The sequence below is a fragment of the Pseudomonas sp. GD03903 genome (assembly GCF_029840045.1).
GTDB classification, from domain to species: domain Bacteria; phylum Pseudomonadota; class Gammaproteobacteria; order Pseudomonadales; family Pseudomonadaceae; genus Pseudomonas; species Pseudomonas pseudonitroreducens.
In genome coordinates, this window is the sequence record NZ_JAOCBT010000017.1 from 1 (window position 1) to 57,291 (window position 57,291).

49 protein-coding genes and 2 pseudogenes (1 of these 51 only partly in view) are annotated in these 57,291 nt (G+C 63.9%); 8 read left to right on the plus strand and 43 right to left on the minus strand.

Annotated features, from left to right (window positions below; all coding sequences use genetic code 11):
* Positions 1-213, minus strand: a pseudogene (locus N5C91_RS22760) (LysE family translocator); the annotation flags it as partial.
* Positions 214-444: 231 nt separating this feature from the next.
* On the opposite strand from N5C91_RS22760, the gene N5C91_RS22765 reads away from it, so the two are divergent.
* The 4 genes from N5C91_RS22765 to N5C91_RS22780 all read left to right on the plus strand — a co-directional run bounded on the left by N5C91_RS22765 (position 445) and on the right by N5C91_RS22780 (position 2,808).
* Positions 445-1,239, plus strand: a complete 795-nt coding sequence (locus N5C91_RS22765; protein WP_124086408.1) for an enoyl-CoA hydratase-related protein — start codon at positions 445-447, stop codon at positions 1,237-1,239.
* Positions 1,240-1,243: 4 nt separating this feature from the next.
* Positions 1,244-1,702 carry a PaaI family thioesterase gene (locus N5C91_RS22770; protein ID WP_024889590.1) on the plus strand — a complete coding sequence of 153 codons (459 nt, stop codon included), beginning with the start codon at positions 1,244-1,246 and terminating at the stop codon, positions 1,700-1,702.
* Between the two features lie 64 nt (positions 1,703-1,766).
* On the plus strand, positions 1,767-2,360 hold the full coding sequence (locus N5C91_RS22775; protein ID WP_279832158.1) for a biotin transporter BioY: 594 nt from the start codon (positions 1,767-1,769) through the stop codon (positions 2,358-2,360).
* A 31-nt stretch (positions 2,361-2,391) separates the two neighbouring features.
* Positions 2,392-2,808: a nuclear transport factor 2 family protein gene (locus tag N5C91_RS22780; protein WP_279832160.1), complete on the plus strand. Its 417-nt coding sequence runs from the start codon at positions 2,392-2,394 to the stop codon at positions 2,806-2,808.
* 39 nt (positions 2,809-2,847) lie between these two features.
* Here N5C91_RS22780 and N5C91_RS22785 read toward each other — a convergent pair whose 3' ends face one another.
* The 17 genes from N5C91_RS22785 to N5C91_RS22865 all read right to left on the minus strand — a co-directional run bounded on the left by N5C91_RS22785 (position 2,848) and on the right by N5C91_RS22865 (position 28,461).
* The gene (locus N5C91_RS22785; protein WP_279832161.1) at positions 2,848-3,624 is read right to left on the minus strand and encodes a thioredoxin domain-containing protein; all 777 of its coding nucleotides are present in this window, start codon (positions 3,622-3,624) and stop codon (positions 2,848-2,850) included.
* A 12-nt stretch (positions 3,625-3,636) separates the two neighbouring features.
* Complete coding sequence (locus N5C91_RS22790; protein ID WP_279832162.1) at positions 3,637-6,516, minus strand: conjugative transfer ATPase; 2,880 nt, start codon at positions 6,514-6,516, stop codon at positions 3,637-3,639.
* A complete protein-coding gene (locus N5C91_RS22795) occupies positions 6,516-6,947 on the minus strand; it encodes a TIGR03751 family conjugal transfer lipoprotein (protein ID WP_027350534.1) in 432 nt (143 codons plus the stop codon). Before N5C91_RS22795 ends, N5C91_RS22790 begins: the two co-directional genes overlap by 1 nt.
* The gene (locus tag N5C91_RS22800; protein ID WP_279832164.1) at positions 6,928-8,349 is read right to left on the minus strand and encodes a TIGR03752 family integrating conjugative element protein; all 1,422 of its coding nucleotides are present in this window, start codon (positions 8,347-8,349) and stop codon (positions 6,928-6,930) included. Before N5C91_RS22800 ends, N5C91_RS22795 begins: the two co-directional genes overlap by 20 nt.
* Positions 8,339-9,226 (minus strand): TIGR03749 family integrating conjugative element protein, encoded by an 888-nt coding sequence (locus N5C91_RS22805; protein WP_279832165.1) that lies wholly within the window; start codon positions 9,224-9,226, stop codon positions 8,339-8,341. The genes N5C91_RS22800 and N5C91_RS22805 overlap by 11 nt, the downstream gene beginning before the upstream one ends.
* Positions 9,223-9,912, minus strand: coding sequence for a PFL_4703 family integrating conjugative element protein (locus tag N5C91_RS22810; protein ID WP_032958271.1), 690 nt, complete (start codon positions 9,910-9,912; stop codon positions 9,223-9,225). Before N5C91_RS22810 ends, N5C91_RS22805 begins: the two co-directional genes overlap by 4 nt.
* Positions 9,909-10,319, minus strand: coding sequence for a TIGR03750 family conjugal transfer protein (locus N5C91_RS22815; protein WP_124086392.1), 411 nt, complete (start codon positions 10,317-10,319; stop codon positions 9,909-9,911). The genes N5C91_RS22810 and N5C91_RS22815 overlap by 4 nt, the downstream gene beginning before the upstream one ends.
* Before the next feature lie 6 nt (positions 10,320-10,325).
* Complete coding sequence (locus N5C91_RS22820; protein ID WP_279832167.1) at positions 10,326-10,685, minus strand: TIGR03745 family integrating conjugative element membrane protein; 360 nt, start codon at positions 10,683-10,685, stop codon at positions 10,326-10,328.
* 23 nt (positions 10,686-10,708) lie between these two features.
* On the minus strand, positions 10,709-10,942 hold the full coding sequence (locus tag N5C91_RS22825) for a TIGR03758 family integrating conjugative element protein (protein WP_009463356.1): 234 nt from the start codon (positions 10,940-10,942) through the stop codon (positions 10,709-10,711).
* The gene (locus N5C91_RS22830; protein ID WP_024889602.1) at positions 10,939-11,310 is read right to left on the minus strand and encodes an RAQPRD family integrative conjugative element protein; all 372 of its coding nucleotides are present in this window, start codon (positions 11,308-11,310) and stop codon (positions 10,939-10,941) included. Before N5C91_RS22830 ends, N5C91_RS22825 begins: the two co-directional genes overlap by 4 nt.
* Positions 11,311-11,576: 266 nt before the next feature.
* Positions 11,577-17,036 (minus strand): hypothetical protein, encoded by a 5,460-nt coding sequence (locus N5C91_RS22835; protein WP_279832169.1) that lies wholly within the window; start codon positions 17,034-17,036, stop codon positions 11,577-11,579.
* On the minus strand, positions 17,033-18,676 hold the full coding sequence (locus tag N5C91_RS22840; protein ID WP_279832171.1) for a hypothetical protein: 1,644 nt from the start codon (positions 18,674-18,676) through the stop codon (positions 17,033-17,035). Before N5C91_RS22840 ends, N5C91_RS22835 begins: the two co-directional genes overlap by 4 nt.
* Positions 18,660-22,817 (minus strand): protein kinase, encoded by a 4,158-nt coding sequence (locus N5C91_RS22845; protein WP_279832174.1) that lies wholly within the window; start codon positions 22,815-22,817, stop codon positions 18,660-18,662. The genes N5C91_RS22840 and N5C91_RS22845 overlap by 17 nt, the downstream gene beginning before the upstream one ends.
* Entirely contained in the window at positions 22,817-24,211 is a 1,395-nt protein-coding gene (locus N5C91_RS22850) for a hypothetical protein (RefSeq protein ID WP_081770069.1), read from the minus strand. Before N5C91_RS22850 ends, N5C91_RS22845 begins: the two co-directional genes overlap by 1 nt.
* The gene (locus N5C91_RS22855) at positions 24,208-26,226 is read right to left on the minus strand and encodes an N-6 DNA methylase (RefSeq protein ID WP_279832175.1); all 2,019 of its coding nucleotides are present in this window, start codon (positions 26,224-26,226) and stop codon (positions 24,208-24,210) included. The genes N5C91_RS22850 and N5C91_RS22855 overlap by 4 nt, the downstream gene beginning before the upstream one ends.
* Positions 26,223-28,226 (minus strand): N-6 DNA methylase, encoded by a 2,004-nt coding sequence (locus N5C91_RS22860; RefSeq protein WP_024889607.1) that lies wholly within the window; start codon positions 28,224-28,226, stop codon positions 26,223-26,225. The genes N5C91_RS22855 and N5C91_RS22860 overlap by 4 nt, the downstream gene beginning before the upstream one ends.
* A 28-nt stretch (positions 28,227-28,254) precedes the next feature.
* Positions 28,255-28,461, minus strand: a complete 207-nt coding sequence (locus tag N5C91_RS22865; protein ID WP_024889608.1) for a helix-turn-helix domain-containing protein — start codon at positions 28,459-28,461, stop codon at positions 28,255-28,257.
* Between the two features lie 600 nt (positions 28,462-29,061).
* On the opposite strand from N5C91_RS22865, the pseudogene N5C91_RS22870 reads away from it, so the two are divergent.
* Both N5C91_RS22870 and N5C91_RS22875 read left to right on the plus strand, forming a co-directional pair.
* Positions 29,062-29,352: pseudogene (locus tag N5C91_RS22870) on the plus strand (AAA family ATPase); the annotation flags it as partial.
* Positions 29,353-29,472: 120 nt separating this feature from the next.
* Positions 29,473-32,100: an AAA family ATPase gene (locus N5C91_RS22875; protein WP_279832180.1), complete on the plus strand. Its 2,628-nt coding sequence runs from the start codon at positions 29,473-29,475 to the stop codon at positions 32,098-32,100.
* A gap of 85 nt (positions 32,101-32,185) precedes the next feature.
* Here N5C91_RS22875 and N5C91_RS22880 read toward each other — a convergent pair whose 3' ends face one another.
* From N5C91_RS22880 to N5C91_RS22915, 8 genes are all read right to left on the minus strand, one after another.
* On the minus strand, positions 32,186-32,935 hold the full coding sequence (locus N5C91_RS22880; RefSeq protein ID WP_227364590.1) for a TIGR03747 family integrating conjugative element membrane protein: 750 nt from the start codon (positions 32,933-32,935) through the stop codon (positions 32,186-32,188).
* Positions 32,932-35,091, minus strand: coding sequence for a type IV conjugative transfer system coupling protein TraD (gene traD / locus N5C91_RS22885; protein WP_279832183.1), 2,160 nt, complete (start codon positions 35,089-35,091; stop codon positions 32,932-32,934). Before traD ends, N5C91_RS22880 begins: the two co-directional genes overlap by 4 nt.
* A 10-nt stretch (positions 35,092-35,101) precedes the next feature.
* Positions 35,102-35,653: an integrating conjugative element protein gene (locus N5C91_RS22890; protein WP_279832186.1), complete on the minus strand. Its 552-nt coding sequence runs from the start codon at positions 35,651-35,653 to the stop codon at positions 35,102-35,104.
* A complete protein-coding gene (locus N5C91_RS22895) occupies positions 35,650-36,228 on the minus strand; it encodes a transglycosylase SLT domain-containing protein (RefSeq protein WP_279832188.1) in 579 nt (192 codons plus the stop codon). Before N5C91_RS22895 ends, N5C91_RS22890 begins: the two co-directional genes overlap by 4 nt.
* On the minus strand, positions 36,213-36,944 hold the full coding sequence (locus N5C91_RS22900) for a TIGR03759 family integrating conjugative element protein (protein WP_196996051.1): 732 nt from the start codon (positions 36,942-36,944) through the stop codon (positions 36,213-36,215). The genes N5C91_RS22895 and N5C91_RS22900 overlap by 16 nt, the downstream gene beginning before the upstream one ends.
* Positions 36,945-36,973: 29 nt before the next feature.
* Positions 36,974-37,621, minus strand: coding sequence for a hypothetical protein (locus N5C91_RS22905; RefSeq protein WP_175202967.1), 648 nt, complete (start codon positions 37,619-37,621; stop codon positions 36,974-36,976).
* Complete coding sequence (locus N5C91_RS22910; protein ID WP_279832194.1) at positions 37,618-38,202, minus strand: PilL N-terminal domain-containing protein; 585 nt, start codon at positions 38,200-38,202, stop codon at positions 37,618-37,620. The genes N5C91_RS22905 and N5C91_RS22910 overlap by 4 nt, the downstream gene beginning before the upstream one ends.
* A gap of 179 nt (positions 38,203-38,381) precedes the next feature.
* A complete protein-coding gene (locus N5C91_RS22915; RefSeq protein ID WP_279832196.1) occupies positions 38,382-38,978 on the minus strand; it encodes an XRE family transcriptional regulator in 597 nt (198 codons plus the stop codon).
* Positions 38,979-39,089: 111 nt separating this feature from the next.
* Here N5C91_RS22915 and panE point away from each other — a divergent pair, with 111 nt between their 5' ends.
* Positions 39,090-40,016, plus strand: coding sequence for a 2-dehydropantoate 2-reductase (panE, locus tag N5C91_RS22920; protein WP_217960323.1), 927 nt, complete (start codon positions 39,090-39,092; stop codon positions 40,014-40,016).
* A gap of 93 nt (positions 40,017-40,109) precedes the next feature.
* Here the strand turns inward: panE and N5C91_RS22925 are convergent, their stop codons facing one another.
* From N5C91_RS22925 to N5C91_RS23000, 16 genes are all read right to left on the minus strand, one after another.
* A complete protein-coding gene (locus N5C91_RS22925; protein WP_279832199.1) occupies positions 40,110-42,380 on the minus strand; it encodes a helicase-related protein in 2,271 nt (756 codons plus the stop codon).
* Positions 42,381-42,479: 99 nt separating this feature from the next.
* Positions 42,480-42,785, minus strand: coding sequence for a hypothetical protein (locus N5C91_RS22930; protein WP_019486119.1), 306 nt, complete (start codon positions 42,783-42,785; stop codon positions 42,480-42,482).
* Between the two features lie 102 nt (positions 42,786-42,887).
* Positions 42,888-43,997: a DUF6094 domain-containing protein gene (locus N5C91_RS22935; RefSeq protein ID WP_274753511.1), complete on the minus strand. Its 1,110-nt coding sequence runs from the start codon at positions 43,995-43,997 to the stop codon at positions 42,888-42,890.
* Between the two features lie 65 nt (positions 43,998-44,062).
* Positions 44,063-44,713, minus strand: coding sequence for a hypothetical protein (locus N5C91_RS22940; protein ID WP_034021450.1), 651 nt, complete (start codon positions 44,711-44,713; stop codon positions 44,063-44,065).
* An 84-nt stretch (positions 44,714-44,797) separates the two neighbouring features.
* Positions 44,798-45,163, minus strand: coding sequence for a hypothetical protein (locus N5C91_RS22945; protein ID WP_020308045.1), 366 nt, complete (start codon positions 45,161-45,163; stop codon positions 44,798-44,800).
* 89 nt (positions 45,164-45,252) lie between these two features.
* The gene (locus tag N5C91_RS22950; RefSeq protein WP_279832204.1) at positions 45,253-45,864 is read right to left on the minus strand and encodes a DUF3275 family protein; all 612 of its coding nucleotides are present in this window, start codon (positions 45,862-45,864) and stop codon (positions 45,253-45,255) included.
* A 55-nt stretch (positions 45,865-45,919) separates the two neighbouring features.
* Positions 45,920-46,471: an STY4534 family ICE replication protein gene (locus N5C91_RS22955; protein ID WP_054414859.1), complete on the minus strand. Its 552-nt coding sequence runs from the start codon at positions 46,469-46,471 to the stop codon at positions 45,920-45,922.
* Positions 46,472-46,815: 344 nt separating this feature from the next.
* A complete protein-coding gene (locus N5C91_RS22960) occupies positions 46,816-47,181 on the minus strand; it encodes a DUF3085 domain-containing protein (protein ID WP_034021446.1) in 366 nt (121 codons plus the stop codon).
* A gap of 65 nt (positions 47,182-47,246) precedes the next feature.
* A complete protein-coding gene (locus N5C91_RS22965; RefSeq protein ID WP_279832213.1) occupies positions 47,247-48,044 on the minus strand; it encodes a GTPase in 798 nt (265 codons plus the stop codon).
* 291 nt (positions 48,045-48,335) lie between these two features.
* The gene (locus N5C91_RS22970) at positions 48,336-49,052 is read right to left on the minus strand and encodes an ABC transporter substrate-binding protein (protein ID WP_133320758.1); all 717 of its coding nucleotides are present in this window, start codon (positions 49,050-49,052) and stop codon (positions 48,336-48,338) included.
* Positions 49,053-49,302: 250 nt separating this feature from the next.
* Positions 49,303-49,695: a hypothetical protein gene (locus N5C91_RS22975; RefSeq protein WP_003141051.1), complete on the minus strand. Its 393-nt coding sequence runs from the start codon at positions 49,693-49,695 to the stop codon at positions 49,303-49,305.
* 25 nt (positions 49,696-49,720) lie between these two features.
* A complete protein-coding gene (locus N5C91_RS22980) occupies positions 49,721-49,957 on the minus strand; it encodes a hypothetical protein (protein WP_133320759.1) in 237 nt (78 codons plus the stop codon).
* Between the two features lie 778 nt (positions 49,958-50,735).
* On the minus strand, positions 50,736-52,751 hold the full coding sequence (locus tag N5C91_RS22985) for a DNA topoisomerase III (RefSeq protein WP_279832215.1): 2,016 nt from the start codon (positions 52,749-52,751) through the stop codon (positions 50,736-50,738).
* Between the two features lie 294 nt (positions 52,752-53,045).
* A complete protein-coding gene (locus N5C91_RS22990) occupies positions 53,046-53,426 on the minus strand; it encodes a single-stranded DNA-binding protein (protein WP_134553408.1) in 381 nt (126 codons plus the stop codon).
* Positions 53,423-53,971: a DUF3158 family protein gene (locus N5C91_RS22995; RefSeq protein WP_124136598.1), complete on the minus strand. Its 549-nt coding sequence runs from the start codon at positions 53,969-53,971 to the stop codon at positions 53,423-53,425. The genes N5C91_RS22990 and N5C91_RS22995 overlap by 4 nt, the downstream gene beginning before the upstream one ends.
* Positions 53,968-54,756, minus strand: a complete 789-nt coding sequence (locus tag N5C91_RS23000) for a PFL_4669 family integrating conjugative element protein (protein ID WP_108080538.1) — start codon at positions 54,754-54,756, stop codon at positions 53,968-53,970. Before N5C91_RS23000 ends, N5C91_RS22995 begins: the two co-directional genes overlap by 4 nt.
* A 237-nt stretch (positions 54,757-54,993) precedes the next feature.
* Here N5C91_RS23000 and N5C91_RS23005 point away from each other — a divergent pair, with 237 nt between their 5' ends.
* Positions 54,994-56,211, plus strand: a complete 1,218-nt coding sequence (locus tag N5C91_RS23005; protein ID WP_279832221.1) for a phospholipase D family protein — start codon at positions 54,994-54,996, stop codon at positions 56,209-56,211.
* A 51-nt stretch (positions 56,212-56,262) separates the two neighbouring features.
* Here N5C91_RS23005 and N5C91_RS23010 read toward each other — a convergent pair whose 3' ends face one another.
* Positions 56,263-57,291 carry the 3' portion of an STY4528 family pathogenicity island replication protein gene (locus tag N5C91_RS23010; protein WP_279832223.1) on the minus strand. It continues 174 nt past the right edge of the window, so the window shows 1,029 of its 1,203 coding nt (coding positions 175-1,203); its start codon lies beyond the right edge, outside the window; the stop codon is at positions 56,263-56,265.

Below are 57,291 nucleotides of genomic sequence, written 5' to 3' on the forward strand. Positions count from 1 at the left end.
CAGGCGAGGTTCGAGGGCAAACACCGCACCGAGGCCGGCGCCGGTGATCCCGAGCTGCACCATCACGCCCGCGGGGATGCCCAGCAGGTGCGGCCAGGTTCGGCCCAGGCCGAAGAGCAGGCCCGAGGACATCAGCATCACGTTGTTGGGACCGGGCGTGATCGACATGACGAAGGCGTAGACGATCAGCGCCACGAGGGCGGTATGTTCCATGGGAGTTCGCTGGGACGGGGAGTACCGGGGCGTTGAGGGAAAGACGAGGCCCGTCCGCGAATTGATTCTGGGCCGGGCATGGCGTCGGCTCCAGCGAGAAATTTTCAGTCCCACCTGAGATATTCGCGCTTGGCCGCAAGCGTCATCGCGCAGCAGACTTCGCAGGTACTGCCCGGCGCTGCCGAATCGATGACGGCCCGGCACTTCGGGCGGTTCCTCGCAGGAGAACCCATGTCTTCCGATTTCATTCGATGCGCGTCGCACCCAGACGGCTATGCCGAGTTGGTCATCGACCGGCCGGCAGCCCGCAACGCCCTGTGCCGCTCACTGACCGATGCGATGGCCGCGCACCTCGACAGGCTGGCGGCCGACGCCGCCGTGCGGGTGGTCCTGCTGCGCGCCGAAGGCGAACACTTCGCGGCCGGTGCCGATCTCAAGGAAATGCTGGGCATCAGCGCGGAGCAGGCGCGGGCCACTGACTTCGCCGGTTGCTGCGCGCCGCTGGGCACGTTCCCCAAGCCCGTGGTGGCGCTGGTGCAGGGCTTCGCGCTCGGCGGCGGCTGCGAACTGGTCGAGATGTGCGACATCGTGCTGGCGGCCGAGAACGCCGTGTTCGGCCACCCGGAGGTTCGCGTCGGCACCATGCCCGGCGCGGGCGGCACCCAGCGCCTGCCGCGCCTGCTCGGCATGGCCAAGGCGCTGGACCTGCTGCTGACCGGGCGCCGCATGGACGCCCGCGAGGCCGAACGCAGCGGGCTGGTCTCGCGCATCGTGCCCCCCGATCACCTGCTCGAAGAGGGCCGCCGGCTCGCCGCCGACATGGCGTCGCTGTCGGGCGAGGTGCTGGTCCTGATCAAGCAGGCCGCGCGTGCCAGCGCCAGCCTGCCCATGGACGAAGGACTGCGCCGCGAGCGGGCCGCCTTCCACCACACCCTTTCGCTGCCCGACCACGAGGAAGGCATGCGTGCATTCCTGGAGAAGCGGCCACCTCGATTCAACCCCCTCTCCACTGCAAAGGAACCTTAGAACGATGACCCAAGCCGCCCCATCCTTGCCGCTCGATCCCCAGGTCGAGCGAATCGTCCGCGACAGCTTCGCCCGCCAGGGCCTGATGCACCACCTGGGCGCCGAACTGCACGAGGTTGCGCGCGGGCGGGTCAGCATCCGGTTGCCGTTCCGCGAAACCCTCACCCAGCAGCATGGCTACTTCCATGCCGGCGGCACCAGCGCCATCGCCGACTCGGCCGGTGGCTACGCGGGCTTCACGCTGTTTCCACCGGACAGCTCCGTGCTGACCGTCGAGTTCAAGATCAACCTGCTCGCCCCCGCGCAGGGCGACTACCTCGAAGCGGTCGGCACGGTGGTGCGCTCCGGACGCACCCTGACCATCTGCCAACTCGAAGTCTTCGGCGTCACCGAGCAGGGACGGGCCCAGGTGGCGCTCGGCCAGCAAACCCTGATCTGCCTGCAGGGCAAGCAGGATCGATGACGTTTCCGGTGTCCGCGCAAGGATGCGCTCGGCGGCCAGTGCCGCCATTCATGAAGGAGAACCCATGACCCCAACCTCGACCCAAACCCTCGGGACCCTCGACACAAGCCGCTGGCTGCGCGGACAGTCCAACGCGACCAAGGTGCTGGCGGTGCTGTTCGGCACCCTCGTGCTCACCGCGTCGTCCCACGTCAGCGTGCCTATGGTGCCGGTGCCAATGACCATGCAGACGCTGGCCGTCACGCTGGTCGGCGCACTGTACGGCTGGCGCCTGGGTGGCCTAACGATCCTCGTCTGGCTGGCCCAGGGCGCGCTCGGGTTGCCGGTGTTTGCCGGTGGCACGGGAGGCCTGGCGCGCTTCCTGGGACCGACGGGTGGCTACCTGCTGGCTTTTCCCGTGGCCGGCGCGCTGACCGGCTGGCTGGTCGAACGCGGCTGGCATGGCGGGCGCGTCGTGTTGGCCTTTGCGGCGATGCTGATCGGCAACGCCCTGTGCCTGCTGCTCGGCGGCGCCTGGCTGGCCGCGATGGTTGGCGTGCAGAAAGCGATCGCCGTGGGCGTGGCCCCCTTCGTCCTCGGCGGCGTGCTCAAGTCGGTGCTTGGTGCAGCGCTGCTCAAGGCCATCGACAGCGGTACCCGCAAGGCGGCGCACCGATGACGCGCGTTCCGGGTCGGCCCGGTACATCACGATGAACGCCCTCGATGCGGAGCAGGCGCGGCGCTTTGCGCTGGCGTGGCTGCCCGCCTGGACCGGCAACGATCCCAAGCGGCTGGCTGCCTTCTATTCCGAGGATGCCTTCTATCTCGACCCTGCCGTACCCCAAGGGCTGCGGGGAAAGCCCGCGTTGCTGGGCTATTTCGAGCGCCTTTTGGCGCGCAATCCGGCGTGGGTCTGGACGCAGGTCGAGGGCATCCCCATGGAGGATGGCTTCCTCAACAAATGGCGCGCGGACATCCCGGTCGGCGGCGAGGTGTTGACCGTGGTCGGCGTGTGCCTGGTGCAACTGGACGGTCAGGAAAAGATTCGCCGCAACGAGGTCTATTTCGACCGCTCCGAGCTACTGGCAAGAATTGCCGCAGCTATCGAGCCGCAGAACAGCGAATGAACCGGCAGGGCGGGAAGTGTTGCCGCCTTGACGATCATGCTATCTCGCTCGACGCTCGGTCAGAGTGGCACCGCTTTTCGGTGATTCGGATGCCTTGGGTCCAACAGTTTCTTCCGACGCGACCAAGTCCAGAGCCGACAGCAGCGCATCGCCCTCGATCGGACCGTGCAGCAGCAGCGATTTCCCGGTCAGGCCGTCGTCAAGCCGCACGGTGGGCGTGGCGTTGATGCCGCTGCGCAGGGCCTCGTCGGCCTGTGCGCGAACGATGGCTGCGGGGCGGTCGCTGTCCAGGCAGGTCCGCATGGCGGTCGTCAGACCTGGCCAGGCATGATCGGTGGGCAGCCCCTGGCCATCGCCCCGGGTGCTTTGGTAGAGCCATGCGATCGCATCGAAGAACGCCTCGTGACCTTGCGCCTCACCTGCGCACTCGGCCACGCGGGCCAGCCGACTCGCCTCGGGATCGTGCATCGCCAGCGGCAGGTGATGCCACCGCAGGCTGGCCTCGGGATGGGCATCGATCCAGGCCATCAGGGTCGGGTAGTAGGCCTTGCAAAACGGACACTCCAGGTCGGCGTACAGCGTCAGCGTGAAGCGCGCATCGGCTGGGCCGCGGCGCCAGGGTGGGCCGGCCGGATGCGCCTGCGCGGCCTCAGGCCCCGTGCGTGGTGCCGGCGCACCGGGCGTGCGGTACAGGAGCCAGCCCAGCAGGCCGGCTACAAGGATGCCGGCGACCACCCAGGGCAGCCGTGGCAGGCGCCCAGCGCGCTTGCGAATGGCCTGGGATCGGCTCGGCAAGGTGGTTTGCTTCGAGGACATGACGCGCTCCGGTCATTTCGGCAGGGACAGCGGCGGCGATGCGATGCCACGCGCCTGGTCGATCGTTTCGGCCACCTTGAAGGCGGCATCCAGTTCGCCGATGCCGTACTGGCGCATGAGCTGGTAGCGCTCGGCTTTTTCTTCCGGTTCGGTCTGCGCAAGGGCAAGATAGAGGCTGGGCGGCACGGCGCGGAACAGCACTTCCATCGACTTGGACAGGATGACGCCCTCGCTGAACTTGCCCGCCTCCTTGCGCGCGGACAGCATCAGCGCCTTCTGCGCGGGTGAAAGTTCGCGGAACCGGGCGATCTTCTCCACCTCGTCGGGCGGCATCGACAGGCAGATCCACCACTCGATCATGTTGAGCATGGGCTCGGCGGCCTTGGGCAGGTCGTCGATGTTCTGCGTCGCCAGCCAGTACCACGCACCGAGCTTGCGCCACATCTTGGTGATCTTGACCACGTAGGGCGCGAGCAGCGGGTTCTTGGTGATGATGTGGCCTTCGTCGGTGACGTTGATGATCGGCCGGCCCAGGAACTGGTCGCGCTCGGCGATGTTGTTCACAGTGTTGATCAGCGAGATGTAGGCAATGGAGAGCTGCGCGTTGTAGCCCTCGCGCGCGAAGGTGGCCAGGTCCACGATGGTGATGTCCGCCTCGGGCCAGGGCGTGCCCGGACGGTCGAACATCTCGCCGTCTGCGCCCTGGCAGAGCATGTCCATCGCATCGGCCATCTCCAGCAGCCGCGCGCGCCGGGCATCCGGCAGGTTGGCGTCGCGGGCGCGTTCGCGCAGCGCGTCGCGCACGTCGCGGGTCAGCACCGTGCGCGCCTGTGCCACGCAGCGCTGGGCGGCGCCCAGGATGCACTGGCGAATCAGGCTGCGGTCGGCGCGCGTCATGCGCGCTTCCTCCTTGTCCTCGCCGCCGGTGATCATCAGCCGGGCGGTGATTTCGAGTTCGCCGAGCACGTCGCGCTGGTCATCCCCGTCGTCGGCCTGATGGGTGTCGCCGTCCTCGTCCAGAGCGTCGGCATCCAGCGTCTGCACCTGGCCCGGTGTATCGACCAGTCGCCAGGCATCGGCGAATGGCGCCAGGCTCACGCCCGCGCCGGGTGCCAGCTTCACGCGATGCACGCTCAGGCCCAGCCGAGCGGCGAAGTCACCGAACAGGCCAAAGCTGTTGCCGGCCTCGACGATGAACAACCTGGGCCGGTAGATCGCCGTGACCTGGTTGAGGATGTTGTTCAGCGTGGCGCTCTTGCCGGAACCGGTGGGGCCGAAGAGGAACAGGTGGGCGTTCATCTGCCGGTCGAGCCGGTTCAGTGGGTCGAAGGTGATCGTGCCGCCGCCCCGGTTGAAGAAGGTAATGCCCGGATGGCCGGTGCCCTGGCTGCGCCCCCACACCGGCGCCAGATTGGCCGCGTGCTGCGCGAACATCAGTTGCGTGTACCACTGCCGCTTGTCCGCCGCCGGGTCGAACAGACAGGGCAGCCAGCGCAGGTAGGTGTTGAGCGGGGCCACCTCGTCCTCTTCGCGCACCGGTTGCAAGCCCGCATTAAGCATGACATTGACCAGTTGCAGGCCGCGGGCGTCGAGCTGCGCCATGTCGCGGCCGCGCAGGTAGAACGCCAGCGTGCCCCGGTACAGCTTGTGCGCGCTGCCGATGAGGCCGCGGGCCTGCTGCACGTCTTGGCGCGCCTGTTCGCTGGCGAGCGTCTCGCCAACCGCCTTGCGGGCCAGGTGGTTGAGGTGCGCCTCCAGCACATCCTGCGGCGTGGCGACCAGAGTCAGGCACATCACCGTGTCCTCAGGCATCTGGTCGAACAGCGCGTTCATCGCATCGCCGCCCTTGCGCGTCTCGCCGGTCACGTGTCCGGTCGCGGGCGGCGAGCGCAGGCGGTCCATGACGATAGCCCGGTGCGGCATGCCGTCGAAGAACCACAGGCCGCGGGCGACATCCGAGCGCGGCTGACCGAAGAACAGGCGTTGTGCGAAGTCGCCGCTGGCCAGTTCGATCTCACCTTCTTCCCGTTCCTCCGGGTAGCGGGCGAGCGCGTAGAACCGTTCCCGGTCTTCGGCCGTGCTGCCCAGCGCGCCGGGATTCGGGTTGAACCAACGCAGCAGCCAGTCGTGAATGTCCGCCGCGCCAAGGCGCCGGGCCTTGACGCCGGCATTCGCCAGGCCGCCGACCAGGCGGTCGCAAATCGTCGCCAGGGCCTGCTCGGGCGATTGCCCCCGCCGGGCCGATGCGGCGTCCGGGGTGCGCCGATAAACCACCATGCGCACGCGCCGGGTCTGGCCGCGCCACGGCAGGCGTGTGACCGTGGTGTCCTCGAACAGGCCGCCCGGCTTCGCGATCGCGCGCAGGTGGTGCCCGAAGTAGCGCAGATAGAACTCGCTGAACGCGCTGCCCTGCGCGCGTGGATGCAGGTACGCCCCCAGCGTGCGCAGGTAGTGGTCCCAATCGGCTTGGTCCTGCGCGTAGAGCTGCACCACCCACGGGTTCTCGTCCAGTTCGTCGAAGGAGTCCTGCAGCGCATTCTCCAAGGCATCGCGGGCCTGCCACAGCCAGGCGGTCTCGCGCCCTTCGGTACCGATCGGCTGCAACTCGAAGAACGCCGCCACCGATTGGCCATCTTCGAGCAGCATGCTCTTCGTGGCCGGCAGGTACTCGACCCAGGGCAGCAGGTCGGCGAAGGACGGCGCCACGTCGTAGAGCGCCGCGTGGTCGGCCTGCGTCGCGGGTCGCCGATGATGCCGCCCAGGGGCGGCGCCAGGTGCGTCGATGCCGTGCGCGGCGAGGCGGTCGACATGCTGCGTCCAGGCGTCTGGCTCGATGTCGGCCTGGACTGGCCTGGGGGCCGGACGACGCGGCCACGGCAGTCGCCAGCCCATCAGTAGTCCTCCAGCCGTTCGCCCGGCATCGCGTACTGCACGCGCTGGTAGAGCGGGAAGACGGTGCTGTAGCCGGGCACCGGCACCGGGTCGGTGCCGGCCAGGTGCGGAAAGACGTACATCACCAGATCGGGGTTCGGCAGTCGATGGAATTGTCGCTGGATCTCGTTCGCTGCCGTGCGGGTGTAGGCCGCGTTCCGGGCGGGCGCCGCGAGGGTGTCAGCGTCGGTCAGCGGGCGGCGCAGGTCCTGGCGTGCGTCGAGCAGCAGGCGGCCGGCCTGGCCGCCGCTGTAGCCGCCAGTCTCGTGCTGCCAGACGTCCTGCATGGTGTGCTCGCCCCGAGGTAACAGCTTTTCCGAGCTGGTGGCACAACCCGCGAGAACGGCGGCGGCGAGGAGGACAAGGGGGCGGTCAATCCAGGTCCGACGCATGCGCTTCTCCCATGAGGTGATTCACCCGGCGCCCCTTGGCGTCGTGGTCGATGGCGATCGGCTGCTCCAGGTGCACGGCCACCCTGGCGCCGGGCTGCACGTAGACCGCCGCGAAGGCCTGGCCGTAGAGCTTGTTGACCCAGTCGGCCATGTCGCGCACGCCACCAGCCAGGATGCGGCCCATGGCCTCGTTGCCCGAAATGCCGACCGTGCCCAGCGAACCGTTGTTGTTGGCGACCACGGCCACGCTGCCGTTGTCGGATTTGATGAGCGAGGCGGCGCCCGCGCCGGCCGCGGTGATCAACGCCTGCGATCCCAGGTACTGCTGGGCATTGCTGCGGCGCTCGCCCGAGACGCACGGGATGCCGTAGGGATCGCTGATCCAGCCCAGGCCATCCAGCAGACTGGTGCTGTTCTGGCTTCGACTGCGCTTGCCGTCGTCCTCCGGCACCGTGCGGATGGTGCCGTCGCTGAACACGAAGGTGATGGAACGGACCTGCCCACGCACGCACGAGAGCGTCCAGTCGCCCGAGGCCGTGCCGCTCACCACCGCACCGGCCACGTCGGGAATCTCGATGCCGTTGGCCGCCAGGTTGTCGGCCCCGATCAGCACCTTGAAGGGGAACGGGTCGTTGACGGTGCCGTCGATGGGGATGCGACCGATCAGCGCGGTCATGGCGACCGAGCCCATCAGCGTGGCATTGGTGGGCACCGTATAGACCGCCTGGGCGGTGCCGCCAACGGCCTGCGCCGTCCTGTCGCTGACGGCCTCCGCCGCGGCCGACAGCTCCGGCGAGGCCGGGCCGAAGCTGGAGGGAAAAGCGGGCAAACGCAGGCCGCCGGCCGAACCGTTCTTCGGATCGGGCCGGGCGTCATCCGGTTCGATCCAGCGCATGCCGCCGTCCTTGAGCGGCCCGCCGTCATGCCCATCCAGTCCAAGGCCGATCGGCAGGTCGGCGGCATCGCCCTTGCCGGACAGCCCGTCCAGGCGGCGCTGCAATTCCTGCATCAGCCCTTGCGTCTGCTGCCGGTCGCTGGCGGCCTGGGTGCGCTCCTGTTCCAGGCGGCGGCGTTCGCTGTCGAGGGCGTTCTGGATGCGCTGGTCGATCGCACCCTCGCGGGTACGCAGGCGCTCGTTCTCGGCCTTGTGCTGGCGGTTGTCGCTCAGCGCGGTCTGCAGCTCGGTGCGGAGCTGCTTGACCTGCGCGACCAGGGTGGCGACGGTGTCGCGCGGGGTGTCGCCCGCGATGCCGAGCGCCTTCATTTCTTCGGGAGTGAGCTGCCCCGGAACATCCTGCTTGCCAGGCGCAGCGTCACTGCCTGAGAACAGCCTGGCACCGACGAACACCAGCAACAATGCCATCGGAATCAGCAGCCACTTCAACAGGGGATTACTCCTCATCGGACGTCCTCCCCGCAGCGGCGGCCGGCGGCAAGTTCGTACCGGCATCGATGGGGCTGAGCACCGGCATCAGGGACTCGGCCAGGCCACGGCCGCGCGTGACCAGATAGACCACCGTGGTGTCGGTCGAAGCGCCCGCCGGCCCCAGGTCCGGATGCTGGAAGGTCGCGGCCACGAAGTCGCCTTGCAGCACCCTTGGATCGAGATCGATACGGTGAGGCGAGGTGTTGGTCAGGCGCACCGCGGTGACCCACTGGTCTTCGAGTCGCCAGGCCGCCAGCGCCCGCGCCTTCAGCGGCAGCGTTGGCAGCAGTGTGTCCAGCGCGAGCGGGCGCCGCAGCGGCACGCGCCCGATGCCGGCCACGGGCTCGACGGTGCGCAGCGGTGCGTAAAGGTTCTGCGCCGCGTAGCGCGTCAGGACAACGGTTATCGGCGTTTGCCGACGCCTCGCGGGTTGCGCTGCCTGGGTTGGACCGGCGACAGTGTCACCGCTGGCCTCCGCGACGGCCTCCTGCAGGACGATGCGTACAGGCTCCAGCGGCTGCTCGCCTTCCCCGGCGTCCGTGGCTGCGATGTCGACCAGCACGATGGCGCCGGATTCCACGTCCTGCAGTTGCAGCCGCGTCGGCCCGATGGCCTCGCTGGCGCGCAGGTAGATGGCGCCACCCGCGCTCTGCACGCGCAGCCGCTCGCCCAGGCTCGGGGGCAGGCCGACACGCACGTTGCGATCGATGAAGACCACGCGCTCCTGGCCGACGACCAGAGGGACGGCCAGCGGCAGCCGCTGCCAGCGCAGGATCTCGATGGCATGGCTGTCCGGCACCAGGCCGAAGCCAACGGCCAGGCTCGCCACGATGGTGAAGACGTGGTGTTTCATGGGTTGCCTCCCTGCGAAAGGCCGCCGCCGGGCGTGCCGGACGGAGGCACTGCCGGCGACGGTGCCTCAATCCGCTGCGGCGCGCCGTCATAGCAGTCCAGCGCAAGACCGAAGGGGTTGTGCTGGGGATCGACGTCCAGCCGCACCACTTTCAGCGGATAGCGCACCAGGGCCCGCTTGACCTGCTCGGCGCCGTAGTACTCGTCCGCGCTGACATCGAGCGTGACGATCCAGTCGCGGCTGGAAACCGTCTTTACCCGCATCGTGGGGTTGTCGCCAAAGCCGCGCCCCGGAATCTCGTAGATGCCACGCACCCGCTGGCGCAATTCGCCACTGCTGCGCCGGTGCTCGTAGTCCTGGCGCAGGAAGGCCTGGCAGGCCGGTGTGAAATAGGCCGACAGCGCGTGGAGGTTGCGCGGGTAGTCCTGTTCGCCATCCGTCGGCCAACGTTGTACCTGCTGCCAGACGTAGAAGGCGAACGCATAGACATTCTCGGGCGGCACATCCCACCAGGCGCGGGTGCTGCCCGAGCGCAGATCGGGGGGCACGTGGATCGTCAGTTGCCTCGGCGCACTCCACCAGCCGAAACCGAGCAGCAGCGCCACCACGAACAACGCACCGGCGCCCAGGCGCAGCGTGCGCACATGGGCCTGCAGGTGATGGACTTCATTCCTGAAACGGCTCATGAGGCGGCTGCTCCGCGTGAGCGCCGGGTGGTCCAGTACCCAGACCGCGTGATGAGACGGTGCCCACCGAGCGAGGACGCTGCCAGCGGATGGCGCAGCGCCAGGCGCCACTGCAGTTGCCGGTACAGCCAGATGTCCGGGCGGCCGCGCTTCTGCCGGCGCAGGAAGCCGCCACCACCGAACACGCCAGCCGCCACGCCGGCCACGATCAGGGTCGGCACCATGGCGACGCTGTGCGTGGCCCAAGCCAGCGGCACGCCGGCGATGAACCCCGCCACCGCGGACAGACCGGCGCAGATCCAAAGTTCGTCGGCGGTCAGGCCCCTCACCACGACGGGCTGGCGGTTCAGCCTGTGCGGCAGGAAGGTCACCAACCCGTCACGCGCGATATCGTTCAAGGCAGCCATCGCCGCTCAGAGCACGCCGGTGGCCTTGGTCAGCAGCCAGATGCCGACCACCAGCAGGATCGCACCCACGGCCACGGTGAGGCCGAACTGGCCCCAGGTGGCGCGGCCGGTATGGATTTCCGAGTAGCGCGTATAGGCGTGGTAGCACACGCCGACGAACATCGAGGCGACCACGAGGAGCGCGATCAGCAGCACGATGTCGTAGCCGTAGTTCTGCAGCGTCTGCATGATGCCGCTGCCCGGGCCGCGCGAGGGGTCCTCGATGGTCGGCAGGCCCTGCGCCCGGGCCGCCAATGGCAAACCCATCAGCATCAATGGCGCGAGGATGGTGGTGGCAACGCGATGGGGAATCGGATGGGTCTTCATGGCGGTAGGGCCTTTCGTGGTGGTCAGGACAGGAGGAAATAGGTCAGCACCAGGTACATCGCGACGAAGCGCACGACGACACCCAGGAACTGACGCTGGGACAGGCGCTGCTCGGCCCAGCCGGTGTAGGCGGTACGCATGGCCCACACGCCCCACAGGAGCAGGACGGCGAACACCAGACCGAGCACCACCGTGGCCACGGCGGCGGGGGCGAAGCCGCCGTTGGCCTGGAAGGCGCTGACCTGGGCGGCGTTCATTGGGGTGCCTCCTGGTCGGAGGGCGGGCTGGACTGGCGGTAGTCACCGGACAGCTCGACCGAATCGCGCGGCTGGGCGCGCGGCGGCGTCAGGTAGTCCTGGATACCGGCCCGAACGCGCTGGAGGTCCTCGCGCAGGCGGGCATGGTCGAAGTGGTAGCGGGCGCGCTCCTGCGGAGCGGTATGGGCGGCGTGCTCGGCGAGGCGGTCGATCAGATCGAGCTGGCGCGCGAGGGTCGCCAACTGCGCATGCTCTGGGGAGGCATCGCCCGCTGACGCGGGCGTGGCATTGGTCAGCGCGACGGCTAGGACTAGGGCCAATGCCGGCGCGCCGCGGCAGTCGGTCGTTGGTTTGCCTGTGGTCGTCATCACGCCATTCCGCAGTCGTCTGGATGGCGGAATGCTGCGGTGGTCGGCTGGAACCTGCCGCAAACAATCGGAATCGGCAGGGTGCCGGATTTACGTTCGTGGTTGGCGTGGCGCGGTTGGGGTGCGGGAGCAGGAGAGCCGCACCCCGTCCTTAAATGGGTTCCAGGAGGGGGCTAAAGTGCCTAACTCACTCCCACAGGAAGGGAGTTCTCATTTGGTGGAGGTCGCCTTCGTTTTGTTCAGATTGGTGAGGCCTGCTCGCATTGCTATTGCTGGTTAGCAACTGCCGTCTTTGTGCTGCCGCCATGCTGGGTGATGCGTGGACGGCATTTGATTCTCACTGCGCCGCGGGTGAACGAGTCATCTGAGGCCTTGCTTGACCAAACATAGGCTTCGCCTGCACCGAGGTGACTCATTTTCTCGGAAGTCAACTCTCCGAGGGCGGCATTGGCCTTCTGGATATGCTTAAGCCAGGCTGGTGAGTTGAACTTGTGCATGATGATCTGTGAGGACAGCTCAATTAGAGAAACGGGAACCGATGGCGGGTCTTGGGACGCGACCATGATGCTGGTGCCTTTATGTCGCATTTCCCGAACCACTTCAACCAATCCGGAAACTAGATCATCGTTCTCTATGTACTTGTGGGCTTCGTCAAATACCACGAGTTTGTTAAAGGCGCCTCCTTGGTAAGTGGCTTCCGAGAAAATCTGCAACATCACCACGAACAGACCGAGCGCTTCATCCTTTTCAATGTACTCGTCACGCAGATCCACAATGATCAAGCGGCCCGGACGAATCAGGTCTTGAAGCCGTTGGTTATCGTTGATGTATTCACTGGCGAACAGCAGGCGCGTCTGGGCCAGCTCTTTCAGGTGATCGGACAGGCCAGAGTTATCAATCCCTGCTCGTAGGGCGTCCAAGGTCAGGTTGTCGCGCAGTCCCCTCATGATGAGATTGATTTGGCGCATGTACATGCTCTGACTGCCAATCGCGCCCATCAGGAATTTCCAGTGGGCGGCCTTAAGCTCGGAGGCAGAGAAAGCAATCGGCTTAACCTCGATATCCGGGTACTCGGCCCGGCGATCATCCACCTTGTTCTCAGGGGTAAGAATCAGCACATCCTTCAGCGCTTCTGGGTTGGCCTTGTAACGTTCGCGAAGGACGCGAATCTCCTCATCCACCGAGTTGGCATTGATCATCGAGGTAAACTCCGGCGCATAATCCTGCGTCGGGCTGTAATGGAAGATGACCGTGGCAAGCGGGCTTGGCAGCACGTTGATATGCTGGAACGGCACGGAGGCCATCTCGATTACCGTTCCAAGGGTGTAGCTCTTGCCGCCGCCTTGAACCCCAAAGAGACTGATCGTGTGGGTGTGGTTGAGATCTAGCGCGACCTTTCTACCGGAGACCTCTCCGAGTAATCCGTACTGAGGCGAGTCGCCATTGACGCCGAGCATGATGTCATAGCAGGCCTCTGCTTGAGGCACAGGCTCGGACGCCGGGTGCCCTTCATGCTCTGGTTCAGCATGCGCTTCCGGTACGGCAGCCACGGCAGGCTGTTCGTCCTCCTTTTCGACTTCCGAAGCGATAGAAGGCGGAGGGGTTGGCTCGACAGGGCTCACCTGTTCTTCTGCCTCTTGATGAGCAGGCGCAGGTGCTCGCTCTGCGGCCGAGGGGGCTGGCGCGGTGATTGGTACCTCCGGATCATCGTCCCAGAGCTCATCCACCGTCCAGGACGTTGACCGCGCTCTCTTGGGTGCGATAAAGGCCGCTGTCTCAAGTTTTGGCACGTTCGGTATGAACTGCTCGCTAAGAAGGTGCGCGGTCGGTTGTTCCTCAATCTCGACCGAAACAGGCTTGCGGCAGTTCTCCAGTAAGGCGCGAATGAGATCCTTACCGATGCGGTGGAATTCAATGCCAACCTCGTTGTCCGGGGCCTCGGTTCCGGTCTTGTCGAAGTCGAAGATCAGGGCGCAGCGTCTGAACTGAAGCGAGTAGCCCTGCTCGATGGATTCAAGTAACCCTCGTGCTTCCTGCGCAGCAGTCGCATCAAAGATCCCGTAACGCAGTGAGCGCTCTAGATAGAAACGAAGGATCTGAGCCAACTCCCGGCTCTTGAGCAACCTATCCGGCCGGTCCGGCTTCTTCAAGGCCGGGTCAAAGTGGCGCTGGAGGATGCGCTCGCTCTGATTGATCTGGGCGGAAATCCGTTCCTTCAGTTGGTTGAAGGCCGCAAAGTCGCCAACTTGCGAATAGCATTTCACCTCGACCAGGTTGCAAGTGATCGTTCTGGTGTTCAAATCCAAGTCGAACAATCCCAAGTCGGTGCGTTGCAGGCTGATTGCATCATTGACACCGTCTGACTCACCGCTTGAGCGGTAAAGGTCCGTGTGCGCATCCAACGGCACAATGACCTGATTGCTCAATGCGCCCTGATATTCGAGGTAGAGCCGAGCCAAAGCCAGACCAAGTGCTTCCGCCTGTTGTGTGCGAGCAGAAATCAGCTTCAGGGCAAGCTGACCGGACAGCGACCGCAGATTTGCCAGGATCTGAACCGACTGCTCGCCGTCGGCGGACAAGCCATGCTCAAGCAGCACCGGCTTCAGCATCGCCTCCAGTTCATCGTTCGAGCGCGACGAGATGATCAGGTTGTGTGTCGCCTGGGAGCTGGCTCCCGGCACATAGTCAATCAGATAGTCCGGTCTGTTCTTCCGGCCGCCATGGTCGAAGAACTCAATCCCCATATTTCGGTCGATGGTGAACACCCAATCGCTGATCTGGTGAACCTCGTAGATCAGTTCTCGTTGGGCCACATCGAGGCCAAGGGTCACCACAGGCACAGCTTTGAAGCTGGCACCAGAAGCAGCAACCGCTGAGGTAGCAAAGCAGAGGTGTCGGCTCAGGGACGACAGCAAATCGAAGCACGCCGCATGGTTGTCCGCGCCGAGGGAGCGCCCGACAATCGGCCGCTTGTTCCAGAAGGTTCCCGAATCGTCATCAACGAATTCAGTGTCAAAGTCCTGTATCAGCCCGTGCAGTGGGGTCACGCCCATCGGCTTCTCTGCAATGGAAAGCTCCTCGGCGGGAAACACATCCAGAAGAACACTGATGTGGGCCGGGAACTCCTTGGAATTTGCATGGAATTCATTCAGGGGGTGCTTGGCCAAGTTCAGTTTGGAGAACAGATGGCTGCCCGTTGAGGTCGCAAATGCGTCGGCGGCCTCGTTTACCGTGGCTCCGGGACGGACCATCGACTCAAGAGCCTCGCCCAAAACAGGTGAGTCGGGATCGGTGGTAAAGAGCCGCACGTCATAGCGCAAATCGGCATGCTCGCGCTTCTGCTGGAGCGATAGCAGAGCCTCCGCAATCACCGATCCGGCCCCAGGGTTGAAGATGTTCAGTGATAACTCTCGAACATAGGGATGCTGAGAGAGATAGCGCTCGATCTTGTCCGCAATGACTTGTCCGGAAATATCTGATCCCGCCGCAGAGGGCTCGGCCAAGCCGAGCGCTGAACAGATTTCCGCCATCAGACCACGGGAATTTTCCTCGGTCGTCGGGGCGTAGAGCGCCCAGAAAGCATTCAGGTTGTCCACCGGAATGAAGATGCGGCCATCCTCGACGGGAATACCGACCGGATAGGCAGAGGGCACAAGGCCATCCAACAGCGCGGAACGGACGTGAGGAATGTGATCCTTTCCGCCTGACTTGATCTTCTCAATCCAATCCTTACCCAGGGCGACCCAACTGCTCAGCCACAAGGCACGAAGCGGATGGGTTGGGGAGACCAAAACAGCCTCCCGGTGCCTTCCACCGAAGTCGGTCAAGATGACATGAATGGAATCGACGGCCAGCGCATTTTTGAGCGCTTGCAAGTGTTGCTGACGCTCGGCACCAGAAGTCGTCTCGGCCTGACGGATGAGGTTCCTGACCAAGTCAAGGTAGCTTTCAGCATACGCGAGGCATTCCCTTTCCGAGTCGCGGAACGAAAGCCCCTGCATGATCAGCTCGGCAGTGTCTTTGCGCACTGCTGCAAAAAACTCTTCGCGGGCAGCCAAGAAGGAAGCCATCGCGGCGGAAGATGGCAGCGTGAGTCCAACCTCGGAAGGCGGCTCGGCGGTATCCAGATTGATCTGCATTCGCCAGCCTGACGGGTGCTTAGGCTCCGCCAAGACGCGCTGCTCGATGGTTTTGAGCATACGCGAAAGCGGAATCTGAACCGCGCCCTCACGACCGAATTTTGCGTGTAGGGTTTCCTGGCGAGAGGTCTTCTTGGAACGACCGCCCTCGGCCCAGGCGACACCACTGATGGCGATATCATCGGGATCGCGTTCATCGCCCAGGGCAGTCAGTTGCAGCCGGAAACGCGCATGCTCCAGGCTCTGCTCAATGGGTATGGCGCGTTGCGGTGGTTCTTCCTCGATGTTGCCACCGGGCAGGACGTAGAAAGGTTCGCTCTCGTAGGAACGTCTTGCGCCCTCGGAGGCGGAATCCGCTTCCAGCGGAATCGGATCGCCATCGGCCGTCCAAGGCATTACACGGATGAAATGCCATCCTTCCTCGAATTCGATCTTATTGAGCTTGGCCAAGTTGGTCGTGCATTGCAGACGGTTCGGCGTCCAGGCCTTGACTTTCTTAGATTTTCCAACCGGGCCGTCATTCTGCGAAATGATCTGAACCGTAAAATGATCAAGCCCGCTTACCTTGCCGGGGTGAGGGCTAACCTCGAACACCACGTTCATTTTGCGGCGGTCGTTCGGCACCAGAACCTGTTGCCCGATGAGGCCGGAGAGTTGGTCGTCGGTCTCATCCTCCTGAACGACTGGCAAGTCGGTCTCCAGTACTGTCAGCAGGACCTTGTCCAGCGAAAGCTCTTCCTGGAACGTCCATTTATCGAATGAAATGCTCCACCAGCTCTTGTCGGTCGCGATGGGCGGCGTCCAGGATTCGGGCTCCTGGACTTCGTATTTTTCAAAATAGGTGAATAGTCGCGACTCCAATGCCTTGTCGCTGAGTCCCAGATCGGCGATACGACCACGAACCGACTTGTGCGAGGCCATCAGACTGCGGACGCTGCCGAGGTTACGGCGAATCTTGCCATTGACCATGCCGGGATCGGCAAAGAGCTTGAAGTCTGGAATCAACGTCAATTCATACAGGCTGGCCCCGAGGGTTTCTCCATCAATCCCGTTTTCGAGCGCAGTGAGCAGGTACCGCACGCGGGAAACATGGTCGGCAAACAGCCACTCCTCGTCGGTGAGGATGCCCAGAAGATCGCGAGCATGGCCAACCAGCGTTGTCGGGAGCCGATCAAGCAGCGAGTCGATAAGGTCCTCGTAGATACCGGCGAAGGTCAGCTCCTCGAAGGTCGCCACACCGAAAGAGTCCTCGGCGCTGGTGCGAAGCGAAGTCGGTATGAAGACCAGCAACGGCTGACGCAGCTCGCCGTTCGCATCCGGGTTGCGCAACTCCACCAGTTTGGTGGAAGTGACTCGGAAGGGCTGGCCCTCCTGATCATGGCTGCCGAGGATAAAGATATTTCCGTCGGGTCGGGTCCGACGTAGTTCCTTGCAGACCGACTCCATTACCTCGTCATCGAGATCGGTGACCCGCATGCAGTGGCCTGGGCCACGGTCACCCAGGATCGCTTCGATACGGGGGCACAGCAGACAAGCGACCGCCGCATTCAACTTGTCCTGGGAAAGCTTGGTGAACGCATTACTCATGCGTGCCTCCCGTTTTTATCTGTTCCGTCATTTCTCTCAATCGCATAGCGGGGCGATACCTTCTGGGTCACGTAGGCATCCGACAGGTCCTCGTAGAACCCGATTTCACGCAGGCGACGCTTGAAGGCTTCGAGGTTGAGGCGCAGGGCGCGTCTGTCGAGGATGCTGCTGTTGGCCTGTGCTCCTTCCGGCAGCCGGTCGATGTGAAGGCCGTAGCGGCTTCTCAAAAAGGCCAGCAACTCTTCGATGCGAACCTCGCGGGTCACGAAACGCCCGTCATCCTGAGTGAGCACAGCCACCTGAAGGAGCACCTCAAGAAGCTTGCTTCCCAGCACAAACCGCCGAGGACTTCCCTTGGTTCGGGATTGGGCCAACAGGCCGTTCTCCTTGTTCTTCAGCAGCAGTGAGTCCAGGCACTCAGTGATGTACTGGCGGTGATACTTGCCGCGATATGCCATCAGGATTTCTATGAAGGATTCGAACTCGCCAAGGCCCATGGCGGTGACTTCCCGGATCTCCGGATCGATGTCCTCGTTTCCAGAGGTCGACTCCTCGATCAGGCTGGCCAGGCGGAACTTGAAGTAGGCTTGCCGCTCGGCGTCGTGCTCGGGCTTCAGTAGAGAAACCAGATCGCCGACGGTAAACACGCCGCCCCCTGGAGTGGTCAGCTTGCCCGTCTTCTTGCTCAGGTATTCCGCCATTTCATCGAGCTTCTTGACGATGAAATTGGCCTGCACAAAGGCAGGAATCTGGCGATAGAGCCGGTCAGTGGACTTGCGAGCCAGCTCGACCATATGCGAATTATTGACGTCCCCCATATCCACGACCAGCGCCACGGGATCAGGTGAACTCGCCAGCGCATTGTCCGAGCGCTGCTTCACCAGCTTGGGCAGTATCTGCAACAGCTTGAGGTGGTAGAGCGCCAGATGGAATGCCATCAGGGTTTTGAGGTAATCCACCAGCACCGAGCGAGGAATATAGGGCTCATAGGCCAATAGCCGCAGAATGTCGTCGGCCATGGTGTCGGCCTGATCGATCAGAAGTGGTGGAAAGCGCTCGGGCTCCTTGGAGTCCTGTGTGTCCTGAGTAACTTGAGAATCGAAGCGAAGTAGCGCTTGGGTTTCTACATCGACGACCGTGCCGGATTCATGCCTACCGGTTACATGGTCAACCCCAGGGAAAAAGAAGCGTTTTAGCGTGTCTCGGGCGGCCTGGCCCTTGCCTTTGCGGGCATAGTAGAGCATCCAATAAATCTGCTCGGCTGCCCCATAGTCACGGCAGTGCTTCGCATTTCGAAATTTGTAGGTCTCTCCATGAAGCGGGCGCGGAGAGGCGACAGCTTGATTCGACTTGCCCCGATTTACCACATCAAGAAGTTCGGTCTCTACCCACTTGTGGACAATGGAGGGATGTTCGTCAAAGCCCTCAAAATACTGCTTAACCTCTTCGGACAGCATCATTTCATCTGCAAATTCTTCTGGCTGCAAAATATTTGCGCGTGGCGGCTTGCGACTGCCATAGCCATTGAATTTGAGGCGAGGAAATAGCATGGTCAGCACACGATCCATTTCCGTGTGCTGCCAATGCAAATAACTGACCTTAGGTGTTCTGAATTCCTTGTCTCTACCCTTGATTGACATGATATTCAGCCCCCTTTTCAGAAACACCCAATGCCAATACGCCATCCTCTTTTCTGTTTATCTGGTAGAACCGGAGCCCATTTTCCGTCAGCAGAACTTCTTGATAGAGTGCAGCAGACAACAGGTTTTTGAATACCGCCAGACTTAACAGGAAACCTTCCTGCTCCTCGATGCTGGGACGGTATCCGTTGTTGAGCCGCATCAGCATTTCATAGATGTCAATATTGATGCGCAGGCTGGCCTTGTGCCCGTCGCCGGAGTCGTAAAGCAGCACCAGCGCCTGAGACAGGCATTCAAGGAAAGGATGAGCCGCATTTTCCTGCTCGGTGCGGAGCGTGAAATGGTCGCCGTCAAAGAGACGGTAACTGCGGATGGTGCCCTTATCCACCTGGCGAACACGCAGCGCCAACTGGTTGCCCAAACGCGCCGGATCGCTCAGACCTTCGCCCCGGTTGATGGCTCGAAGAATGGCGGTAACCTCATCTGCGCTTTTCGCTCCCGGCTGCTCAATGGCATCCAGGAAGGGATCGATGCTTCCATATGGCAGCATCTCCTTCCAGCCGATGTCGCGTCGCTCAAAGAAATGGCGACGGCGCATATGCGATAGATAATTGCGGTGTTTGGCGATCAGTCGAGCACGGTTCTTCGACGAGTAATCGCGAGGCAGATTGCGGAACAGCGTTGCCACAAGTTCATCGTCATACCCAGCCCGCTCCGCGAACGAGAAGCGGCTCATGGCCTTGGTCTTGGGATTGAGGAAGCCAAGCTCGCGGTCCAGGTCGGGATTGCTGACTTCGGCAACGTCAATTTCGCGCAGCAAGGCAATCAGCCGGTCATTGGATCCTTCCGCACCGCCAAGCCACGAGTTGAAGTAGAAACCGTCAAGGATGCGATTCTGGGTTTCTTCTCCGCCGTTCTGATAGAGGTGGTGAATGCCGTCGCAATCCTGGGTCCCTACCAGCATGAAGGCCAGCGCCGAACGAAGGTCGCGCATGGTGATGTGCAGTCGGCCGCGCAGGTGCGTAATGGTGTAGAGCATCTTCAGGCGCTCGATCACCTTGGGACCGGCAACCGGGTCTTGGAAGGTCCGGGCGTTGTGATAGGCGTAGCATTTGCCCTTGAGATCGCACTTGTCGCATGCCTGCCAGTATTCCTGCCGCGTCATGCGGGCGATCAGTCGCTCCAGAATCGAAGGCTGACCTTCCTCGGGTTCGGCGACCACCGAGCGCAGGTTGAGGTTGATAACCGCGATACCGCCTTCCGGAGCAGCTCCGGCCAAACCCTGCTGGATCTGCTTGGCAAGCAACGGGAACTCTTCTTCATGCTCAAGGAAGAAGTCGACGAGCCGTCCCTCGTTGATGGCGATTAGGCGGGTCTGATTCTCGGGCCAGCCGGAGGCATCCTTGCCCGCGAAGGGAGCGAAGAACTTCTGAAGCACGGCATCGTTGCGCTCGTCGCCTTCATCCTGGCTGCCGTCGTAGTTGCTTTGGTAGGTATGCCCCTTGAGCTGGAACACAGCCCCGTTCGCGCCGCGCTGTATCTGTGCGCCCTTGCTCTCGGCAAAGGCCTCGAACTGCTGGATGAAGGCCGTCTTGCCGTCGCCGGCGTTACCGCTGATGATGACCAAACGGAACTCGCCCTTGAGCAGCGCGGGCTTGAGCTTTTCGTCCAGATAAGTCGACACGTAGGTGGCCTTGCCAACTTCGTCGAGGCCACGGGTGCCTGCGTTGGACACCTGGCTCTGGCTATAGAGCGTCAGCAGGTGGGTGACAAAGGGGTTGGTGTTGGGCTTGGTCGGCTCGAAACCCAGCTTGGACACCACCTTGGGTCCGGCACCAATCTCGCCGGTCGTCAGCACCGAGCGCAGGCGCTTGACTTCGGCCAGGGCAATCAAGAACTCCTCCGCCGACGCAAAACGATCCTTGCGCTCCGGCGCGATCATTTTCGCCAGCACATTGACCAGCGACGAGCTGAGGTCGGCGCAGCCTTTGAACTGCTTGGGGTCCCTGGGCTGAGTCTTGATCGGCGGCGTGGGATCGTCGAATGGATACTTGCCGGTCAGGCACTCATAGAAGGAGATACCCAAGGCATAGAGGTCACGATCCATTCGATCCGAAGCATCCGGCTCGGAGGAGTAGTCGTAATCCGGCGGCAGGTAACGGCGCGTGCCGCCACCTCCTTGAACCTCATCGTTCTCGGAGACCGCGACGTTGAAATCGATGATGCGGACGCCTTTGTCCGTCCAAAGCAGATTGGAGGGCTTGACGTCCTGATGGTAAACGCCGTGCTTGTGGAGATGGGCCAGCCCCTCGGCGGCCTCGCGCACGATGCGCACGGTATCATCCAGCGACAACGCCTCGGCATCGATCAGATCGGAAACATCCAAACCTTCCACATACTCAAAGACAATGTAAGGCGTCTGCTTAGCATCGGCCATGCGATCCGCCCAGATCACCTTCACCACATGCGGATGTTCGGGGAGATTGGTCAGGGTCTTGTACTCACGGCGCAGCCGTTCGTACACGCTGCGGCGGTCCTTGGTCACCAGTTTGATGACGCGGACCACATCGCCCAGGGAATCGAACACCTTGTAGGCGACGCCGAAGCCGCCGCTGCCCAACTTCTTCTGAATGCGGAAGCGATCCGCCAGGATGAAATCCTGCGGCAAGTTCATCAGGTTATCTGGGAGCTGTGGCACAACCACGGCCGGGCCGCTCACATCCGGGCCTGAGTCGTTCTTGGCCTCTGGCAGAATCAGATCATCCAGGGCCTTGCGAGCGATGGCTGCGCTCGTGTGCCGTTCCTCTGGGTCAAACTCGCAGAATTTCTGCAACCACTCGTCGATCCCCTTGGGCAGGTCCGGCTTGTGCTCCGAGGGCTTGATGGGGAACTTGCCGTCGGCCTCCATCATCTGGTCGACGCTTTCAAAGGGCAGCTCGCCGGTCAGCAGTTCAAAAAAGATCAGCCCGGCGGCATAGAGGTCGGAGGCAATGCTGGCCTGGGTCGGGTCCTTGAAGCACTCCGGAGCCTGGTAGGCAGCATCCAGCTCATCCACCACCTGATCGGCGATGGTAGAGGTGCGGTTCTTGCCCACCCTGGCGAAATCGAAATCGGTTATCCGGGCCTGGCCGCCCTTGGTCAGTAGAATGGCGTCCGGGGTCAGGTTGCGGTGGATCACCTCATGCCGGTGCGCATGGTCCAGGGCCGACAGCACGTCGCGCATCACTTGGAGCTTCTGATCGAAGGTCAGCGCCATCGAGACCTTGTTGATGTGCAGGCGCAGTGCCTGGCCAGGCAGATCCTCTGTGACCAGCACCACCTTGTCTTCATCGTCGGAGACGAACAGATCCTTCACCGCCAGCACATTGGCGTGGGTCGGCATGTGCGCCACGGCGCGATAGGCGTTGCTGATCTTCTTGAACTCTTCCTTGCGGGCGGCCTCGTCCTGGTACGGGTCGGCCTGGTAGACCCGCAGGCGTGCCATGCCGCCGCTCTTGCCCAACAGGTTGTGTTTGGCGCGGTACTCGGTATAGCGGTCGGTGCCGCCGAGCTTCTCTTCCACTTGCCAGTCGCGGAACACCAGCGCCGCGCTCTTGGGCTTGGCGTTGCCGGTGATCGCCTTGGCGATCTGGGAGTGGAAGCGGGTGATGTTATCCAGCCGGTTGTCAGGAATGCGGCTCGCGTCGCGGAAGTATTTCAGGCAGTGCTTGAAGTCGGTCACGTCCGGGCTGTCGATGCCCGCCTGATCGAACACGGTGGCGTCATCGGCAGTAAGCAACACGGCGGCATGGACATGAGCCTTGCGCAGCTCGATCTGTCCGGGATTGCTATCGCGGATGAAGCTGGCCATCACCTTCGCGTGGTGACGAAGCTTCGCGAGGGGCGAGTGAAACGGTTGCCGCCCCTGCGGATACCACTTGGAGCCATACACATCGATGTTGCCCCGCGTCCCTTTGACATCCACCAGATACACCGCGTGAGGCGCGAGGATGGCGATGTCGATCTCGAATACCTCCTGGCCTTGGCGCATCTCGAAGTTGTGGAAGATCAACCAACCATCGGGCAGATGATCCCGAAGGAAGCCGATGGCCTGGCGTTCAGATTCGTTCGCGGGCTGCCCGATGGGTATGACTTTTGCCATTAGCGAGCCCCCTCCTCAATGGTGCGCTCGACGAGGGAACGGGCTTCGTCTTCGAACCTTATGGCCTCATCGCGGGCCTCATAAGCCTCCATGACCAAGTCATGGCACTTCTTGCGGACCGCCTGTTCTGGGTAAGGGATCGGTAAAGACGGCAAAACTGCATAGTGAAAATCTTGGAGTTTGCTTCCTGTCGAGGCGGAGCGAAGCATACGGAATGCCGTTTCTGAACGCATAAATGCAAACAGCGCCCCCCGTTCGATCTGCGACTCGTCGGCAATGACTCGTAGGAAGTGCTCCGAATAGGCCCTCTCCAGCGTACTTCCAGTTATAAACTCGGCACGGCAGAATAGCTCTCCCTCACCAAGCGTTCCTTGAGCGGCCACCAGAATCGTTCCATCGGAAACGAGAACTTCCTCGCGAACGGATGCTTTAGAAATCCAGCGACCTTCTGGTCGCAGCCAAAAAATTTGTTTCTGGCCAACCAGTTGATACGAGTGTTCTGGAGCTGCATCAATTCGCTTGAATATATTGCCCCGGCGCAATGTTCCTTCAAGGCATAATTCGCCAAGCAACTTATGCTGTCCTTCTTTAATTTGCGAGCAAAGCCGCTCGAATCGAGGATTAAAGTTTAAAGCCCGCAAAGACTTCGAACTTACAGGGGTGGCAAATCCAAGATCGCTACCCCACGAGTGCCACTCCGTTGGATTAATATCTGAAAGCCCAACAGAATCAAAATAGAGTTCCGTAGCTTCGTTAAGCTTTGCTTGACTGTTACTAAGAAGGCTTCCAGAGCGCTGGATTAACCGGTCTGCAACAGACTCTACTTCTCCTAATCGTGGCACAGGCAAGTTGCTGACATGGTGTGGTTCTATACTTTGAATTATCGAGCCGTAAGTGCCAGAGACAACAAGAGGAATTCCAAAGCGAGATGACAGATAAGCAAAGATGTAGCCTTCTGGCACTTTATTCGCGTCGGGAACTATCCGCATTACGTGCTCAGAGCAGGCCATGCCATCCATGCTCTCGCGAGCAAACGCCATCCTCCCTGTCGTACCTGAACGAGTAATCAGCGTCCAGCCTTTCCGTATGGTGAACTGTGGGTTTCTGTTTACCTGCTTCTTGGAAAGCAGGGGTTGGTACGTGAGGTCGAAAGCCAAAATATCTGTGCTTCCCATAAAGGGAACACCATGCTGAGCATCCAGAACATACTGTCTGCCCTCTCTGCCTGCATGAAATATGTCTTTTGTAAGGCTCTCAAGTGGTTCTACGCTGAACTGCCTCATTAGTTCGGCAGCTTCTATAGCGCCAGACATATAAGGCCCGCAGTCCAAGCGACGGCCATTGTGCTCCAGCCAAGAACTTGGCACAGCTTTTACCTGGAATTTTCTGCTCATAACGTCACCTCGCCGGTTGCGCGGAATTCCTTGTATTTCTCTGCCACCAGCGGCAGCTCGTCATGAACGCGGCGGTTGCGACGTGTGGTCCGGCGGATTTCTACTTCACCACCTTCTCGAACCCGCTCGATCACTTCCTCATCGAAAACCAGTTCCTCTCCATCGGGGGCTCGCTGGAACAGGAGATTGCCCCGGGCGTCGACACCAGCCCGGTCCACCACGGCCATGAAGACCTTGTATTCCGGGTGTTCGGTATTGATGAGCTCTTCCTGGCTGCGGCGGCGCAGTACCAGGAGACTGGGCAAGGCGGGCGTCAGGCCATATTCCTTCACCGTGACCTTGAACGGCTCCACCGGCAGGTCAACCGAGGCCAGGACCTCGCAGTGGCGCAGAATCCACCAGCGCACGTGCTCATCGCCCGGATTGCCCAGCAAACCATCGGGCAACAGGATGCCCACGCGGCCGGTGCCAGGCTTCACCCATTGCAGGGCGCGTTCGATAAATAGCACCTCGGGCGGCACACCGCCGATGTTTAGATTGCCGGTGTTGCGGAATCCACCTTCTTCGTCGCGCTCCCAGTTGTTGCCCAGGTCGTAGCGCTCCAGGATGGAGGTGTCGCTGACCGTGTCTTGTGTCGAGAACCAGGGGTTGAGCAGAACCATATCCATGCTGCCTAGCGGCATGGCCGGGCGAGCGGCCTCAATGCCATCCAGATCGCCGTCCGGGAAGGTGCGAGCATCGATGCGGAACACACGACCGGGATTGCCGGTGGTGAACAGCAGGTTCATGCGGCTGGCCACGGCCAGGAAGGGATCAATGTCGCAGCCGAGGGCATTGCTGGCCGCCCAGGCGGCGGTTTCGTTTTGCGCCTGGCGGATCTGTTCGTTGGTGGCCTCTTCAGGCGTCGTGCCCACGGCCGCCAGCTTTTTCCTGAAGATGTGCGCAGCGGTCATGGCCAGGAAGGTGCCGGTGCCGCTGGAGCAGTCCATGATGCGTTCGCCGGGTTGCGGGTCGAGCATCTCCACCGCCATTTCGGCCACGTTGAGCGGCGTAGGGTAGCGGCCCTCGCGGCCGTCCATCACGCTGCGGGCAACCGCACGGAAGGCCTCGGTACGGTAACGTGGCTGGGTTTCGCTCAGTGAGTAACGGGCCAGCTCCATGACCACGCGGGCGGTCTCGTGGGGTTCCAGCGTCAGATCCCAGCCACGGGTCAGCAGGTTCGGTTGCCAGGCCTTGGCGGCGGCAATGGATTCGGTGATGCGCTGGGCAATGGCCTGTTGGCCCGCCTCGGTGAAAGGCTCGTCACCCCTGATCCAGAACTTGCGCTCACCGGTGGGCAGGGTCTCGTCATGGATCTTGGCCAGCATCAGCACGGCCAACTGCTTGAAGGAATCCTTGTGATCGAGACCAAGATTCCGGTTCAGATATTGACGGCAGCGCATCAGGGCGTCTTCCAGATCTTCCGCTTCGGCGCTGACCTGAATGACACCGCCGGTGCGATCGAGATCGGAGGTGCGTTCGCCCGGAACCGGCCAGACACCCAGCGGTTTGGGCCGGACTTCAAATCGGGTGCGCTCGACCTGGAACAGGAACTCTTCTTGACCGTTGGTCCACATGCCCAGCGTCGCGCCCGGGATCAGTTCCAGCAGCTCCTTGAGCTCGCGCAGGTCGGCGTCGGCCTCGGCAATGGAGCGGAGCTTGTCTCGCTTTTTCTGATTTTTGCAGACGATGATCCGCTGCAGGTTGTCGTTATTGTGCTCGGCATCGGGGCGGAAAATCGCGATGTCGATGCGCTTGCGCCCCTGGCCGGGGATCTGCGGGTTGTAGTTGACCTCCAGATCGTTTCGGTCAAAGCCATAGCTCTCGATGAGCTGGCGCAGAACTTTCTGCACCAGCAGCTTCTTGGCCGAGGCGCTTTCCTTGTTGCCGGTCAGGATGTCGATGAAAAAGTTATCCGGGCCGCTCTCTTCGGCAGCATCCTGCGGGGTCTCGATGATGTCGTCTTGATCGCTCACCCGTTCTGCTCCTTGAGAAATTCGCGGTACTTCTCAGCGATGACCGGCAGATCGTTGTCCTCGATCTTTTCACTGCGGGTCAGGGTCCGTTCCACGAAGCGCCCGCCGATACGGATGCGCTCGATATGCTGCTTGGGCTCGACAATCTCTTCGCCGTCCGGGGTGCGCTTGTAGAGTTTGTTACCACGGCGGTCGAAGCCAACCTTGTCGGCAACGGCCATGAAGACTGGGTATTCCTCGGCACGACCTAGGGCCTCGCGATGCTTCTCCTGGTCGTCCTTGCGGCGCAGGAACAGCAAGCTGGTGAGGATGTTGACGTTGGCTTCGGCAATGAAGGCTTCTACCGGCAGGTCGACGGAAGCAAGCACCTGCGTTTCGCGCATGATCCACCAGCGGATGTATTCCGCGGCCGGATTGCCGAGAACTCCGTCGGGAAGAACGATGCCCATGCGGCCGGTTCCCGGCTTGAGCCACTTGATGCAGCGCTCGATAAAGAGAATTTCGGGGGCAACGCTGCCCTTGAGGACGCCGGTGTTGCGGAACCCGCCTTCGCCGTCCGGCTCCCAGCCATGAGCCAGCTCGTACTGCTCCAGAATGTGCTTGTCCGTAATCGGGATGTCGGAGCCGAAGGGAGGGTTGGTGGCGATGATATCCACCGACGCCAGCGGGATCTCCTTCTTGACGCTGGGCAGGTCGGCTAGATGCCCCAGCGGAAACTCCAATGAGTTGATGTTGTAGATATGTCCACGGCCATCGCCCGCCAGCACCATGTTCATCTGAGCGGCGCGGATCAGGAACGGGTCGAAGTCGGTGCCGAAGACATTGGCGGCGGCATACTCTTTCAGCCGTTCGTGGATGTTCAGGAACTCGGTGGTGTTCTCGTTTCCGGCCTGGATGTTTTGCTCTTCGCGGAACTTCTTCAGCATGTGCCCCAGGGTCGCGACCAAGAAGCCGCCCGTGCCACAGGCCGGGTCCAGCAGAGTCTCGGTCTCTTTGGGGTCGAGCATCTCAATGACCAGCTTCACGACGCCTCTAGGAGTGAAATACTGGCCCCGGTCGCCACGCAGGTTAACGCCAACCAGCTCCTGGTAGGCCACGCCCTTGGCATCGACGTCAGTTCGGGTGAAGTCGTACTTGGCCAGTTCCGAAACGATAAAGGCCAGCGCCCGGTCGGAGAGAGTGATCTCCTCGTTGCCTCGGAAAATATTCTTGTACTGCTTCTTGACCTCGGTGAAGAGCTCCTCGATCCGGACGCGGATGGCTTTGCGCCCTTGTGGCTCGAACTGCTCCTTGGGTCCAGCCCAGAAACGGCGCTGCCAGGCCTGCCGCTGCTTGGCACGCAGGTTCTCGTCGTGCATCTTGCAGAATATTAGGTACAGGAATTGCCAGAAGGCGGCGTCCTTGGGCATGCCCTCGTTGCCATGAATGAAGTTGTGGCAACGCCGGAAGGTGATCTTCAGCATCTCGTTGTCGGCGACACGGGTATGGGCATCGGAGATGACCTCCTTAGTGCCGACCGACTCTTCGGCCATCGGCCAGTCGCCGATGGGGTTGCACTTGGTTTCGAAGCGCTTTTGCTCTTTCTCGACAAAGAAGAACTCCAGGCCGTTGGTCCACAAGCCGTACTGAACGGCATCGACCTCGCGCATGATGGTTTCGATCTCTTCGAGGTCTTTGGCGGCCTGCTCGTAATCGCGGATGCGCATGGCATTTTTGCCGACGTTCGGTTCTTGGCGGCAAATCACTGCGCGGCTGAGATTCTCAATTGTGTGGTCCTTGCCGTGGTGGAAGATGGCCACATCCACCTTCTTGCGCCCGCCAATGGAGAAATCCAGCTCCATGTCTTCCGGAGAGAATCCGTATTCATGGATCAGGGCACGAACTACCCGCTGCCGAACGAGCTCTTTCTTCGTTTCCTTGATCTGTCTGCCGGAAACGTAATCGAGCGTGTATCCAGCTGGGATGGTGTTCTCGGCCTGCTTGTTCTTCTTTCTGCTCATATAAAAACTCCGCTCACCGAGGCTGGGGTCATTTCTGGTCTTCCTCGCCGAAATCATGGGTTGTGTGTTTCTGCTGCTCTATCCATGTATCGATGTCCTTTCGGGCGAATCGCCACTGACCTCGCACCTTGAACGCAGGTAGTTCTCCAGCCTGGGCCATGGAGTAGACCGTCTTCTCGCCGACCTTTAAGAGCGTGGCGACCTCTTTAACCGTGAACACTTCTTCCCCAAGCATCTGTTCGCTCCTGAAAAGTGACGACGTGGGCAGGTTGGCCGGCATGGTCCTGGCCCAAGATCGGCAGGAAAGAGCAAACTTTACCAAACAATGGAGTAGTCTACTAAGCGTGTTAAATGTTGCACAACACTAAACACCTGAGGTAGGATGCGCGGTATGAGTAGCTTTGGAGAGACGATTCGCGACCTTCGGGTGGCACAGAGCCTTGGCTTACGCGAGGCGGCAGGCTTAGTCGGCATTTCGCCGGCCTACTTGAGCCGTATCGAGCGTGGTAAGGAGTCTCCGCCTAGGCCTGAGGTCATCAAAGCTCTAGCGAAGGTGCTGGCGGCAGATCCCGACGTGTTGTTCCGCCTATCGCCTTCGACTGACCCTGAAGTCGTCGACTACTTGCACACGCAGCCTGAAGCGATGGCTTTAGTGCGATACCTCAAGGAGGCGTCATTGCCCGCAGAGGACGTCGCAAAGTTGTTGGAGCTTGCCGAGTCGCTGTCTCGCCCTACCAAGTAGAGAACTGGGCAGGAGGCCTGCAGCAGGCGGCCCGAGTGGATAGTGAGGTGTTGCGATTTCAGTGGGAGCGGCTTCAATGCGCGGGGGATACGCATGGCACGAATCAGAAAAATCCAGATCGCCAACTTCCGCGGCATCCAGCTGCTGACCTGGTGCCCGACGCCTGGCATCAACTGCCTGATCGGTCCGGGCGACAGCGGCAAGTCCACGGTGCTGGACGCGATCGACCTATGTCTGGGGGCCAGACGCAATGTCCAGTTCTCGGATGCGGACTTCTTCGGCCTGGACATCACAACCCCAATCAGCATCACGCTGACGCTCGGCGACCTCGATGACAGCATGAGGACGCTGGAGGGCTTTGGTGCATTCCTGCGCGGGCCGGGGCACCACGCCGACACTGGAGTTCTGGACAGTGGGGAGATGTTCATTCGAAGCGCTGGCGCGCAGCAGCTCGAAATCGCCGCTTCACGGGCATGATGAACCGGCAGGGAAGAGGAACAAGAAATGCAGAAGCCCGCCGCACAGCAGAAGACCGTCCTGGAGACGATTCTGGACTGGTCAAAGGATCGTCCACTCTGGCAGCGTGACGCCCTGCGCCGCATCATCGCAAACGGCCGTCTGACGGACGCCGATATCGGCGAACTCGTGGACCTTTGCAAACAGGGCAAAGGTCCACCCGTAGGCGCGCTGAAAGCGGTACCGCTGGAGAAGGCCCACCTCCCGGCCAACCCCGGTCAGACCGCTGCGGTATCGCTTCTGTCGATCGCCGACGTGACCGGCGTGAACAACCTTGCCGCCGGCCAGACCCTCGGCTTCGAGCCGAATGGAATTACGATCATCTACGGCGACAACGGTGCGGGCAAGTCCGGCTACGCACGCATCCTGAAGCGTGCATGTCGTGCAAGGCATGCCGGAAAAATCGAACCCAATGTGTATGCCGATCAGCCCCCGAAGCACGTCGGCGCGAACATCGCGTACGGGGTCGGCGGTGTGCCGCAGCCGGTCGAACAGTGGCAGAACGGCACAAATCCGCATGCAACGCTGTCTGCAGTGAGCGTGTTCGATAGCGACTGCGCCTCAGTGCATATCCGCGAGAAGAACGAAGTTGCATTCCGGCCCTTTGGTCTGGACGTACCGGATGAGCTTGCTGCAGCCTGTCAGGCGGTGAAGGATGCTCTCGCAGCTGAACAGAAGCAGCTTGAGAAGGCCCGCAATCCGATCTTTGCGGCGCCGACCTGGAAGGCCACCACGGCCGTGGGGAAGGCGCTTGCCGCGCTGAACGCCAACACAGACGCAAAGAAGATTGAAGCCCTGGCGGCGCTCTCGGCAGACGAAAGCGCCCGTCTTGAGCGTCTGCGGGAAGACCTGTCGAAGAATCCGACCAAGGCAGCGGCGGAACAGACCGTCAAAGCCGACAACGTCATGCGGCTGATTACCGTGGTGAACAGCGTTGCAGCCAGAACCACCGATGAGGAGCTGCTGGCAGCCGCTGCCCTCGCCAAGGACGCACAGTCGAAACGGGACGCTTCACGTCTTGCCGCGGAGAAGGCCTTCACGGGCGAACCCATTGCCGGGGTCGGCGGCGAGACATGGCGGGTGCTTTGGGATTCCGCCCGACGCTACTCAACGGAGATCGCATACCCCGGACAGCCGTTTCCGCCGTCGGCCGAAGACGCGCATTGCATGCTTTGCCAGCAGCCATTGGAAGCTGAGGCACGTGCACGAATGGCACGCTTCGAGGACTTCATCCAGAAGGACACGGAACAGCTGGCACGCGAGGCAGAGAAGGCAGCTCAGACCGCACGTCAGACCATAGCTGCCGGAGCAATCGGCACGCGGGCGGTGAAGGCCAGTCTTGATGAGCTGGGCCTCCAGAATGTGGCGCTGCAGCAGCAGACGCGCCGCTTCATCGCCGCAGCCCGGCTGCGGCGCCACGTTCTGCTCAAAGCCCTGGGCGGAAACGGCGAGGTACAGCTTCCGCCCGTTCCACAGTCGCCGCTGCCTGATCTCAGCCAGCTTCAGACCACGATCCGCAACTACGCCGCCGAACTGCGCAAGTCCGCTGACGCGGACGAACGCAAGAAGCTCGAAGCCGATTTCGCCGAGCTGAGCGACCGCGCGCTGCTCGCCGGCATGCTGCATGTCGTCACTGACGAAATCCAGCGGCTGAAGACCATCCGGTTTCTGACCGAGTGTGCGGGCGATACGGCGACGAACACCATCACCAAGATGGGCAATGACATTGCCGACACCGTGATTACGCCTCGGCTGCGCGACAGATTTCAGGAAGAGATTGTCAGGCTTGCCGCCTCGAAGGTTCGCGTCGAAATCGTGCGCTCCGGCGGCAAGTACGGCTCACCGCAGTATCAGGTGCGCCTCTTCGCCAAGCCGGATGCCAAGGTCCACGAAATCCTGAGCGAAGGGGAAAAGACCTGCGTGGCGCTGGCCGCCTTCATGACCGAGCTTGCCACCGCGATGCACCGCTCTGCTCTGGTCTTCGATGACCCGGTGTCCTCGTTGGACCATCGCTGGCGTGGGCAGGTGGCCAAGCGTCTCGTGGAAGAAGCGGAGAACCGTCAGGTCATCGTCTTCACGCACGATCTGGTGTTTGTGAACGATCTGAATGACCACGCGACGAAGACCGGGCGGGCAGTGCGGCTCACGACGCTCAGTCGTGGCGCCGCGGGAGCCGGTATGGTGGCCGACGGCCTGCCCTGGAAGGCCCAGAGCGTCGAAGATCGCATCGACAAGCTGGAGAAGGCGGCGCGTGCGGCAAAGCTGCTGCATGACAACAACCAGGAAGATGAGTACGCGGTCGAGGTCGCAAAGCTCTACAACGCGCTGCGCGCCACATGGGAGCGCGGCCTGGAGGACATTGCTTTCGTCCGCGTTATTCAACGCCACAGGGACTACATCAATGCCAAGGACCTGAAGAAGGTCAGTACGCTCACCGAGGCTGACTGCGATGCTTTCGCCGCGGGATTCAAGAAGTGCTGCGACATTGTTGACGCACACGATCCGTCCAGCGGCAGGAATGCCGCGCCACCACCACCTACTGATCTCTTTCAGGACATCCAGGCATTGAAAGACTGGGCCGTGTCTCTGCGAGACAGGCAGAAGAAGGTTTCCTAGCGCGGAGTCTCTCGCACACATGCTGACGTTGTTTGTGCAGAGAGGTGTCTAGCTGATTCATGCGTACGGCCGCACAGCGTCTTTTCTACAGGTACTTTTTGAAGCTACTGGCCGCTATGTTCATTGCCACCCCGAGCATTGCCGCGCTGGGCAGCAGAACCATCAAAGGGTGCAACGACACCGGCAGCGCCAGATAGGTCACCCACGGCAGCACCGCCAGCGGCATTAAGGCCGCCTTAGCTCGGTGGTAGACGAAGCCAGATTCCCGCCCCGCGCCGAACTTGCGGATGTCGCGGCGAACCAGTCCATCGACCAAGCCGACGAAGGCCGCTAGCAGGAACAGCGGCAGTGTGAGCACCAAGACCAGAAGGCGGACGATGAACGTCAGAACGGTGAAGCCGGCGGCAATCAGATAGCGCTCGGTCCAGACATAGACCTGGGCTAGGTAATAGCGGAAGTCCCGGTGCGCGCCTCGGCTGGGTGCGCTGGCCTGCGCCGAGGCGTCGCGCATCCAGTCCAACAAGCCCGTCTTCACGAAAACCCACTCGTAGGTGCCCTCCACCAGCCAGCGCGCGGTGCGTCCCGGCTCCTGCACGACGGCGCTCCGGGTGAAATGGGTGGAGAGCTGGTTCAGTTCGTAGTCGAGCATGCCCTGCGCGTGGCGCCAGCCCTGGTCTGGCCAGAACAGGTGCATACCAACGCATTCGATGACGATGGACAGCAGCAGCGAGGCGACCAGCACGCCGAACAGGCGCCATGGCAGCGTGACCACGCTGGCGACCAGTCCGCGTTGGCGTGCCTGCTGTCGCTCGGCGGTCGCGGCGGGCTCTTTCACGATGGCGCCTCTTCATCCAGCGTGCCTTCTTTCACTTCCTCGGCCAGATCCGCTGGCAACGCGTCGTCGTCGTGCAACCGGAGCAGCCCGTTGCCCTCCCACCATTCGCCCGCCTCGGCGTAGTGCTGGCGCATGTAGCCGGCCAGTTGTTGCAGGTCCCGGGGCATGGCTTCGTCCGGATCGGGCGCTGGCAACGGCATGCGGACCTTCCACAGGTTACCGCCTTCGATGAGGGCGAAGCACTGCCCCTTGGGCAGGCCGACCACGTGCGCAGGCTCGATGAGCGGCACGCTCGACGTGCTGATGCGGTCCTGCGCGTTGCTCGTGAAGTCGGTCGGGCCGTGGATGTCGGAACTGTCGGTGGCGCCGCTGACCAGGGTGGTGGTGTAGACCTCCACCTTCGGCAGTTGCCGTGTCAGCAGTTCGGCGGTGGCGGTCTCGCGCACCCGCAGCATGAACAGGTTGTTGAAGTTGCCGATGACCTGGCCGGCCTTGGCGCGATTGCCGATGCGCGCCTCGATGTCCGAGAGCGTCTGCGTATAGGCCGTGACCTGCATGCCTGCACCGCCACCCTTGTTGATGAGCGGAATGAACTCATCGCCCATCAGTTCGTTGAACTCATCCGCATGAACGTTGATGGCGACCTTGGCATTGGCCGATGCCCCCGGCAAGCCGTCGTCGATGCCGTGCTTGTAGATGTGCCCCGCCACCGACACCAGATCGCTGAACATGCTGTTGCCGACGGCCGCCGCCACTTCGGCGTCGGACAGCGCATCCAGACCCACATAGACCACGGCCCGCTTCCTGATGATCTGCATCCAGTCGAAGATCGGGCGCGGGTCGGACAGGTCGGAATAGTTCGGGGCGAGCAGTTGCGCAATCTTGCCGGTGGTGAGCTTCTCCAGCAGCGGTAACAGCGAAGCGACGATCTTGTCGAAGTAAGTGCGGTCGTAGCGCACCGCAGAGCGCAGGCCGTCGAGCACCGCGTCATAGGTTCGCGTCTGCGACAGGTACTGCTCCAGTGCCACCACCCGCTTCTCTCGCCCGACCATATGGCGCGGGATGGTCTTGTCGTTGAGGCGTCCTTCGAGCTGGACGATCACCTCCCAGGCCTTGGGCTCGGTTCGGGCAAAGAAGTGCTGGGCGTACTCGATGAACAGCGCGTCGATGTTGACGACGTGGCGCTGGATCAGCAGGTAGTCCGGGCGCTGCCCCAGTTCCACCAGGGCGCGCGCGATGATGTTGACGAAGCGCCAGGCGAACTCTCGGAACGCGGCGCTGTTGCCTTCGCCGGAAAGCTGCCCCGCGATGCGGGTGGCGACTTCCGAGATGCGCCCGAACCGGCCCACGGCGTTGTAGCGTGCCGAGATGTCGGGCCAGCCCAGGTGGAAGACGTACATCTCACCCTCGCGTCCGGCGCGCCTGGCCTCGACATACATGCGCTTGAGCAGGTCGGCATCGCCCTTGGGATCGAAGACGATCACCACCTCATGCTCGCCCTGGATCTTGCGACGGATGTCCTGGGTGATGAACAGTTCGGCCAGGCGCGTCTTGCCCACGCGCGTGGTACCGAGCACCAGGGTGTGGCCCACACGCTCGCCCAGCGGCAGGGTGACGTCGGTTTCGTGCGGCTCTATGCCATGCAGGCGCGGCATGCCACCCACTGGCGGCAACGGCCGGACGGGGTTGAGCGGGCTGTCCCAGGCCAATGCCCGCGCCAGCCTGGGCAGCGGCGGCGGCGCGAACTCCAGCCGCTCCTCCAGGCGGCGCGCTAGGCGGTAGAACGTCGTCGGTTCGGCGTAGCGCCGGAACTCGGGCTTGTAGGTCTGCGTCAGCCGATGGGTGTGTCGTTGCTCCCAGCGGAAGCCACGCCCAACGAACAGGCGGTACTGGCTCACCGGCACGTCACGGCTCGTCATCACGTAGCGTGGCAGACGACGGATGTGGCGGCGGTAGCGCAGGATGGCCCAGGCGTCGCGCAGGCGGACCGCGCCGAAGGCCAGGAAGGCCAGCCCGCTGCCGAGGCCGAGTACCGGATTCAGCGCGAGCGACCACGGTGCCACCACGCACACCACCGCGGCGCCTGCGCATACGGCAACGGTGTATAGCTCCACCGCTGGCCGCAGCAGGACTTCGACGGCGTGCGGCTGGGCCATCGGGCCTTCCTCACTGTTCGATGCCGGTGGCGGTCACCAGCACCGGGTAGTGGCGCAGCCCCAGGCGCCCGGCCAGTTCGTCCCCGGACGCCGGCGCCAGCATCAGCCCGGGCGCCAGGGCACGCAGTGCCGCAAGTGCCTGCGGTGACTCGACCTGGACCACCAACCCGACGGCCCCGAGCTCGCGCAGCGCCGGGGCACGCTGGCGCAGCCAGGCATGGGAGCGCTGGTCATCACCAACCAGGAACATCGGCGTGAGCCCCGGCGCCTGGATCGCCCGGGGCGCCACATCGCCAGGGGCCAAATGGGCCGAACGCACTGGCAGCATGGCCGCCTCGCCAGAAGGCCCTTCGGGCAGGCGTGGCATCTCGATCCTGGGTGATGGCCTGCTTCCGGTGCGCGGTTGCAGGTCCAGGGCTTGGTAGTAAGGCAGCGCGGAGGCACCGCCGTGATCCTCGACGATGATCAAGGGCGGCGATTGTGCGAAAGCGGCTGGCACGGACACGAGCGGCAGCAAGCGGATCAGCCACCGCGTAGCCGGACGGAAGATTCGAGGCTTCATGGCAGGGTTCTCCGGGTATCCGCGCCCCGCGCTGGCTCGCCCAGTACGCGGGCCAAGTGGCGGCCAACACTCTGTCGGTAGCGCGCAGCGGGTGCGCCACCAGCGGGACGGTGGTAGCGGCCGATCGTGATCAGCCAGTCCTGGCCCGGCGCGTGCTGCTCGCGCAGGATCTGCGCGGCCAGCGCCAGGTTCTGATAGGGATCGAGCAGTTCGCAGGGGTGGTCGTAGCGGTGGCGCTGGTAGCCCAGGTTGATCTGGCCCAGGCCGGCGTCGATGCGGGTGCGCGGCACGTCGCGCAATGCCTGGTGCAGGCCGGCGCAGGCCTCGGTGCGGGTGGCGAATCGACGCGATGCCCCGGCCACGTTGAGCGTCCAGGGCCAGGGCACGAGGCGGCCGTGGTACCGGGCGCCACTCTCCTGCAAGGCCACGGCGTATAGCACCGCTGCCGGGATGCCCGCGCGCTGTGCCGCGAACTGGTAGGCCGGCGGCGGGACCTCCTTGGCCTTCGCCTGGCCGAGCGCCCAGCAAGCCAGCAGCAGGAGCGCGAGACGCGCGAGGCCTACTGTCGCTGCCATTGGCCGCCGACCTGGCGTACGACGGCGGGCAGTTCGCCCTGCAGGCCGAGGGACAGCCAGCGGCCACCGTCGTGGTTGAGGGTGATGTGCCGGGCGCGCACCTTCGCCGGGTCGATACGGGCCCGGCGTGCCCATTCACGGATGCGCGCGTCGTCGGCGCGACTGCCGACGACATAGACATCGAACTCGACGCCCGACGTCTGCAGCCGCTGCACGGCCTGGTCGCAGGCGGTACAGCCGTCCTTCACGAAGATGGCGGTTCGGTCGGTGCCTGATGCGATGGCGGTGCTCGCGCCGGTCGGCTTGGCCCCGGGTAGGTTGACCCTCGCCATGCCCGGCGCGATCCGTTGCCAGGCGGCGTCGTAGGCACGCTGGTAGGCCAGCGTCTTCTCGACCCGCCGGGCTTCGGCCCGAACCTGCAATTCCGCGTAGCGGCGGCGCTCCTCGTCGGAACGTGCTTCGATGCCGAGGGCGGTGAGCGGGTCGAGGCTGGGCGAGTAGACGCCCAGCGGCCCCTGCATCAACTCGCGATAGCGCGTCCATTCATCCGTGCTCAGCCCCCAGTCCTTCGCCCGCTGTTCGTCGCTGCGAGCGATGGCCGCAGGCACTTCACGGCTCGGCGCCGTCCTGGCCGCGGTGGTTGCGCCGGTGGGCTGCGCGAGCGCCGCCTGCATGGCGGAGGCGGCCAGCAATGCAACCAGCAACGGCGGGGTCAAGTGGCGCGGGACCATCGGTGTGGGCCTCCTTATCGGGGCGGGATGGGCAGCCTGCGGATCTCGTCTCCCTGCCGGAAGAAGGCGCCATCGCGCTCGATCCCGTCCAGTCGCCAGCCACCCTCCGACTCTCCGGCGCGCAGCAGGCGGACATCGGCCAGCCCGGTGCCATCGGCAGGCATCACCGACACGAAGTGTTCTCCCGCACGCAGTTCCACTCCGATCAGGCGGAATGAAGGCTCAACAGGCTTGGGTTGGGCCGCCACAGGTTGGGATGGCCGTGGTGCGGGCAGCTTGGGCTGGCGCGAGACCGGGCGGGCTTCCAGTCGCGTGACGCGGGTTTCCAATGCGTGCAGCGCATCGGTCGCGGCGTGATGGGCCTGCGCCAGCTCGATCGCCGCCAGCCGTTGGTCCAACGCCGCGGTGTCCTGCTCGTAGCGCGCCTGCGGCAAGGCGGCGGGCTGAGTGTGGCGTTGTTCGATCCGATGCGAGAGGCCGTCCAGTCGGGATTCGAGCAGGGACACCTGCGCGGTGGGCGCGAAGGCCTGGGTCTGTTCCGCCAGCCCGGACAAGGCCATGTGATCCACCAGCACCACCGCGCTGACGAGCAACAACCAGGTTGCGGCCGCGACCCGCAGCAGCGTCGTGCGCTGGCCCGTCGCCGAGTCCCGGATGGTCATGGCGAAACCTCCCGGATCAGCGGAGGGGGCTCCGCCGAACGGTTGATTTCCGGTGGCTTGGGCTCGTGCGGCGTATGAGCCTCCCTGAGGCTGCGGATGAAGCACACCTTCCGCTCGCCGTCGTCGACCTGCAGATCCCAGGCGGGGCCGGCCAGGGTCAAGAGCGCGTCGCGCAGCAGGACCGGGCCGAGCCGGTAGTGAGCCGCCGGCAGCGGCAAGGCCAACAGATCGGCGGACTGCTCATCGCACAGCCGGTAGCCGGAACGCAGAACGAGGTGCCGGAGGGCATCCCCGACGGTGGCGCCCAGCGTGCCGGGGATCTCCACATCCACCACCTGCAGCAACAGGTCGTGCTGGGCCGCTGTGGGCGCGAGTTCGACCAGGGTGTAGCGGCCATACCGCGTCACCGGCACGAACTCCATCACGGCTTCGGGCGCGATGTCGGTGACTTTGGATACGGGCGTCGGTGGCACGGCGTTCGTCATCGCGCAGCCGCTGGCGATGGCGGCCAGGAGCAAGCCGGGCAAACGGATCAGATGGCTGCGTCCGGCAATACGGAAGAGCTGGCGGGATGGGCGCATGGATCGGTGTCCTGAAACAACGAGCCATCACCATCGCCGCGCCGGCCCTTTGTCACAGCAAACAAAGCGAATCCGTCGGCTCCCGATTTGCCGAAAGCAATGCCGGCAACCGCGCAGTCGCCAGGACGCATGTCGGGATCATGCCGCGGCGAATGGTCGTGCCGGGGCGATCTCGCCGCCTACCGCCGCGTCCGATCGTTGATCACGATATAGAAGACAGCCGGCTCGCCGCCTTGATTGCGAAATTCATGCACGCAATCCGAAGGAAAGAACAACGTATCTCCGGCAGCGACGTCGAAGCGCCTTCCGTCGATGACCACGGCAAGCGCCCCCTCATGCACGACGAGAAACTCCTCCACGCCCGCATGGTGCGGGGGAAACTCGACGGACTTGCCCGGTGGCAACACGTTGAAGGCCAGATCTACCGCGCCGTCCTCGAACAGCGGCGAAAGAGAACGGCGTTCGAAGCCGGAAGCGGGGTCGTGATAGACCGCCTGGCGCTCCCTGCCATGCAGCCTGGGCTGGCGCGCATGGAATCCCCCCAGGAGTTGAGACAGGCTGACCTGCAATGCCGCGGCAAGCTTGCCCAGCACCGTGGCAGTGGGCACCGAGGCGCCACGTTCGATCTTGGAGATCATCGCGCGGCTCACGCCCGACAACGCCCCGAGCCGATCGAGGGTGAGCTGCGCCTCCAGGCGCAGACGTCGAAGATTGGCCGGGAGCGCTTCGGCGCGCTCACCTTTCGGCCTGGTCTGGGGAGCGGAGGAGTTCGGCATGGGCCGCGATCAAGTCAGGATGAATGCGTGGGGTCCCGATGGCGCTGAAATCGATCGCGCCACGAATTTCTACTATAGTAGAAATTCTCAACTTCAAACAGGAGCATGGCCATGCGTCTTCTGGTGCTGGGTGCAGGTGGGATCGGGGGCTATTTCGGCGGGCGTCTGGCCGCGGCCGGCGTGGACGTGCGTTTCCTGGTCCGGCCGAGACGCGCCGCACAACTCGCCGAGACCGGGCTCGTCATCAAGAGCCCTTTGGGTGACCTGACCCTTACCGTGAAAACAGTCGTCGAGGCACCGCCGTCCGTGGATGTCGTGCTGCTGGCCTGCAAGGCCTACGATCTTGAGGGCGCGATGGCCGCCATCGCGCCGGCCATCGGCCCCTCGACATGCATCGTTCCGCTGCTCAATGGGGTGCGGCATCTGGATCACCTGGATGCGCGCTTCGGCGCCGAGCGCGTTCTGGGCGGCCTGTGCCACATCGGTGTTGCGCTCGGCCCGGCCGGTGAAATCCAGCATCTCAACACGCTGCAGCGCCTCGCCCTCGGTGCACGCACCCACAGCCAGCAGGACGCGGCGCAGGCGCTGCATGAATTGGTGGAGCGCGGCGGTTTCGCACCGGTGTTGAGCCAAGACATCCTGCAGGAGATGTGGGAGAAGTTCGTATTCCTCACGACCTATGCCGGCATGACCACGCTGATGCGCGCGCCCGTTGGCGCAATCGTGCAGGCACAAGATGGCGAAGCGCTGGTGCGCCAGATGCTTGGCGAATGCGTGGCGACCGCCGCCGCCTCAGGGTACATCCCATCGCAGGACGCCTATGCCCGCATGTTCACAACGTTGTCCGAGCGCGGGTCCACCGGCACCGCATCGATGCTGCGCGATCTGCAACGTGGTGGCCCCACCGAGCATGAGCACATCATTGGGGACATGCTGCGTCGTGCGCATGAAGCTCGACTGGATGCGCCGCTGCTGAGGGTGAGCCTTGCACACATGCAGGCCTACGAGGCGACCCGCATGGCCCATGGCGGTGGATGAGGCCCTGTCTTCCGCTTCCCGGATCGATGTCACCGTCTGGATGACCAAAAAAGAACGGCTCCCGGAGGAGCCGTTGAAGTGAAGCAGTGAGGTTCAGCACACCAACTGTCGTGCCAGCGCGACTTCCACCGAGTCTCCGTCCTGATTCAGGACATCAAGCCCGGACTCCGGCACGTCGCCCGACGTGCTTTGCGACACCATGATCTTCCGGGCCATCAACCCCAGGCAGGTCATCTGCGAGGAGTTGGCGTAGCCCAGGTAGATCACGCGCACCGGCTGCTTCTGGCCGATGCGCCATGAGCGCCGGGCGGCCTGCTGCAGCGAATACACGTTGTAGCCGGACTGGAGGAATACGATGGTCGGGAACTCCAGCAGGTCCAGGCCGGTTTTCACCAGCTCGGGATTGGTGATGAGCACGTCGATGCCACGGTCCAACTGCTCGGCGATCCAGTCCTCGCGGCGGGAAGCATCCACGCTCGCGCGCAGTACCGCCACCTTGAAGCCTTCCTGCTCCAGCAGCACCCTCAAGCGCGACGTGGTGTCGCGCGTGCCGGTGTAGACCGAATAGACCAGGGTCTTGCGACCCTCTGCCTTCTCCCGCTTGCAGATCTCGATCAGCTCGCGTTCCTTAGGCATCACCTCCAGCTCGTTGAACTGAGCCGGCACGAACGCCAAGGTGCTGCGCGTGCGCGGATGCACCACCGTCTCCGACCGGAAGCAGCAGTCCGGCCAGGCCAGCAGCACGTTGAGGACCACACCGAGCAGCGTCGTGTCGCGCTTCGCCAGGGCCTGCTTCAGCTCCTGGGTCAGGCGACCCGCCAGATCGCGGTAGGCCGCGGCTTGCGCCGTGTCCATCGCGACTTCGCGGAACTCCTCGTCGTAGGGCGGCAGCACGTTGCCACCGATGTCCTTCAACTTGAGGAAGACCGTGAACGGCAGGACGCAACGCAGCACGCCCTTGGGACCGAAACCCGGCGCCTTGACCGTGCGCACCGATACCTTGGTGCCTTTGGCCGTCTTGTGCGCCGTGCCGGTGCTCTCGGAGTAGATGTCCTTCAAGACACCGTGATCGCGCATGAACGCCATCGCGGCCGACGTCATGCTGCCGCTCTTCGTCGGCCGGTAGCCGTCTTCGATCATCCGCCCCGGCAGGGCTCGGAACAGCAGGTGGAACAGGTCGTCGCCGTAGCCGCCCATCAGTGTGCCGGTGAGCAGCAGCGTCTTGCGCGCCTTGGCCGCCAACACCCCCATGGCCTGGCCCTGTGCGGAGCCGCCGTTCTTGTACTCGTGTGCCTCGTCGGCGATGAGCAGGTCGAACGTGCCTTGGGGAAGCTGCCTCTTGATGAACTCGGACGGCTGGTAGCCGCCCTCGCCGAAGCCGAACTCCATGTTGGCCATCGCGCGTTCCATGCGATGGGCTTGCCGGTCCGAGAAGACCAGCTCGCCGTTGCCATCCATCAGGTTGATGAACTCGTGGATGTTGTCCCCGAGCATCGACGCGAGGAAGGCGTCACCGAACTTCTGCATCAGCTTCTGCGCGGTGACTTCGCCTATGGTAGGAATGCGCTTCAGTGCCTTGAGCACGGTCGAGGACTGGTCGCTGGCGGACAGGGCTCTGGGACGGATCAACGACCACAGCGGTGCACGGCAGTGGCTGCACTTGCGGCGGGACTCCTCGGCTTCGAGTTCGACCGGGTTGATCGGCTCGCCGTCGAGGTCGGTGATGACATGCCCGCAATCCGGGCAGGCCCCCACGTCGCCGTGAGGCGTGCGCCGCCGAACGAAGACAGGTTTCCAGTGGAACCCCATCCGCATCCGCACGCGGCCCAGGACGAAGAACTCCTGGCCCTGGGCCGGCACGCCCAACTGCTCGCGCAGTTTCAGCAGCTTGACCAGCGTGTCCGGGCCGTTGAGCACCCAGACCTTGGCACCGGCCACCGTCTCCTGAATCTCGCGCCGCCACTTGTAGACCAGGTGGGGTGGCGAGAGCACCAGGGTACGGCGGTAGCCTTCGGCGTTGAGCACGGCTGCGGTGGCAATACCCACCGTCGTCTTGCCGCAGCCCATCTCGCCATTGACGATCGCGGCACGTTCGCCGCGGTCGACCAACAGCTCGGTGACGGCGTGGACCACATCGGCTTGCGCCGGGAACAGCTTGCGCTTCAGCGCGGCGAGGATCAATTGCCGATGCACCCGCACTTGGCCGGTGTAGACCGGAGGATTGGCGCGGTTGAGCGAGTCGAGCAACTCGTCGCCGAACTCGGACACGAAGTCCTGCAGGCTGAGCGTGAGGGGTGAAGCGGCCGCTTCGAGGAGGTCGCGCTGCACAGCGGTTTCGGGAACGGTTTCGAGATCGAGGGACATGGTGATGCTCCAGAGCAATGGGGCATGCACCTCCCCCACGGGGCGGTGACATGCCCCTGGGTGGGAAGAAAGAAGCGGCGCGAGGCCGCTGGATGTGGATCAGTATTCGCTGGGCAACAGCAGCGTGGTGACGCTGCGATCCCATTCGGTGATGATCCAGAGCTTCAGGTCGCGCGTGACCTGGTAGGACGAGAACAGACGATCCTCGCCGGACTTCAGCGCGGCATCGTTCTGCCGTTGATCGCTGTCGTCCAGGTCGCCCCAGTCGCCATGAAGATGGCGACGCAGGTACGCGCTGGGATTGAGCCGGCCCTGTCGGACCAGCTCGTCGACGCCGGCGGTCATGACCACTTGCCCGGGCGAAAAGCGTGCTTGTGATGCGAGGTTGAGGATTGCGAGTGCCATGGTGGTTTCTCCTTCTGGAAGAAGGGGCCACGGCACCCCATCGGGGGCAACGTGACCCCGGTGGGTGGATGAAAGCGACGGCGAACCGTCAGGGAACAGGGATCAGCGGATGGTCAGCACTTCGCCCCACGTGGGCGAGCCCAGCGTCAAGTCCCATGCACGAATGACCGGCACGAACTTGTCGGTGAGGATGCGCGTCTCGGCCACGGAGCCGTCGTCGCGTTCGGTGTATTCCGTCTGGAGGGTCTTCTCCTTGTGGGTATCACCTTTGACGACGAGCACGCGCCCGCTCTTGGACTTCACTACGCCGGAGATCGCGCCTGCGGCCAAGGCCAAGGCGAGATGCCAGTGCGACAAGGCCCGCGCGGGCGGACGCAGCGATTGCTGCGCGGCGCCCAGGTGCATATCGAGCGCCGGCCAGAGTCCTTGCAGCCGGCCGACTTCATCGGCGAACTGCTCGGGCTCCATCGTCACGCGACAGAAGTGCTCCGGCTCGGCCGGGCTGGCAGGGACGGTGTACGGCAGGAACGGCCATTCGAGCGGCAGCTCATCGGCTTCGGCGTCGCCCTGTCCGATCTGCAGCAGCAGACCGCGCACGGCTTTGACCGACTCCAACGCCTGGTCGCGCTGACGAATCCTGCGACCGAAGATCACCACCTGCTTGAACTGCGTTTCCACCGCACGGTAGATGCGCAGGTCGGCGAAGTGGCGCGTCAGCCATCCGACCAGCTCGGCGTCGAGCACGTAGGACGGCACGATGAAGATCAGCACGCCGCCGTACTGCAGCAGCGGCAGCGCGCGCTGATAGAACAGCTTTTCCAGCCGTGCACGGCCCTGGCCCTGATAGCCGATGTTGCCGTTCACGTCCTTGCTCAGGTCGCCATACGGCGGGTTCAGCCACAGCAGCCCGAAGGACTGGCGCGAGATCAGCGTGTCCATCAGGTCACCGTGGATGCAGCGATCGACCAGTTGCCGTGCGTGGCGGGCACGCTCGGCGTCGTACTCGACGGCGAAGGCCTGGACCTGCTCGCGCCCGAGGGCGTGGGCGGCTTCGGCGATCGCCACGCCTTCGCCGGCGCAGGGATCAAGGATGGACATGGCGCCGGGAGACGGCGCCAGCGCGGACAAGGTCCGCTCCAGCGTCGGCTCGTCGGTGGGGAAGTAGCCGTTACGAATGAAATTGCGCGCCAAGCGCGGAAACATGAGTGCCATGGATTTCTCCTGATGATGGATGAGGGAAGGCGGGCACGCGCGGCGCGCATGCCCGTGGGGATGGCTCACGCCACACGCCGAAGCGGTGCTTTCGCGGCCAGTTCGTACTGCGTGGCGCCGAGGGTGCCGTTGCGGATCAGCTCGCCCAGCGCCTTCGTCAGCGCCGGGACATCGAGGGCCAGCCGATGGCCTTCCAGCGGCCCGAGGGCCAAGGGAAGACCGGTCAGCATCCGCCGTGTCTGCAACAGCTCCAGCACGGTGTCGCGCCAGTGGTCGAGCAGTGGCAGCGGGCAGGTGTCCTGCACCAGGGTCCACAGCCGGTCGAGCCGGTGAGCGGAATCCCTGGGCAGCAGCGCCAGCGCGCTGGCGTTGGCCTTGTCTGGCTTCACGCAGCGACGATCGAACAGCCACACATTCGTCAGCGAACCGAACAGCGTTCGCCGATAGGCGCGGGTGATGCGCTTTTCCAGGTTCTCGACGTTGCCGACGAAGACCTGGATGGATGCGCCCTGCTCGGTGATGACGTGGAACTGATCCAGTCCCTGTTCATCCCGGCCGAGGGTCAGGCGGGCGAGGAACTCCTGAACGGCGGTGTCGCGCGCCCAGATCGAGAGAAAGACGAGATTGCCCTGCTCGTCACCGACGTAACCGTCGGCCATGAGGTCGGGGCATTCGTCGATGCGGTACAGCGGTTTCGCGGAAGAAGGTGCAGGCATGGTGATGTCCTCTTGGAAAAGAAGGAGCAACCACAGCCCGCGGGGCCGTGCTCGCCCCGGTTGGGTGAAGGAAGATGCGTGCCGCTAGACAGCGCGCCCCGCGTGGAAGCGGTGAACCCGCTCGCGCCACTCGGAGCTTTGCACCGGCGCCATGTCGAGATAGCGCAGCGGGCACGAGTAGTAGTACGGATGCACGGACTCATCGAGGGACTTGTAGCCCCAATCGCCGCCCGAACTTTCCAGCAGATGGCAGCCGATGTAGCAGACGGACTCACCGGCCGCGAGGCCCATGACGCCCGCCTGCCTGGCGGTGACGCGAACCACGGTCCACAGAACGTCGCCGTCCAGCGTGTGGTCGATGACTTCGCAGCAAGCGCGTTCGGACGCCTGCGGAGCGATCAGCTCGCGGATCAACTGATCGCGCGTCTGACGAACGAAGGTCCAGCCCATGAAGGTCTCCTTGAAGAAATGGCCGGAGCCCTCCCCGTCGGGGGAGAACCCCGGCGGGTGACGGAATGCCGCGCAAGGCGGCGGATGGATCAGGCAGCTTTGAGGTGCCAGTCCTGGGACAACGGAGCGAACTCGTAGCCCAGCTTGTCGAGACGGTCGCGCTGCTGACGCAGCACACGACGATCCACGGTCGCATCGAGCTTCACGGTCTCGCCCAGGGGCCACAAGGCACCGAACAGCGCCGCGTCGTCTGCCTCGGCCGAGGCCGCAGCGGACACGGTAGCCGGTTCGCTGCCGAACGGCGTGGTATCGACCAGGGGATCGCGCGGACTGCGCGACTTCGCCTTCGGCTTGACCGGGGGCGATGCCGGCGCGGGCGCCTGCGCTTCCTCGTCGATGGGATCGACTTCCTGCGGACTCAGCCGGCGGGCTTCGTCGCGGCTCAGGGCGTCGATGTTGGACAGCGTCATCCCGCCCAGATGGGCGCGGATCTCGATGACCATGCGACCGTTGGCGTTGTACGTGGAGGGGCGAATCTCGACGATGACGAAATCACCGTCGTACTTGCCCTCCCGGTACTGATCGAGTTCGGCGTTCTTCACGACGAACTCGCCGATCGAGGTCGCGAGGCGGCCGACGTTGAAGTCGCCGTTCCTGCCGTGGATGGTCTTGATGGCCAGTTGGCCGGGGATGGTGATCATGAAGGTCTCCTGCTGACGAAGAGAAGACAAGGCCCCGGGGATGGGGCCTTGCGGATCAGAACGACTCGGCAACGGCCAATGCGGGGGCATCGGCTGCGTCGTCGGCAGCATCGGCGACGGGCTCCGAAGGCTCCGGTGCCGAGGCTTGCTGCGCAGCGGGCGCGTCGGACGTCACAGGGACTTCCGGCTCGCGCTCGTCGGTCTCGGTCGGCTTGGGCTCGGCCTTGTAGACGAGCTTGCCGTCGACCTTGATCCAACTGACGAACAGCAGGCGGGCCTTGAGGCTCACCCCCTGCTCGCCGGCACGCTTGCCCTTGGAGTAGGTGAAGGTGTCGGTCCACAGGTCGCCCATGCGGAAGCCAATCATCACCTTCTTCTCGGCGTCGACCGCCTGAATGCAGCGGCGCACCAGGTGCTGCGCCTCCGAACCCGATACGCGCGTGTCGAAACGCACATACGAGACGTCGTCGCTGGGACCGTTCAGGGCTGCGATGTCGCAGGCCAGGAACGCATCGCCTTTCTTGGGCTTCACTTCGCGGATGCGATTGAGGTACCCGAGGCCGGTGATGTGCAGATCGAAGTAGGATTTTTCGTTGGAAGTGGTCATGGTGAATCTCCTGGGAACAATGAGGCGGAGACACACCCGACCCAAGGCGGGGAAGGTGTGGAACCCCCGCGTGGGTTGATGGACCAGCTTGGTGGCATCGCCATCGAGAACCGATGGCCGTTCGCGCATGGATGCCGGTGCGAACTGGGGTGATCAACGCGGTCGGAACCGCGTCGCAGCCTTGAAGATCGTGGCTGCCTGGGCATGTCGCTGACGGACGTCAGCGGAACATGGCCGGAAGCGTGGCGCCGGGATGGCGCGCAGGCGAGCGGCAATCGGCACTCGCGGCTGTCCACATTGCCGGGAAGAAAGAGGCTCCCGGAGCGGGGGCCAGGGATGGGCGGTCAGTTGCCGCTGGGCGTGGGAGGAACCGCCTGCAGCGACAGGTGTGTCGTGGTAGCGGACACGTCGAGGTCGTCCTCGCTGCGCAGGATGCGCGCAAACACGCCCTCCTGCGGATCGAAGAACTCGCCAAAGTCATCGCCGCCGAATTCGGCACGCGCCAGTTCCCACCAGTCGTCGAAGCCATCGACATCCGGGTTGCAGCCGGCGGCATAGGCGATGGTCTTCTGGCGACCATCGGGTCGGCGCTCGCCGCGCTCGGCCAGGAAGTACACGCCCTGATCCTTGACCAGGATGACGCGGCATTGATTCGCCACCGCTTCGGCGAGCACGGGCCGCAGCTCCGTGCCTTTGAATCGAACAGTCATGGGTGTGATCTCCAGGGGGCAGGAAAAGAAGCTTCCCGCCGCGAGGGCGGGAAGCTGCTGAGAGGTCAGTGCCGGACAGCCTTGCGACTCGACAGGCACTGCACGCGGATGCGCCTCCAGCTCCCGTCGTCAATCAGCCGTTCCAGCGTCTCGCCGAGGGTGTCGAAGAACACCTCATCGACCCGTTCGACCAGCTCGCCGTCGCGGCGCAGCTCCACCGCGTAGAGGTCGAGGCCACGCTCATACAGCACGGTGACGCGACCCTGGAACTTCATCGTGTCGACGGTGAAGCCGATGGCCGGTGGCGTGCGGATGATGTCGGCAGGCAGCGGATCGACCCAGGTGATGTCCCGCGCACCGGCATCCACCAACAGGTGGGTGATGCGCCGGAAACCATCGGGAGCGGGCAACTGCTCCAGTTGGACGATCAGTTCCTGCAGCTCGGGGCAGCGCGGCTCGGGGATCGGCAGCTTCGCCGGTGCGGAACCGAGCACGAACCGCTTCACCGTGTAGGGCTGGCCGTCGGCGGTGAACTCGGTCTGCTCCTCGGGCGTGTCCGCCCGCTGACCGTCGAAGCGGCGTCTGACATAGGGTTCGACCTGCACCTTGGCGCCCTCGTCGGGCACTTCGGTCACGAGGGTGCGATCAAGCACCGCGAACTCGGCCCGTGCCGTCTTGACTATGATGGCCTCGTCGGTGGTGGCGATGACCTTGCCCTCGAAAGGCTTCGGGTCGATGTGAAAGCCCAGCGTCGAAACCTTGGGCTGGCCGTCGAAGATGTTGAACTTGAACGAACGGACGTTGGAAGGCACATGACCGACGACGAGCGTCGGCATCTGTGCGCGGATGGCTTGGGTATCCATGGGGAGACTCCTTGTGGCAACCAAGGGACTCCCGCCCTCAAGGGAGGTCGATCCCTTGAGGGTGAGGTGGATGGACGCGGGTGCGCCCGGAGAACGAAGCAACCAGCACGGCGAACCGCGCCACAGTCTCGAAGGTCTCGACTGCCTGGGCATGCTGCCGGCAACGCCAGCGAACATGCGGCCAGCGTGCGGCACATGGCTGCGGCCGTCCGTTGGGAATCGGCAATGCGCCGGCACCGCGTTCCGCGAAAAAAGAAGAGCCCCGACGTGGGGGCTCGAATGGGTTGCGGGTTACTCGTCGTCGTAGAGCGTCAGTCCGTCCAGCACGGGCGCGTCGGCATCGAAGATCAGCAGCCGCACGTCGGCGCGCGCAGCCAGGTGCAACACCTCCACGAGGGACTCCGGCACGCCCTTGGCCCGGTGCTCCTGCCGCAGCTCTTCGGCAGTGATGCCCTCGACATGCTGCAGGTTCGCATCCGTCCAGGGGGTGGCGATCAGCTTCACGCCGACCGCCGGGCTGTAGGGAATGCGGAAGGCGACGAACAGAAAGCCGCTCGGCGTGGCGACGTCCGCCAGTTCGGCGAGGAAGCGGCCGGCCTCCTCGGTGATGTGCGCCGAACTGATTTCCCAGGCACGGCTGTAGAAGCCGGTCTCGAAGCGCAGGCGCCGCACCACCTCGCGCGCGGCTTCCTCGGAGTAGGTATCGCCTACGTGCAGCGGTTGGCCGGCTTCTTCGGCCATGACGGCGTAGACGAGGTTTCGGGCGATGCCGTGGCTGGGACACTGCGCGTCCAGCTCGGGCGGCACGTTCTGGCCTTCCGTGATCAGCGCGAAGTCGTCGCAGAAGACGCAGGCATGGCGCTCGACCTGGCTGTCCAGCAGGTGCGACTGCGAGACGTGCAGCGGCAGATAGCTCAGCGGGCAGTCGTCGTCGTAGGAAATCGCCAACAGCCGCTGCACGGACAGGCCATCGTAGCCTCGGACGAAGGGGTTTTTGGAATGAGACATGGGATTCCTCCAGCAGAGGATGGCCGAGGCAATCCCCTGCCGGGGATTGAACCCCAGCGAGTGGATGAAGTGGCAGCCGGTCAGCCGGCCGCGGCGTCGGGCCGCCCTGGTGGCGGGCGGTGCAGGTCAGTGGAAGATGGTGATTCGGGACATGGCCGCTCCTGCGAAAAGAAGGAGGGACATGGCCCCGAACGGGGACGCATGTCCCTCGTGGGGTGGGATGAATGGACGGTGGGTTGCCAGGCGCGGCTCACCAGCCGTTGTAGTGCAGCGTGAGGTCAGCGATGACCTGGCGCCGTTCCAGATCGAGGCCGCCGAAGTCGGACAGCCCCTCGAAGCCGCAACGCTTGAGCATCGCGCCGCCCTCGCGGGAGTTGTAGAAGCTCACCATCGCGGACAGGAACATGCGTTGACCGCTGCTCAGCACGCCCAGGGCGTCGTTGAGCATCAGCATGTTGGGCCGCAGGTCCCACTTGGTGGTGGCACGCTGCAGACCTTCGCGTGTGCCGTCGCCGAACCACTCGTGGCCGGCGATCTGCGCGCCGCGCTTCCAGGCCTCGAAGAAGGCCTGCGGTGCAGCGTCGAAGTGCGCCTGTTCCAGCGCCATCTGATCGAGCACGTCTTCGGGTAAAGACAGATTCATGAGAGAACTCCTTGAAGGGTGGGAATCAGGGGTGAGCGCGCTGTCTCCAGGCATGGGTATCCAGGGCGCGCTGTGCTGCGAGGTGGTTCGGGAAATACTCGACGGACTCCCGCGATACCGGGCCTTCGTCGTCTTGCGTGCCGATGTAGTGGCCGGCCGCGCTGCGCAGCACCTGTAGCGGCAAACGCTTGCCGGTCCAGGCCAGCGCCAGCGCACCACTGCGCACTGCGGTTGCAGAGGAAGATGCGGAAGGTTCAGACATGCCGTGCTCCTTGGTGGGCCGGGGAGCACGCATCCCGTAGGGGATGGGGTTCCCCTCGGGTAGTTGAGAAAAGTGCATCGTCGCCAGGCCGGCGAGCGTCCGCGGTGGGCGATGCGAAGCGGACTGGATCGGTCAACGCGGCGAACCACGTTGCAGTCTTGAAGACCGAGACTGCCAGGGCATGCCGCTGACGACTGTCAGCAACGCATGGCGTGAGGATGGGCGCGAGGCATGGCTGCCGTCGCAGGGAAAACCGAATCGCGGACGGCCCGCTTTAGGGCAGGCCCGCGTCACGGGACAAGGCAAGGACCAGGGCGCCGAAGGCCACGCGGGCCTTCGGCTGGAGAGGAAGGAGAACCACCTGTGGGCTGCGTCAGCGCAGGCCGTCGTCAAAGCCGTTCGCTGCGTCAGCAATCGCACCCGGCCCGTTTCGTGGCTGGGGCCGGAAACCTCTGGCGTGCATCCACACACAAAGGGAGCCCGTTGTTCCGCCGGCGGGCACCGGCACGGAATACCCTCGGCCCAAGGGGCCTCCTCACGGCTCGCGCGGCGGCAAGGCGTCAGGAAGCCCCTCGTGGCCGAGGCAAGGCACACCGATCAAGGGAATGGCGGCGGGCGCGATTCGTGGAGCAATGACCTTCTCGCCCCGTCGCCCGATGGTGGGCAGACGGGGCGCGCGCACCGTTGCAGAAGGAGACGCGCGCTTTGGAGTCCCGCGCGGTGCGGGACGTTTGCCTCGCCGCCAGTGAAGGGCCAGCGCGGCAGGGGGAAGCGAGGATCAGGACGCCTTGGAGGCAGCGCGCCGCTTGCGCGGTGCGCTGCGCCGGCCCGTCGGGGACTCGATCGGCAACGTGCCCTTGCAGTCCGGGTAGCGCGAGCAGGACCAGAACGCGCCGCTTTTGCCCGTGCGCTGCTGCATCGGTGCGCCGCACTGCGGGCAGGCCGGCGCCGGCGGCAGCTTGAGCGAGAGCGTTGCGCCGCGGTACTGCTGCACGAGCTGGCCGATCCACACGGACTGCTTCTCGATGAAGGTGTCCAGCGCCATCTGGCCGGCCTCGATCATGTCGAGCGCCTGCTCCCACACCGCCGTGGTGCCGGGGTCGGCGATGGCCGAGGGCACCGCGTCGATGAGCGTGAATGCCGCGTCGGAAGAGCGGACGGCGCGGCCTTTCTTGACCAGGTAGCCGCGACCGATCAGACCGTTGATGATGTTGGCGCGTGTCGCCTCGGTGCCGATGCCGGTGGTATCTCGCAGCTTCTGTTTCAGGCGCGGGTCGGTCACGAACTTGGCGACGGTCTTCATGGCCTTGATCAGCTCGCCCTGCGTGTAGGGTTTGGGCGGCAGCGTCTTCAGCGCCTTGAGATCCACCTTTCCGACCGGGCAGGACAGGCCCGCATGCAGGGCGGGCAGCACCTGGCTGCGCTGCGCATCCTCGCCACCGGCATCGTCCGGCCCCGGCGTCGCCAGCACCTCACGCCAGCCGATGACGGCGATCTGCTTGCCCACGGCCACCAGCGACTGACTGCCGCACGAGAACTGCGCCACCGTCCGGTCGAACTCATGGTGCGGGAGGAACTGCGCGAGGTAATGGGCGCGGATCAGCCGGTAGACGGCCAGCTCCTTCTCGTTCATGGCCGACAGGTTGGCGGGCTCCAGCGTCGGGATGATGCCGTGGTGAGCCGATACCTTGCCGTCGTTCCACGCACGCGAACGCTGTTGGCGATCCAGGCGCTCGATCAGCGGCCGCAGGCTGGGGTCGGTCTTGACCAGACTGTCGAGTACGGTCGGCACCTCGGCCAGCATGCTCTCGGGCAGGTAGCCCGAATCGGAGCGCGGGTACGTTGTCGCCTTGTGCGTCTCGTACAGCGCCTGGGCAATGTCCAGCGTCTCCTGCACGTCGAGGCCCAACTGCTTGGAGCACACCTCCTGCAGCGTGCCCAGGTCGAACGGCAGCGGCGGTGCCTCGCGCACGCGCTCGGTGTCCACTGACACGACCTGCGCATCGCGTGCGGCGCGAATGCAATCCGCAGCCTGCTGCGCCACCGGCTGCTGAAGGCAGCGACCCGCTGCATCCGTGCTGCCTTCGGGCGGTATCCAGCTCGCGGTGAAGGACCGGCCGGCATGGGATAGCAGCACGTCCACGGCCCAATACGGCACAGAGACGAAGCGCGCGATCTCGCGATCACGATCCACCACCAACTTCAGCGTCGGCGTCTGCACGCGCCCCACCGACAGCACGCCGGTGTAGCCGGCCTGCCGACCTAGAAGCGTAAACAGCCGGCTCAGGTTCATGCCGATCAGCCAGTCGGCACGCGAGCGGGCCAGGGCCGAGTAGTACAGCGGCAGCGTCTCGGCGGACGGCTTGAGCGCACCCAGCGCCTTGCGGATGGACGCATCGTTGAGCGCCGACAGCCACAGACGCTGAATCGGCCCGCAGTAGCCGCATAGCTCGATGATCTCACGGGCGATCATCTCGCCCTCGCGGTCGGCGTCGGTCGCAATCACCAGCTCGCCCGCCTTGGCGACGAGCTGCTGCACGACCTTGAATTGCGCTGCGGTCGCCGCCTTGGGCTCGACACGCCAACGCTCAGGAAGAATGGGCAGTTGCTCGATGGCCCAGCGCTTGTATTGCTCACCGTAGCCTTCGGGTGGAACCGCCTCCACCAGATGACCGATGCACCAGGTCACGACGACACCCGCGCCGCTGTAGCAGCCATTACCGCGTTGACTGGCACCCAGCACACGGGCGATGTCCTTGCCCTGGGACGGCTTCTCGCACAGGAACACGCGCATGAAGCCTCCTTGGAAATGTGCGGTTCATCGGATGGGCGTCAGCTTGGCGGGGCCAGGAGATGCCGTCAGCAAGGAAGCTGATTGGTGCAGACACCGCTTTGTGATCGGCAGGCGGTCCGTTGCCGCAGCGGTGCGCATAGACCGCAGGAGCTGGCACAGCAAGAGCGTCGTTTCGGGAGGGCGGCTGGGACGCTGTGGACGACCTTGGAACTATCCCCTGGGGATAGCTCGCTGGTGCATCGCGGGCGTATGACGGTTGCTACAGCCGCCCTCGGGGGAACGGCGATGGGCGAATTACTGTCCGCCGGCCGGCTTGGCGCTGAGCGCCACCGACTCGATGCGGTACGGCAGGATGCCCACGCGCCGCGCCTCGACCTTGAAAGTCACGCGCTCGTTCTCGTCGGCGTCCTCCCATTCGTCGCGCACGGTGCGGCCCTCGACCAGCACCCGCATGCCTTTCTGGTACAGCGTCTTCCAGTGCTCGGCGTCGCGGTGCCACAGCTCCACGGGCGCCCAATAGCCGCCGCGGTCTTCGTAGCCGTCCTTCGTCGGCACTGGATTGTCGAAGTAGACGTTCAGGCGCAGCAGCCGGCGCGGCTCGTCGTTGCCGTTCGGAAATTCGCGGTAGTCCGGCGCAGAACCGATGTTGCCCTCGCCGACGAAGTGCGTGCTCATGGTGACTCCTTGGTGGTGGGTGGAACGGACGCGGTATGCCCGTGGACGCGCCGCAGGTAAGCCGCTTCGGCCTGCGCGGCCTTGTTGGCGCATTCCAGGGCTTGGCGAGCGATGCTGTGGGTCAGGCTGATCTGCATGTTCAGCACGATGCGCTGCAGTTCGATCGCGTACAGCTCGTCGATCAGCGAGGCCGGCGTCGCGGGGTTGGCCAGCAGGGCCTCCCACAACGCCACGCCCATGGAGGAACGGTCGAGGTTGCGCCAGCGCAGGAAGGTCGTCCCTGCGCCAGTGGCCTGCTGGGCCAGTTGCACGTCGAGCAGGCTGAAGGGATAGGCGCGCGCCTGGGGCAGCACGCGCCGCTGCGCCAGGCCAATCACGCCGTCGCGCAGCGCTGCGCACTGGCTGGCCCAGGTCTCCAGACTCCCCTTACCCTTAAAGGGCTGTAAAAGGCCTTTTAGGTAGCCTGCGTGTTCCAGCCGCTGGAAGTCCGCCTGTTCCAGCGCCACGAAGCGCGTGGAGTGGCTGATGGGGGGCGATGCTGTCATGCGCCAGCACCCTCATTGCCCGTCGCACCATCGGCTGCGCCACCCGTGGGAGCCGGCGTATCGGGCTTGATGGCGGGCGCAGCAGGCGGCGTGCCGGGCTTGGTCGTCCGCCGCGCGATGGGTGGCGCGAAACGCGAGCGGCGCGTGCCTTCCAGCACGTCCTGCGGCAGCTCGCCGAACTTCTCCAGCGCCGCTCGCGCCGCGGCGTTCTTCGCCGCGAAGTCGTCGCGCGTCGTGCCCGAGTAGCGGTACTGCTGGGCCAGTGAGAACAGGCTGCGCAGCGCGTGCGCACCATCATTGAGCCAGCGCTCCAAGGTGCTGCGGTCGATCAGCGCCGTGTGGTGCGCCAGGATGAGTTTGCGTGCCAGGTCGTCGTAGTCGGCCAGCAGGTACACCGCCATGAAGCCGAGCTGGGCGTTCACGAACAGCGGCAGCTTAACCGGCTGCATGTTCATGTTCTCGCCCAGGGACAGCGCCGCTGGCACGTCGGCCAAGGCCTGATCCACCTGTTCGCGCAGGGTCTGCAGACGGGTCTTGGTGTCGGCGAGCTTGTCCTCGATCCGCAGCATCCACCAGTCCGAGTAGGGGTCGTCCTGCTCGGCGCCGCGCTTCATCTTGTTCATGGCGCCGATGAAGCCGTTGAGACCGATGATGCCTGGGCGCCCCTCGGTCGGCGCGCGGCCGTGCCAGATGCGCGAGGCGTGGTGCGTGTGCAGCGTCAGCGACATCGCGCTGCGCAGCGATCCGAGATTCAGTTGCAGGGGTTCTGTGCGTTCGTTGGCCATGGGAGCGACTCGCGGTGAAGGGGCGAGTCGCCAGCATCGGCATCGGCCGGAAGGCCGTCAGTCAACAAACCGCAGCCCATGCGCGCCCGGTTTGTTCCGCACGGAAGGCTGTGTGTGCCGGCTATCCCCTGGGGATAGGTCTTGAGCCACCAATGCTTGATGTCGGGGCTTGAACCATGACAATGACTGGGGGCGCATCGCACCTGGGGTTGCTGCGCAGAAGAACGAGGGGAAAACATGCAGGATGGGAAAGCCGTTCAGTTGCTGTTGAACGAGGAAGAGCACGGGCACGGCCACGTGGTCGAGAAGCTGCTGAAGCGGGCGGAACGCCTGGAATGCCTGGTGGCGTTCGCGAAGACCTCGGCCCTCGGCGACTTGTTGAAGCCCTTGCGCAAGGCGCTGGAAAGCGGATTGAAGGCCAGGTTTGCGATAGGTCTGGACTTCTACCTGACCGAACCCGAAGCACTCCGACAGCTCTTTGCGCTCGCCGAGAAGCACGCGCTCGTCCTGTACCTCAGCAACGCCAGCGACACCTTCCACCCGAAGATCTACGCCTTCCAGAATGGCAAGCAATGCTCGGTGATCGTCGGCTCGGCCAACCTCACCCACGGAGGCTTCTACGGAAACTACGAGGCATCGGCCCTCATCGACGACGCGAGCGGCGCGCTGATGGCATCTGTCACGCGACACCTCGATGCGCTGGTCGCGGACAGGATTCTCGTGCCAGCGACCAAGCCCCGGATTGATGCCTACGAGCGGGAATACATCATCCACGACACTTGCCGGAAGGTGGCCAAGAAGCGCGCGCAGAAGGCGAGCCGAACCAAGGGGTCGGACTTCACGATCCTGGCCGACCTCCTGGAGCTGATGAAAAGCGACGATTCAGCGCATGGATTCACTGCGCAGAAGAACGGCCGCAAGGGAAACCTGCGCCAGGCAAGGCGCAGGCTGGCAGAGCTGGCGGCCCCGAGCAGCAATGCCAGGCGGGACTTTCCGAGTAACTACGACGCGCTGATCGGCCTGTTCCATTCCGGCGGGCTGCACCGCAGCAAGAGCCGGATCGCCAACCACCCAGGGCAGTTCGTGGCCGCAGTGGCGGACATCCTTGACCGGCGCAACCTCTCGCCTGCCGAAGCGTTTACCGTTCTACATGGACATTTCGGCGCCATCACCGGAGCAGGCATCAACCTGCTGACTGAGATTCTGCACGCGCTGGACAACAAGCGGTTCGCCGTGATGAACCAGAACGCGGTGTCGGGACTGGCGCTCGCCGGCATCCGGGACTACCCACTGCATCCAACCAAGCAGAACGTCAGTGCGGAAAGCTACGCAAGGTACTGCGGGCATGCCGATACGGTCAGACGATCGTTGGGCCTGGACGACTTCACGGAGCTGGATGCACTGTTCAACTACGCCTATTGGCGGGAAACGGAAGAAGACGAAGCCGCGACCTGACCGGATCACCCCACGGAAGGCGACCTGTTCCGTCTATCCCCTGGGGATAGCTCAGGGATCGCGCAAGGCTGAACGCAGCCGTGCGAGGTAGGCGCGCGCCACCTCGGGGTCGGCTGGGCGGGAGGCCGAAGGCGACGACGATGACGCGGGCCCCGCAGCTCGCGGCGCGAGCGGCGCTGCTGCGTCGGTGCCCGCCCACGCCTTGAACTCTCCGCGGATCGCCTTCTGGATGATGCCGAACAGGTAGCCGGCCGGGTTGCGCACCGCGCTGTTGTGGCAGCGTGCCGCCCACTCGTCGAGAACGGCCTGCCGCTGCGCTTCGTCCACCTGCTGCAGGGCCACCAGAGCTCCGGCCTGCTGCTCATCCTTCAAGCGCAGGAAACGCTCGGGCAGTCGCAGGTTCTGCAAGGCCCTCGCGCGCGGTACTGTACGTACTTCATTTATACGATCATTACGTACTGTACGGTCCTCCTTCGGAATCCGAAGAGAGCCGTCCGGCGCGGGTTTCGGCCCTGCTTCGGATTCCGAAGACGGGCGCGCAGCATTCCGAAGAAGGGCTTCCTGACCTTCTTCGGATTCGTGGCCCGCACCCTCCTGTGGATAACCTGGCGCCGCCCAGCCATGCCGCGCCATGCGCTGCGCCAGCACCTGCAAGCGGGTCGGCAGCGTGCGGCCGCTGAGCAGCGGGTCTTCGGCAATCTCCTTGAGCGTGTTCATGCCCACGATCTGTACCGCCTTGGCGGCATGGGTCAGCGCCTGGCTGACCAGGCCGAGGTAGTCGGCATCGAGCTGCATCGCCTCGAAGGGCGACAGCGGTTCGTCGTGCAGCACGTAGAGGTTCCCCTGGATGCGGCCGGTCTTGGGATCGCGCCGCCGCCGCACCAGGCTGAGCCAGCGCGTCAGCCGCAGCAGCGTCAAGGCGCGCGCCACGGTCTCGTGCGAGGCTTGCGCCGCACAGGGCATGGACGCCAGATAGGGGCGGAGTTGGTCGTAGGTGGGAAAGGCGGTCACGCCGTCGTCGTTGAGCTGCAGGCGGAACACCTGCCAGGCATTGCGCTCCAGCGGCGTCAGGCGCCGGTC

Coding starts and splice junctions, on each gene's coding strand:
- N5C91_RS22765 (WP_124086408.1), top strand. CDS start 445: ATGTCTTCCGATTTCATTCGATGCGCGTCGCACCCAGACGGCTATGCC.
- N5C91_RS22770 (WP_024889590.1), top strand. CDS start 1,244: ATGACCCAAGCCGCCCCATCCTTGCCGCTCGATCCCCAGGTCGAGCGA.
- N5C91_RS22775 (WP_279832158.1), top strand. CDS start 1,767: ATGACCCCAACCTCGACCCAAACCCTCGGGACCCTCGACACAAGCCGC.
- N5C91_RS22780 (WP_279832160.1), top strand. CDS start 2,392: ATGAACGCCCTCGATGCGGAGCAGGCGCGGCGCTTTGCGCTGGCGTGG.
- N5C91_RS22785 (WP_279832161.1), bottom strand. CDS start 3,624: ATGTCCTCGAAGCAAACCACCTTGCCGAGCCGATCCCAGGCCATTCGC.
- N5C91_RS22790 (WP_279832162.1), bottom strand. CDS start 6,516: ATGGGCTGGCGACTGCCGTGGCCGCGTCGTCCGGCCCCCAGGCCAGTC.
- N5C91_RS22795 (WP_027350534.1), bottom strand. CDS start 6,947: ATGCGTCGGACCTGGATTGACCGCCCCCTTGTCCTCCTCGCCGCCGCC.
- N5C91_RS22800 (WP_279832164.1), bottom strand. CDS start 8,349: ATGAGGAGTAATCCCCTGTTGAAGTGGCTGCTGATTCCGATGGCATTG.
- N5C91_RS22805 (WP_279832165.1), bottom strand. CDS start 9,226: ATGAAACACCACGTCTTCACCATCGTGGCGAGCCTGGCCGTTGGCTTC.
- N5C91_RS22810 (WP_032958271.1), bottom strand. CDS start 9,912: ATGAGCCGTTTCAGGAATGAAGTCCATCACCTGCAGGCCCATGTGCGC.
- N5C91_RS22815 (WP_124086392.1), bottom strand. CDS start 10,319: ATGGCTGCCTTGAACGATATCGCGCGTGACGGGTTGGTGACCTTCCTG.
- N5C91_RS22820 (WP_279832167.1), bottom strand. CDS start 10,685: ATGAAGACCCATCCGATTCCCCATCGCGTTGCCACCACCATCCTCGCG.
- N5C91_RS22825 (WP_009463356.1), bottom strand. CDS start 10,942: ATGAACGCCGCCCAGGTCAGCGCCTTCCAGGCCAACGGCGGCTTCGCC.
- N5C91_RS22830 (WP_024889602.1), bottom strand. CDS start 11,310: ATGACGACCACAGGCAAACCAACGACCGACTGCCGCGGCGCGCCGGCA.
- N5C91_RS22835 (WP_279832169.1), bottom strand. CDS start 17,036: ATGAGTAATGCGTTCACCAAGCTTTCCCAGGACAAGTTGAATGCGGCG.
- N5C91_RS22840 (WP_279832171.1), bottom strand. CDS start 18,676: ATGTCAATCAAGGGTAGAGACAAGGAATTCAGAACACCTAAGGTCAGT.
- N5C91_RS22845 (WP_279832174.1), bottom strand. CDS start 22,817: ATGGCAAAAGTCATACCCATCGGGCAGCCCGCGAACGAATCTGAACGC.
- N5C91_RS22850 (WP_081770069.1), bottom strand. CDS start 24,211: ATGAGCAGAAAATTCCAGGTAAAAGCTGTGCCAAGTTCTTGGCTGGAG.
- N5C91_RS22860 (WP_024889607.1), bottom strand. CDS start 28,226: ATGAGCAGAAAGAAGAACAAGCAGGCCGAGAACACCATCCCAGCTGGA.
- N5C91_RS22865 (WP_024889608.1), bottom strand. CDS start 28,461: ATGCTTGGGGAAGAAGTGTTCACGGTTAAAGAGGTCGCCACGCTCTTA.
- N5C91_RS22875 (WP_279832180.1), top strand. CDS start 29,473: ATGCAGAAGCCCGCCGCACAGCAGAAGACCGTCCTGGAGACGATTCTG.
- traD (WP_279832183.1), bottom strand. CDS start 35,091: ATGGCCCAGCCGCACGCCGTCGAAGTCCTGCTGCGGCCAGCGGTGGAG.
- N5C91_RS22890 (WP_279832186.1), bottom strand. CDS start 35,653: ATGAAGCCTCGAATCTTCCGTCCGGCTACGCGGTGGCTGATCCGCTTG.
- N5C91_RS22895 (WP_279832188.1), bottom strand. CDS start 36,228: ATGGCAGCGACAGTAGGCCTCGCGCGTCTCGCGCTCCTGCTGCTGGCT.
- N5C91_RS22905 (WP_175202967.1), bottom strand. CDS start 37,621: ATGACCATCCGGGACTCGGCGACGGGCCAGCGCACGACGCTGCTGCGG.
- N5C91_RS22910 (WP_279832194.1), bottom strand. CDS start 38,202: ATGCGCCCATCCCGCCAGCTCTTCCGTATTGCCGGACGCAGCCATCTG.
- N5C91_RS22915 (WP_279832196.1), bottom strand. CDS start 38,978: ATGCCGAACTCCTCCGCTCCCCAGACCAGGCCGAAAGGTGAGCGCGCC.
- panE (WP_217960323.1), top strand. CDS start 39,090: ATGCGTCTTCTGGTGCTGGGTGCAGGTGGGATCGGGGGCTATTTCGGC.
- N5C91_RS22925 (WP_279832199.1), bottom strand. CDS start 42,380: ATGTCCCTCGATCTCGAAACCGTTCCCGAAACCGCTGTGCAGCGCGAC.
- N5C91_RS22930 (WP_019486119.1), bottom strand. CDS start 42,785: ATGGCACTCGCAATCCTCAACCTCGCATCACAAGCACGCTTTTCGCCC.
- N5C91_RS22935 (WP_274753511.1), bottom strand. CDS start 43,997: ATGGCACTCATGTTTCCGCGCTTGGCGCGCAATTTCATTCGTAACGGC.
- N5C91_RS22940 (WP_034021450.1), bottom strand. CDS start 44,713: ATGCCTGCACCTTCTTCCGCGAAACCGCTGTACCGCATCGACGAATGC.
- N5C91_RS22945 (WP_020308045.1), bottom strand. CDS start 45,163: ATGGGCTGGACCTTCGTTCGTCAGACGCGCGATCAGTTGATCCGCGAG.
- N5C91_RS22950 (WP_279832204.1), bottom strand. CDS start 45,864: ATGATCACCATCCCCGGCCAACTGGCCATCAAGACCATCCACGGCAGG.
- N5C91_RS22955 (WP_054414859.1), bottom strand. CDS start 46,471: ATGACCACTTCCAACGAAAAATCCTACTTCGATCTGCACATCACCGGC.
- N5C91_RS22960 (WP_034021446.1), bottom strand. CDS start 47,181: ATGACTGTTCGATTCAAAGGCACGGAGCTGCGGCCCGTGCTCGCCGAA.
- N5C91_RS22965 (WP_279832213.1), bottom strand. CDS start 48,044: ATGGATACCCAAGCCATCCGCGCACAGATGCCGACGCTCGTCGTCGGT.
- N5C91_RS22970 (WP_133320758.1), bottom strand. CDS start 49,052: ATGTCTCATTCCAAAAACCCCTTCGTCCGAGGCTACGATGGCCTGTCC.
- N5C91_RS22975 (WP_003141051.1), bottom strand. CDS start 49,695: ATGAATCTGTCTTTACCCGAAGACGTGCTCGATCAGATGGCGCTGGAA.
- N5C91_RS22980 (WP_133320759.1), bottom strand. CDS start 49,957: ATGTCTGAACCTTCCGCATCTTCCTCTGCAACCGCAGTGCGCAGTGGT.
- N5C91_RS22985 (WP_279832215.1), bottom strand. CDS start 52,751: ATGCGCGTGTTCCTGTGCGAGAAGCCGTCCCAGGGCAAGGACATCGCC.
- N5C91_RS22990 (WP_134553408.1), bottom strand. CDS start 53,426: ATGAGCACGCACTTCGTCGGCGAGGGCAACATCGGTTCTGCGCCGGAC.
- N5C91_RS22995 (WP_124136598.1), bottom strand. CDS start 53,971: ATGACAGCATCGCCCCCCATCAGCCACTCCACGCGCTTCGTGGCGCTG.
- N5C91_RS23000 (WP_108080538.1), bottom strand. CDS start 54,756: ATGGCCAACGAACGCACAGAACCCCTGCAACTGAATCTCGGATCGCTG.
- N5C91_RS23005 (WP_279832221.1), top strand. CDS start 54,994: ATGCAGGATGGGAAAGCCGTTCAGTTGCTGTTGAACGAGGAAGAGCAC.